Below are 57,671 nucleotides of genomic sequence, written 5' to 3'. Positions count from 1 at the left end.
CTCTGCCCAGGCCACCTCATGCCCCCGCTGCGCCCAGCGTGTCTCACGCCGCAGCGTGACCCGCAGGCGAAGCCAGCGCTCGCCTTCCAACCGTTCGTACGCCTTGCTGATGGGGACGACGATCAAGCCCTTGCCGCCGGCCGGTACATCCGGCTGCGGCAGCTCGCCTTGCTCCACGACTTCGCCGTCATGCAGCAGCTGCCAGAAGAAGTCGAGGTGGTCCAAGGACAAGAAATCGTAGCGATTCTCGATGAGAACCGTGCCCGCGTGCAGATCAACCGCTTTGATTCTGACGGGCTCAATCACTTTTTTGAACTCAATGAGCGAAGACTTGACCGTACGGTCCGGGAAGACGAGACCGTCGATACAGAAGTTTCCGCTGTGCGGATGATCTCCGAAATCGCCGCCGTACGCGTACCATTCTTGCCCGTCTTCCGTTTGCCTGCGCACCGCCAGATCCGCCCATTCCCAGATCAAGCCGCCGAGCAGCCGCGGATACTCGTCGATCGCATCCCAATATTCTTGCAAATTGCCTGACGCATTCCCCATCGCATGCGCGAATTCGCACATCAGGAAAGGCCGCGGATCGTCCGTTTTCTTCCCTTCTTCAATCAGCGCATCCAAGGAAGGATACATGCAGCTCACAATGTCTACGATTGCGGCATCCCTGGCCCGTTCGTAATGAATCGGACGTGTCGGATCGGCCTGCCGCACCCACGACGCCATGGCGTCATGATTGATGCCGTACCCCGATTCGTTACCAAGGGACCAGATGATGACCGACGGGTGATTTTTATCCCGTTCCACCATATGGCGCGCGCGGTCGACAAACGCTTCCTGCCAGCTCGCGTCCTCAGCCAGATGGCTTTCATTGCCGATAAAATGCATGCCATGGGTTTCCAGATCGGCCTCATCGATAACATACAATCCGTAACGGTCGCATAAATCAAGCCAGCGCGTATCATTCGGATAATGGGATGTGCGCACGGCATTCATGTTGTGCTGCTTCATCAGGCGGATGTCCTCCACCATCGATTCAAGCGGAATGGCGAAACCTAGCGTGGAATGGAACTCGTTCCGGTTCACGCCTTTGAGCGTAACCGGCGTACCGTTGACCAGCAGCCGCCCGGCTTCGACGGCAACTGACCGAAACCCGACGGAAACGCTTACAGATTCCAGTGAAACCCCCGTTTCATCCAACAGCTCCAACACTAAGCCGTACAAATACGGATCCTCTGCCGACCACTTGCGCGGTGCCGTTACCGGGATGCGCAGCGCCAGCGTCTCGTCGCCGGTGATCTGAAGCGGATCGGCCGCTTCACGGTGAATGATCTGGCGCGTCTCATCCCATAGGGTAAGACTTACACTACAGCTGCCCGTTGCCCCGGCATAACGTTTCAAAGCGATCCGCACGTCAAGCTCGGCATCTGGGGAATGTTGAAGGAAATGCGTTTGCACGGCAACGTCCCGGATATGCACATCAGGAGTCGCTTTCACATACACATCGCGGAAGATGCCGCTGAGCCGCCATTTATCCTGATCTTCCAGATAACTGCCATCGCACCATTGGTACACCTGGACGGCCACGATATTTTCTCCCGCATGCAGCAGGGAAGTAATCTGAAATTCATGGTGCAAATGGCTGCCCTGCCCATAGCCTGCCAATTCTCCGTTCACCCATACGTGGAAAGCGGAATCAACTCCTTCGAACACGAGGAATACTTGCCGGTCCTGCCAAGCGTCCGGAATATGAAAGCTTCTGCGGTAGCAGCCATGCGCATTATCGCCGGGTATATGCGGCGGGTCGATCGGGAACGGATAGTAGCTGCTGGAATAATGCCGGCGTCCGTATCCCTGCATTTGCCAGTTACCCGGTACCGGAATCGTAGACCAATGATCGGATTCGTATGCCGGATCGTAGAACGACTGGGGTGCTTCCGCAGAGCTGGAGGCATATAGAAATCTCCAGCTTCCGTTCAGCGACTGATAGTATGGCGAAAGCGCCCGCTCGTTCGTAAGCGCCGTCGCAGCGTCTGCATATGGAATGTAGCCGGTACTCGGAGGCTCCGCATAGCGCTCAAGCACGTTAAGATTCTCCCAATCCGGCATTTCTTTATCTATCATGTGATCTCCCTCCGATTTATCTCCGTCATGCCAACCTGTCTCGAAACCGCAAAGCATGATGAAGTACAAGCGCGGTAACCCATGACGGGTTCCATTTGTTGCTGTGTCCTCTGTGATTCCAATACGTTTGGAATAAGCCTTCCCCTTGCTCCCCGATCACCGTAAAGCCCCATTCGCCCGGCTTCGTGCATATGCACTGCCCCATCGCGTCCAGCACCGTCCGGCCCCAGTGTTCATACTGCTTATTTCCAGTCAGCTTGCCGAACTGCCAGAACTCATAGGACGGAAAGAAAACATCCAGGTGATGATTCTGCACGCTGACCCCCGGCCAGCCCACGGCGCTGAAACCCGTTTCGCGAAATGCCGAGCCCCGATCATAGACCGGGTTCCACATAAAGACGAAGGTTAACAGCCAGTCGCCGGAAACTTCGGCCCATTGCCGGTAGCGGTCATTTCTTGTCAACAAATACAGCTCGTAGGCGGCAAGGAAGAAGTACATTCCCGCTTCCTTATCCTCACACTTGGCGTCCAGCGTGGACCGGGCGAACGGCCTGTCGAACGTTTCGGCATGAAGCTCGTAATACCGCTGCATCATCGACTCGGCATATTCCAAATAGGTGGGCTCCAATGTCATCCAGTACGTTTTCACCAAAGCGATCAAGCAGGGAATGCCCGCTGCCGTAATCATCTCATCCGCCGGTGTACCGTCCATCCGCCAAGCGGATGGGAAGATGCCCGAAGGCAGAGCGCCGTTCAAGAAGAAATCGGCTGACTCCCGCAGCGCCTCGATCCAGGCCGCCGGAACTTCCCGGCCGCTCTCCCGAAACAGCAGCGCAATTTCGGCCAAGTCGGCCATCGTCTCGCCATAAGCCCGGCTTGATGCCACCGGCAGCTTATTCCAGTGGAAATCGTCCCATACCCCGTCCTCCAGACGATAGGAGCTGTGCCGTAAACCCGGTACGCCAGTGCGGCTCCCCGTCAAATAAAAATCGACGGCTTGCGCACATTTGGCAATACGCTCTTCCTGACCTTGCTCGAAGCCCAGCTTCGCATCGCACCAGGACAGCTTAAGACTTTGCCCCGTCCAACCGTACATATAATGCAGCGGATGCTTGGAGGCGTTGCCGAAAGCATTCGAATCGGTGAACTTCACATATCCGGCAGCCCCGTTCCTGCCGGTTCGCCAGCGGTCGTCCATCGCATTCGTCTTCAAGCCGATCAGCTCGTCGAGCGTATGCGGCTGCTTGCCTTCAGGCTTCAGCAGCTCCATCCCTTTGCGAACAATTTCACGGTAGGCATGACCGGTATGAGGGACAGTGCCCCAGTCCAGCGCATACGCTTTGGTCAGGGAGAAGCCCTGCGCCCAATCGAGATATCCCCCCGAATACGATTCGGTTCGATTTTTGGCTATATAATAGACGTCCTTCTCGCCATTAAACATGAGTACTCCGCTAAGCGCAGCCGCTGTGGTAGCCTCATCCTCCCGGATGGCCCCAAGCGAGCCGTAGTGCACGGTTCCATCCGCTTTCTCCACGTAATCCGGTACGGAAAACAAGGAGAAATACCGCGTGTCCTGTTCCTCCCACTCCACATTCACGCAAGGAATGGGCAGACGGTGCTCTTCGCAGATGAAGCCTTGGCCCGGACCCTCACCCAGCCGGGGAACGACCCGGTTCGGATCGGAAGAAGGATTGTTATTGTAGATCATGTGTGGGATCGTCACCTTCTCCTTGCTCCGCCTCGGAAGCCGGAAGTAGAGACCGACGGCCGCATCCCGCAGCTCGCTTCCACTCCGGTTCTCCCAATTAGCTCCGATCCGCAGCAGATCGTTGTCGTCGAAGGCCAGCTCCAACGTGACAGACAACTCGCCTAATTCCCCATCGATCCGAATCGATCCTGCCCCGTTTTCCACACCGACGTTCCGTAGACCCGGTGTATCCGCGCGCCACGGCCTGCCGGCCGAATAGATCAGCATGTCTTGTAACCGCCCCTTGAAGTAAGGGGAACGCTCACCCTCCGTTGTCAGCATGAGCTGTATTCCTTCTGGCGTATCCGCTACTTCGGCTCTTCTCCTCCGGTTGCGGCTAACAATGGCGTGCACTTGACACACTCCCCTTTCTTGCTGAACAAAGCTAACAAGAGTCGGTCCAATGTCGGATTGAAGCCTACTCTGCCCATTAGCGGCATGCAGACGAAGATCACCAGACCTTGCCCCAATCGTTTGAGCCCGACCACAGGCAGCTTACGCTTCCCGCTTGCTCCGCTGTTCGGCTGATAAGCGAAGACGATGGGCTCGATTCCTTCGCCCTGCAGATGGCTGTTGGTCACGCCGTCGATCCGATCGGTCGTCAAATTATATAGATAAGAGAAGTCATCCGGCTGCAGGCCCGGGATGTCGAGCTCTCCGGCTTGTATAGAAAGCGTATACACTTCTCTTAATTTCACGGTCTGAACTTGCGTTTCATCCAGATCCCACACACCGTTATCCGAGTGTTTCAATAAACAAACGGCCGTTGCGCCACTGCGTATTTTCGTCAGCAAGGAAGCTCTGTGCTGTTCGAATACTTCCGGCGAAGTGACGACAAACGTGCTGCCCGCCGCCGCTTCGTTCGAATAACGCTCTCCTGCAACTTGCAGCAGCGACCCGACAAGCTCCGATGCCGAATCGAGATAAACGATTTTCGCTTGTTTCGGATAGCCCGCTCTCGCGAAGGCATCAAATGCGAATCGTTCGGCGTTGAGCGTATTCCCGTTCTCGTCCAGCAGGTTCGCATCCACATACAAAGTCTTGCGGTCAGCAACCGTCGGTACGGAGAATCGGATCGAACCTCCATACTGGGAGGAAGCTACCGGTATAGAGGCGGCTATTTCGTAATGGCCGTATTCCCTGGAATCGTCCCGCAGCGTCGCCACGATGCGGCAGCGTCCGTATTCCTTCGCCGTATCGTTCAGAAGCCATGTCTCAATCTCCAGCGTTTCGCCTTCATACGCCTTCCACCGGTCGCATCGCAGGTTCACGCGCACAGGCTCCAAGCATGCCTTGTAAGTAAAATATGCCGGTTTGGGTATGCGGTCGACGCCTACAAGCGCTTTCATCCAACCTGCCGGCCAAGCATCGATAAGCAGGTGGATGGCTGTCGACACGATTCGGTCGGATCTTCTGCGCCAAGCATCCGTCATCAGCTTCGTCGCCAGACTCTGATGCTTCTGGCTAGCCTCGATCCATTCGCGCAGCGTATGCTGCTCGGCGTACCAATCGCCGTGAAGATTGTACGTTTGTGCGCCATGGATCACATTCGGCAGCCATTGGTCCTCTTGGGAGGCGGGCAGCCAGTCCTTCGGATAGCGGGCATGCATCAGTTCCGCATGATCCAGTCCTTCCGTCCCGTACTCGCCGCACCCGGCCTTCCAGCCGTCTCTGATCGTCGGCAAGTAGCCTTTATACATTTTCCCTACCGAAATCACATTGTTCGTATACCACAGATTGTAGCAATGGAAATCGGGCAGTCCCTCACGGGTTGGCGGGTTGTAATCACCCTCCGCATTTTTCACGACACGGTCGGGATTCTCAACGAAGATCGCCTGCCTGGAAGCAACGAAGAAGGCTTCGAGCTCATTCCGGTGTAAGAAGCGGTGCCCCTTGCGCCGTTTCTCCGTCCGTGAAGGCTCATTGATGAGCGAGACCATGATGGAGGACGGATGACTGCGGATCAGACGCTCCATCTCCGCCGCCTGCTTCACCCCTTCGACGAACTGGTTCCGGCGAATGAATCCGAACGTAGGCAAATCGCATTGATGCATCATGCCGAGCATATCGAAATAATCGTAAATCTCTTCTTGCACCGGCCGCTGCGTAACCCGATAGAAATTCATATTCGCGATCTTCGCGATCAGGATATCATCGATAAGCTGATCGAAATCGTTGTTCATGACGCACTGCTGCAGATGTCCCATTTCATTAGCGCCACGCAGTATAATCGGTTTATTGTTCAAATAGAGCGTGCCTTTCGAAGGCTCCATTTCGTCCATATGGAATTTGCGCATACCGAAAATTCGATCTCTGCTGTCCGTGCAATCTTCGCCGTTCCTGATCTGAATTCGCGCCGCATACAGCAGCGGAGAATCGGGCTCCCATAATTGGAATGACGGGAAATCCACCTTGTAGCGGAAATAATTGATGCCCGGTCCGGCATAAGCAACCGTGAACGAGATCGGGCCGACGCCTTCGCCCTCGAAATTGTTCGGCATGATGTCCAGATTCAGCTCGAAATTTTCCACAATTTGCGTCGTCGTGTTCACGGCATCGATCCATACTTCCACCGATCCGCTGTCAATATCCGGCCTTATGAACACGTCCTGGATGAACAACTCGGAACGCTGTTCCAAATAAACATGATTGTAGATCCCCGCTCCCGGCGGGCAGTGGTTCCAGCCGTCGTTAGGATCGTCCCAGCCCGGACCCGTCGCTGCATAAATTTTGTCGCCATCGAGCTTCGTTCCGCCGACACCCATCATCGGGAAATCGGTGTGCACCTCAACGACCAATGTGTTCTGCTCTTGCAAGAAATCGGTCACATCAAATTCAAATGGCGCGAAGAAGCCTTCGTGACTGCCGATGCATTTGTGATTCAAATAAACTGTCGTTTTATAGTCAACACCCTTGAACACGATGTAAACCCGTTTGCCGGCAGGAATAGCGGGATACGCAAACTGGCTGCGGTAAAATCCGGTCCACTTGCCTTTCTCCCCTGTAGGACCGCGGAAATCAGGAATCGTGACTTCCTCCCAGTCCCCCGCTCCCTCGAGCACACGGGTAAAATCGGTATCGGCCGGTGTCTGATAGCGGAATTGAAACTTGCTGCATAGCTGGCGGTCCCGCTGAAAAGCCGAAGACGGTGCCAAGCTGCGCATATACGGGCGGTACTTCTGGCGCAATTGCTTCAGTTCTTCCTGAAAGGCAGCCAACTGCTCGTCGAACGTTAGGCTGACGGTACGCATAGCCCCTTCCGTTCCCGGTGCGAAATATTTTTTCTCATATGTGATAGGCGGAATGTCCCGCAGTTCCTCTTTATTTCCGGGATGCTCGCGAAACGCGATTTCCGCGAACTGATCCAAACGTTTTGTCGGCTCCAATCAGATCTCCACCTTACCTCGTCATTCCTGCACAATGTCAAAATCTAACGCAAATCCTTCTTCATCCTGCGGGTACATCCGCACTTCCGTTGACCCGAAACGCTGTGTCCACACCCGCTTTTCGCCCAAGAACGGCTCTACAGCCTCTCTTGCTTCGCTTCCCAGGAAATCGCCGGTAACGATCCACTTGCCGAAGCCCGCCTTGCCGCTTTCCTTGAAGCGTTCCGGACCATCCGCCGGGAGAAGCCAGTCGGCGATAACGACGACGGCGCCCTCTTCCGCTTTCTTGACGATGTTCGCGAATGCAGCTGGGGACAGCGTCGAACCGCCAACAACAATTAACTTAGGCTGGCCCAATTGTTCGGCCGTTACGTGCTCGTCAAATGCCAGTACATTGTTCACCGGATAAAATAAAGGATGCACCCGCCTGCCCTCTGCACCCGTAAATCCTTGCTTCAACGGGAACCGGTCGAGAGGCACTTCCCGCTTCAGCTGATGTCTCGGGAAATCGTATCCCGGAATATGCATGCAGCTGCCGTGAGCGGGGATCGTCCCCCGGCTGAGCAGATGCCAGATGTGAAACACGCTCTGGCTTCGCTCGATGTCCTGCGCGTTCCGCAGGCGATTGCCGAAAAGCCGCTCGTTCTGGCCATAATTCGCGTCATCCGAATGAATGACGGCAATGTGCGGGGCCGCCTCGGCATGAGACCAAGTCAGCCGATGCTCGGGTATAAACTTGCGGACGAATTGCTGCCATACTTCGCCGAATTCCGTTTTGGCGAAGCCTTTTGGCCCGTGCTCCAGCAAAACATCGATATTTTCTACGAACAAATGGGACGGACCCATGAAATATCCCAGCTTCAAAGCGGACTCGAATTCCTGCGGCGAATGACCCGGGAATCCGGGAAAGCGCGTGAACCACGGTCCGGTGTCAGGCCCCCATAGGTCGGCGCAGATCCACAGCGCCCTGCCGTACTGCTTCGCCGCCCCTAAAGCTGTAGAGAGCTGCAGCGATTGGAACGACTCTTTCATGATTTTGGGGCACACATCCATGCCGGCTCTGGCATGCGTATGAAACATCGTCGGAAACACTTGCTCCGAGATCAATGGCACGGATGTGCCCGTTCCCCCTGCACGCTCCGCCAGCTGCTGAACGTGCTCCGCTTGTGTTCGAACGGCTTGCTCCACCTTGCTTCGCGAGTTCGCCGCATCCAATCCGTCCGTGTCGGCCCAGTGCGGATACCATCCGTCTTTGCGGTACTGGCCGGCGTTAATTTGCAAATGCTCCGGCTCGTCATACAGCAAGCCGATGCAACGCCCGGATGCGGCTGCCTGGATGACGTCCTTGTCGGCAATATCGTACCGGTTCGTTCCTTCCACCCACGGACCGTTAATGTTGCCGTATTCGTTGCCGAGGCAAATGTCCATTCCCGCTGCCGTAACATCCCGGACCACCTCTGCCAGATCGGCACCCGGCAGCACATGATGAACGTAGAAGTCCGCTCCCAGCTCCTGCATACCGGTAACGAAAGCTCCGGCATCCGGTTTCGGATCTTGCGAGGGGCAGACGCTGCCTGTTCCCGTCCGCATCACGAGATCCGATGCCTCGCCTGCCCATGGATCCTGCCACGCGACAACAGGCCCTTGAATACCCAGTTTCGGTTTATGCGTCACCGGCGTGTTTCACTCCCCTGCTGGCTTCCACATGCTCGAAGGAATGGCGGATGATTGCCAGGCAATCGTCGACTTCTTCAGGCTTGGCATGCTCCAGAATGAGGGGGACCTCCGGCATCCGGCGGGACAGAAGCTCCGCATACACGTGCCAGTCCGCCTGCCCTGCTCCCACGCGCGGAGTCGTGAACCCTTCGGTTCCGTACAGCGCATCCTTGGCATGCGCGATCGGGCAATTGGCGCCGATCTGGTCGAACATTTTGGTCATCGCTTCCTGCTGTCTGGTCAAATCTTCCTGCGTCAGATAGTTGAAAGGATCCATGATGAACGCCAGCCCCTCCGTTCCCAAGCGCTGCAGCATTTCTGCGGCCTGGTCCGTGCTTGCAAGCACATTGAGCACGAAGCCTTCGGCAAGCAGTACGGCATCGTTCTTCACCGCCCTGTTGCGCAGCCGGTCCGTAATCTGCAGCAGCTGCTCCCATGCCTCTGGCGTGCGATTGCCTTCGTAATCGCGCCAAGCATTAGTCGGATGCAGACTGCCTGTTTCGGTCGCGATATACCTAGTTCCGTAGACCGAACATAGGTCGATCATCCGCTCTAATTGTTCGAGCTTCGTTTCTCTTTTCGACAAATTCGGATTCATCAAATTCGTATACCCCGATAAACCGACGATACGGATGCCTCTTTGCTCGAAAATGGAGCGAATTTTCTCTGCGCGCACCGGCGAGAGCGGCTGGTCATCCATGACCTGAACGGCTTGCTTGGGATCCAGCTGCACATAACGCATGCCCTTGCTGCGCGCGTCTTCCGCCATCGCCTCTGCGCTCCAGCCCATATAGACATAACTCATAAAACCGAGTTCATTCATCCCACAACGCTTCCTTTCAGCACATCCGTTCTTTCCACCACACAGCCTTGTTGGCTCGATGCGACCATCGCCGTGGTCAAAGCAACGGTTTGCAGGTTATCCTCCGATGTGACCGGCGGGAGCTCGCCTTCTTCCAAAGCCGTCATGAACGCAATCATCGAACCGGCGAATGCGTCCGGGAACCAGCTTCCTTTGAGCTTGATCTCGTGCACGGCGTTTTTGTGCTTGTTCAGTGCCATGTACAGCGCATCCTGCGTGCACCAGAGGCTTCCTTCCGTGCCGTCGATCCACCACGTATTGCCGTGCGAGCGGTTCGCTTTGGCAATATTGTTGAAATGCAGCGTTGCCATCAGCGGGTTCCGGCCGCCCTTCGGCCCGAACTCCACGTTCGCCGAGTAGATGAGCGGGCTGACGGCATTTTGCCCCGGAAGCTGCGCTGTCGTGCAGTGCACCCTGGACCATTCCTCCTGATGAGGATTGAAATGCCGGCACAGGTCCACATAGTGAACGCCGTGGTCTACAATGTTGAAGTTCTCCATCTGCGTCCACCATCTCCCAGCCTGGTCTTGATAGGAACGCATATTATGATAAATGCTGTAGATTTCACCTATGAGGTCTTGTTCAAGCACCGTCTTTAGTGCTTTGTGGGCCGGCGCCCAGCGGGCTTGCTGATTGACGCCAAGGACAATGCCGAGCCGGTTGGCTTCGTCGCTCAGACGCTGTGCCTGGGGCAAATTCAGCGCCAACGGCTTCTGGCATAAGACCGGTCGCGGGGCTTTCCCGATCTCTCTCAGCACTTCCAGACGCGGTTCGGGATGGATCGCGAGATCGATTACCCCTACATCCTCCCGCTCCAGCAGCTCATTCACATTCGTCGTCCAGAATGGGATATCGAATTTCTCGGCTGTGGCGCGCGCCGCATCCGCATTCACGTCGCAGCATGCAGCGATATGCAGGCCATATTTGCGGTACGCGGGCAAATGCGCCGTATTGGCGATGCTGCCGCATCCGATAAGGCCGATTCCGTATTGATTCACATTAGCGATACGCTTCTTATTGGGCAAATAATCTTCTGGTCTAATGAATTCCATGGTCCCACCTCTTTATTTCTTACATTACACGAGTATGGAAAAACATTTATGGGGTATTTATGCTTTTTTGTAGGGATGATTCAACCACGTTGGCACATCGCTGTGAAAAGGATCGAAATGTGACGAGAGAGGGTCGTTGGAGGGGTGTTGGAGCAGCGTCAGGGGAGGCGACTTGTCTTTGGGCGCCGTTGCTGTCCCTTGCGGTGGGGGGCGAGAAATTCTGCTGCGCTGCGCTAGAGGGTTGTCTGGGTGGCGTAACGGGAATTTCTCCCGTTATTTTCGAGAATTTTGGGCTTGGAGCGCGAATAGGGGGAATTTCTCCTGTTAATGCGGTGGCTGCTGCCTGGAATGGCCGATTTTTCGAGTAAATAACGGGAGTTTATCCTTTTAATTGGTGATGCGGGGGTGGATGCAGGAAGAATAACGGGAGTTTTTCCCGTTATTGTCGGACAGCTACTTTATCGTCGAGGGAACTCCCCGCTAGTGGGGAGCAGCTACTTTATTAGTCGAGGAACCGCGGTGGCGTTGGAGGAGACCCGTTACGTTCGGAGGAGGGGCCTCCGAGGGACGCTAGGGGATGCGTAAGGATGCGGCTACCAGTTACTCTCAGCGGAGGTACCAGAGCGGGCGGAGTCTGACGCCTATCGAACAGCAAAACAAAAAGGCCACCCAACAGGTGACCTTTCGCGATCCATCAATGATTCGTAGCTTCTTTGAGAACGCCTTCCATCGTTTGCACGCCGAGCTTAAGCACGTAGCGCTTACCGACCTCGGCTTGGAACCGGATCGTGTCGGCATGCGCCTCCACTTTCACCGGCACGCCGTCGGATTCGACGATCAGCGGAGCCCCCTGGCCGTTTCTGTAAACAACGGTGCAGGCTTGGCTCGCCTTGGCCTGAATGACGCAGTGGGTCAGCGCCCCATCGGCCCAGGCCATATCGACATCGAAGCCGCCTCTTGCTCTTAAGCCGCTGACGGAGCCTTTGGACCACGCGCTTGGCAGTGCCGGCAGCAGGTTAATCTCTCCGCGGTGCGACTGCAGCAGCATCTCCGCAATGCCGGCGGTTCCGCCGAAATTGCCGTCGATCTGGAACGGCGGATGATTGTCGAACAGGTTCGGCAATGTGGAGTGGCCGAGCAGCATGCGCAGATGCTCGTAAGACTTCTCCCCGTCTTCCAGTCGCGCGAAGAAGTTGATGATCCACGCCCGGCTCCAGCCCGTATGGCCGCTGCCGGCTTCCAGTCTGCGCTCCAATGTGCGCTTGGCGGCATTCGCCCACTCCGGCGTGTGGCGCACATGGATCATTTCGCCCGGATGAAGGGCGAACAGATGGGAGATATGACGGTGACCCGGGTGCACTTCGTCCCAATCGTTGACCCATTCCTGCAGCTGCCCGTGCTTGCCGATTTGCGGCGGCGGCAGCTTGCGGAGCATCCGCTCCCACTCGTTCCGCGTGCCTTCGTCCGTCTTCAGCAGCTCGGAAGCTTCGATACAGGCCCGGAACAAGGAGTAGACGATCTGCGTATCCATGGACGGCCCGACTGTCAAACAGCCTACGCTGCCATCGGCGCCGATAAATTTGTTCTCCGGCGATGTGGACGGCCCTGTAATCAAGCGCCCCTGCTCATCTTCGAATAGATAATCCAAGAAAAATTCGGCGGCTTCTTTCATAACCGGGTAAGCCCGTTCACGCAGGAAACGCACATCCTGCCCATAACGGAAATGCTCCCACAGATGCAAGGTCAGCCAAGCGGCCCCCATCGGCCATATCGAGCCCGGCATGAAGTTGCCCTCAATTTGGGTAGCTCCCCACATATCCGTGTTATGATGGGCAACGAATCCCCGGCAGCCGTAAACTTCCTTCGCCGTTTTGCGCCCGTTGATGCGCATGCGGTCGATGAGGTCGAACAGCGGCTCGTGGCACTCCGGCAAATTGGCCACTTCCGCATGCCAATAGTTCATCTCCGTATTGATATTGATCGTATATTTACACTCCCAAGGCGGAGTAAAGCTTTCATTCCATATGCCTTGCAGGTTGGCCGGGTTCGAGCCCGGACGGGAAGACGCCATCAATAAGTAGCGGCCGTACTGAAAATATAGCGCCATCAGTCCGTGATCGCTGCCGCCTTCCTTGAAGCGCTGCAGACGGGCGTCGGTAGGCAGGATATCTGCTTCTTTATCCTCCTCGGGCCGCCCCAGCTCCAGCTTCACGCGCTGAATCCGGTTCACGTGATCGGTCACGTGATCTTTTCTCACTCTCTCGTATCCTTTGCCTGCGGCATGCTCCAGCTGCCGGATGCATACGGCGATCGGGTCCGAGTGACGGAAGGAGGTTTGCGCGGCTACATAGATCGTGACCGCCTCGGCCTGAACGATGAGGAAGTCGCCGACCGCTTTCACTGAGCCGCCGTCAGGAACCGCTTTCACAGCGGCACAATAAGTAACCCCGCCTCTGCCGTTCTCGCCGCTCATGACAAGGGTGTCGTTCGCAATTTTCTGAGTGCCTTCATCGAAGGGACGCCGGCTCAAATGCATGCGCAGATTCAACTTGGCGGGCCGGTCGCATGTGATGCGGATCGCCATAACCTGATCGACGGCCGAGCTGAACAGCTCTCGGGTATGCAGGATATCGTTCAGGCAGTACCCCACCTGCGCGACGCCTTGCTCGATATCCAATTCCCGATAATAATTGGAAATCATCTTCTTCTCGCCGTCATGGTAAATTTGGAAATCGCCGAGCGGCTGGTACGGATGCAGCGATTTGGGAATGGACATCATCCCCATCTGTGCGAGCTCCTCCGCTTCGATTTGCTTGCCTTTCATCAACAGCTGGCGGACCATCGGGAAATATTTCTGCCCTTCCGGGTTATCGCCGTTCACAGGACCGCCGTACCAAACGGAGTCTTCATTAAGCTGCAGTCTTTCGTTATTCACTTTGCCGAATATCATGGCGCCCAGCCGTCCATTGCCGATCGGCAGCGCTTCATTCCACGATCTTGCGGGTTTCTCGTACCACAACTTGGTTCCGTTAGCTGAATTGCGAGCTGGTTTCATCCGCAGCACTCCTCATTTTTTGAATTCTTATCGCATAATAAAGCTCTCCAGGCAAATGAATGCGGAAACGCCCTTCATAAGTGCCTTCGAGTCTCGTTATATTCATGTTCCACGTATCGATTAGATCTACTTGATAACTTCCTTCAGCCATTGCAAATTCACGGTAGGCAAAGCGATGCGGGCCAAAATATTGCAAATAGTATTCGCCTGGCAGCGACAATGTCGCGGCATCGTAGCTATCGCTCGTATAGGCGATCTGCGCCGGAGCCTCCTCCATAATGCTTCTGAGGAATTCGATTCTCCGGACGCTCTTCCCATGCAGCTCCCCGCCATGCGAACTCCACGGAATGTGCTCCGCATTCCAATACGATTCCCCGTGCATCACATAGCCTCCGCGGCACGTGCCTTCCCATAGGCGGCATAGCAGCTCTTCAGGCGATAGACTGCCCCAGAGGGTATCCATGTTGCCCTCATAACCGCATTCCTCAATAATAGCCGGTTTACCGTATTGTTTGGTGCACTCCGAGATCACTTTCACATCCGCGTGACGCAGGCTGGCGTGGGTCGTCCATGGCGTGCCGTAATCATACCACGTGCTGCTGTTATGAATGGACCGCAAATGGCCTCCGCAATCGCATTCTTGTATAATTCGGAACAAACGGTTCCAATCCTCTGTTTGTTTCTGCTTCATTTCATCATATTTATCCGCTAGCGACCACCAAACATGACTGAACGCGCCTAATCGCGCAACGACATACCGAACGTACCGGTCATCCGCTTCCGCGGGCATCCGGTCAAACCCCCAGCCGCCTTCAGCATCCGGATGGAACAGAACGAGCTCGGCCTGGATGCCAAGTGCCGCCAGATCGTGCACCCGTTTCTCCAAATGCTGAAAATACGCCGGAGAAAACCTGGTGAGATCAAAGCCCGAATCCGGTGATCCTGCGAACGGATACAAGACCGGTTCCGCTTCATTCTGCATGTGCGGCTTCGGCAAGACGAACATGCGAACTTTATTGAAAGGCGCACTGCTTAACGTTCGCAGCGTTTGTTCCTGCATTTCGCTGCTTTGCAAGTGCCACGCCTCACAGGTCGTTCCGAACGGTATAAACCGGGTGCCGTCCGCGTAATGAAAGCGGGCCGCATCTTTGACCCTAACCGGACCGTGGCGGTCCGGCGCAGCCGGGGTGCAAGCAAACTCCCCTTTGAGCCCGTCCATCTCTCCGATATGACTGGAGGTTTCGAAGGTCCATACCCCTTCTTCGTCCGGCATATACCGGATTCGGTACTTGCCGGAACCGTCATAGAAGCCTTCGGCGTAACCCTCTGTTAATCCTTTCTTGAACAGTGCGCTGAGTCGAACATCCGTGAACGGATTTCCTTGAGAAGGAACGTCCAACGTAAGCTCGAACATGCCCCAGCGCTCAACACTTCTTGTAAATTCCAGGACCATCCCCTCCTTTCAGGTAAGCGAGCTGTGGTTTTAACCAACATCAACCCGTTGAATACGAAGCGCCATATAAGGCTTGCCAGGCAGTTCAATCCGGCATTCCCCGCGGTACGTGCCATCCAGAGGAGTCACCGTCATATTCCACGTATCGATCAGTTCAATCACGTAATCAGCGTCCTGCCTCAGCTTCAGCGATTTATAAGCGTACTGATGGCGCCCGAAGTACATCAGGCTGTATGTCCCCTCCTCGCCGGCTTTCATCCAGTCGGCGGGACCTTCCTCCATCACTCGGCGTAAGAACGCGATTCTCTCCGTGCTCTCGCCGTACAGCTTGCCTCCGGAAGAGATCCAGGCCCTTGTCTCCCGGTCGATGAACGACTCGCCATGACCGACGAACCCCCCTCGCGACATTCCTTCCCAGAAGCGATGCGTCAGTTCCCCGCCGGAGATGTTGCCCCACCGTCTGGAGCTGTTGCCTTCGTAAGAGATCTCGTCGATCACGATCGGTTTGGCCACCGCATCCCGCCAGGCGGTTGTCAGCTCCGCATCCCAATGCTGAATGCTCTGATGCGTAATCCAAGGTTTGGTGAAATCATACAAGCTCGATGATTTGTACATTTTCGTTCCGTTATGGATCGATCGCAGATGCTGATACGGATCATAACGTTGAGTCAATTGAAGCAGCCGGTCCCAATCGGCAACCGTCTTATATTTATTAAAGTCGTATTCGTTGCACAGCGACCACCACACGTTGCGGAACGAAGCCAAGCGCGCGATCACATAGCGCAAATAATAAGCGTCCGTCTCCGCGTCCATGTTGTCGATGCCCCAATACCCTTTGTCATAGGGATGGAACAGTACGAGATCGGCTTCGATGCCAAGCTCCATCAGATCGCGGATGCGAGTTTCCAGATGTGCGAAAAATTCCGGATTAAACCGCCGTCTGTCGAGATCCTCCGGACTCGTTCCGGCGAAGGCGAGCCGGAGCGGAGGCTGCATATCCCGAGTCGGCAGCAGGCACATCCTCACTTTATTGAACGGTGAGTTCTTCAGCGTCCGCAGCGTGAGCTCTTCGAGCTCTTCGTTACGGTGATGCGTCCAATGGTAGCAGGTCGTCCCGAAGGGCATATAAGGCGTCCCATCGTCATAGGCGAACAAATACCGGTCCTTCACCCGCACGGCTCCATGATTGCCGGCGGACGGCGCGGTGCAGAGAAATTCGCCGCTATGGCCGTCCAGCTCAGCATGGCTGCTGCTGGTCACATACCGCCAGTCGCCGGGCCTGTCAGGCATGAAGCGAACCCGGTAGGTGCCGTTCCCGTCGTAGAATCCGTCGGGTTCGGCCATATAATTTTTGTACTGAAATTTCGCAGAGAATCGTACTTCCTCATAAGGATTTCCTTCCGAAGGACCGTTCAGCGTCAGCTCGAACTGTCCCCATTGTTCCACTTCCAGCTTGGTGCGATGCCGAGTCATGCTAGTTCAGTCCTTCCTTTATTTGATCCCGGAATGAGCCATCGTAGCGATGACCTTGCTTTGAAAGACGAGAAACATGATCAGGTTAGGCAAAAACAGGAGCAGCGCAGCCGCTGCCGCAGCGCCTTGTCTGGCCACGCTGTTGGCCATCCCGCTCGTTAATGTTTCCACATAGAACGGGAACGTCTTCATCGCCTCATTCTGCATATAGGAGGTTGAAGTACTTGAATCCTTCCATGCCGAGTCGAACGCGATGATGGCGATCGTTGCCACTGCGGGCATCAGCATCGGCATTACGATACTGATAAACAGCCGCAGCTCTTTGGCGCCGTCCATCTTCGCCGAATCGAGCAGCTCATCCGGCAGTTGGTCAATAAATTGCTTCATGAGGAACACCCCGGTCGGCACGGCGACCAGCGGCAGAACGTGACCCCAGTAAGTATCGAAAATGTGCAGCTTGCTCACGATCAAATATTTAGGGATTTCAACGGTTTCCGGAACGAACACCAGTGTGAGCAGGATCGTGCCGAATACGAGCTTATATCCCGGGAATTTATGCTTGGAAATCGCATAAGCGCACATCGCGCTTGTCATCGTGATCAGGAAAACCGCCATCGACGTCACAATGACACTATTGAACAAATACCGGGACACCGGAACCGCCGTGCCTTTGGTTGTGGCCAGCAGTTCCGCAAAGTTCTGCAGCGACGGTTCTCTTACAAAGATGTTCGGCGGGTAGATAAATAACTCCTGATACGGCTTGAAAGCGTGATTAATAATATAGACGATCGGCAGCAGCATGAAGATGCTAAGCGCGACGAGAAACAATGCCGTACACAGCTCGAATGTGCTGAGCTTCCGAAAGCCTGCGCGTCTGCGCCACGAATCCAGCTTGTGAAACGATGCTGACAGTTTCATTTATTCCTCTCCCTTCGTTCCGAACAGCTTCCAGCTCAGCTTCTGGGCGAAATAAACGATCGTTAGCAAACATACGGTCAAGGCTGTCGCATAGCCGAGCTCAAACCGTTTTAACCCGTAGTCGTCAATATGCGTCGTAATCATATGGCCCGCATATTCCGGTGTCGGATTCATGCCGGACAGCGCCGTTCCGATAGAAGACAGCTGAATCGCCCCGACGATGGCCATGACGGCCCCGAACAGCATCTGAGGTTTCGTGGACGGTATCGTAATATACCAGACTTCCTCCAACCGGCTGCGAATGCCGTCCAATCGTCCAGCCTCATACAGCTCGGGATTGACGTTGAGAATACCGGCCAGCATGCCCAGGAAGCCGATCCCCATGCTTTTCCACAGGGATACGACGACCATCGAGGTCATTAAGTGCTCTTTACTAGTTACCCATTGTACCGGTTCGCTAATCAAGCTCATTTTGAGCAAGAAGCTGTTCAAATATCCGATTCTGTCGCTGGAGAGCATCGGCGTCCAGATGATGCTCATGGCAACTAAGCTTGCCAAGGATGGCGTGTACATGGCCAGTGTAAACCATTTGCGGTACACACCGGGTAAAATGGAAATCAGCCATGCCAGCATGAAGGCGCATACGTAGCCGCCGGAGCCGACAATTAAAGCGAAAGATAACGTATTAGGCAGCGCATATTTGATCAGAATCAAATCTTGCGAAAGCATATAACGGAAATTATCCCAGCCGATGAAACGAGGCGTTTCGATAGCGTTAAAATACGTAAAGCTGAGCGCTAAGGCGGATAATACCGGAAGCAGAATAAAGATAATGAAGCAGATCATGAAAGGGGCGATGAATAAATACGAAATCCTGTATTGCCAAAGCGTATGCAGCGCCGCCAGCAGCCTGTTTTTGCGGACTTTGACCGTATGCAGCGGCCGCGGAAGCACCTGCACCTCACTTTTTAACATACTTATCCACTCCTTCCCAAGGCTTTGTAATGACAGGTAAGTTCAAGGAACGAAGCAATTGTCCGTTCGCGTCGGCAAAATGGAACTCTTGATTCTTTCTTACGATTTCTCGGTCGACTTCTTTAATCGCGGTTTCCAGCGAAGTGCGGTAGTTTTCCCCGCCAATGACGGTTCGTGTCCATGCGTTAAGCAGCTCGCGTTCCATATAATAGCTGCCCGGCACTTTGCCCACTTCCCGGAACCATTTCCATTGCTCCAGAATGGCTTGCAGGTCCTCTTCCTTCCAAGGCAGCTTGACGAACGCATCGACATTGGACGTGTACCAACGGAACGTTACGCCATTAAGCGTCTCCAAGTCCGTGCCGTACTGCTCCTGCACCTCTTCGGACATCCACCATTTCAGGAATTCCCAGCTTTCTTTCGGCTTCTTCGTATTTTGGAAGATGGCTGAAGCGAATTGATCGCCGCCATTGCCCCCCGTCCATCTGACAACGGATCCGTCCGGCTGCTTGACGCCGGGAATCGGCGCTACGCCCCAGACACCGTTCAGTTCGGGAGCGGCAACCGTCAATTGGAGATAGCCGTTCAGATCGGCAATCCCGATCGGATACGAGCCGTCGCGGAAATGCTGCACGAAGTTGTCGCTTTTCTGATCGATCCCGTATTTATTTTGCAGATCCGTCCATGCTTTGAACGCCTCGAAGCCTTTATCCGTATTGAGTCCTGTGCGCGAGCCGTCCTGCTTGAAGTATTCAAGCCCATGCATTTGCATGAAGATGCCGTGCTCGACCGGCGTGAAATTCATTCCGTTCTGCTGCAGCACCGGCAGCATCCGGTATACGTCATCCCAGGTGTCCGGGACGCTCAGTCCGAGGCTTTGCAAAATATCTTTCCTGTAGAACATCATGGAGAACGTCTGCGTTTCCGGCAAGCCATAGTAGCCCCCATTATAGTAATAAGGCATCCATGCGCCAGGAGCGAATTGTTTGAACACTTCTTCGAAGTCCGGGAACTGTTTCAAATTGTAAGCTCCGTTCCGAATCGCATAGTCGAACGGCGTGTCGGCCGTCAGACCGATTCCGACGTCGGGAGCCATCCCTGCGGCATTCATCAGGAGAAGCAGCTTATCGTCCTTGAGCAGATTCACCTTCACCTTAATGCCCGTTTGCGGAGTAAACGATTCATTCGCCATGCTTTGCAGCAAATTGACATAATCGCGTCCGCGGTTCATCCATATATTAAGAACTTTATCATCCGTGTTCGTCGCGTTCTCTTGAGATCGGAACGAATTCAGGAAGTTAATGAGCGAGCCTTGAATCCGTTCCGTGAACGTCGCTTCCATCTTCGGTAACGGCTTGTTAGCCGGTACGATATAGAGACGGTCGAGCTGGAGCGGCTGAGAGCTCAGCTGTTTGACTAATTCGGCAAGCTTGCCCTGCATTTTGTTCATTCTGCCTGCATCATAAGGAATTTCGTCAGGGTACTTGAGCAGGGTTTCAATATCTTTGCCAACCGTAACCAAGCCTTGGGACAAGGCATCTGAACGGCCGTTGATGGCAATTAACTGCTCTCTCGTCGCCGCGAGGTTATCGTTCAGACTTTGCAGCTGTTCGACAAAGCCCGGCAAGTCCTTTTTCAAATCCCATGTCCGGTTCTTATCGTCTACGCCGCCCGTTAACGTGCGCAGATCGGCGGACAGCTTAACCAATGTCGCAATCGCCTTATCCATGTCCACCGCAGCAGCGGTGAGCGGCGCCTGCGTGACGCGCATCGAAATGGCGTTCGTGCCTTTCTGCAAATAGAACTCGAACGGCTCCCCTGCTTCGTTGGCCAGCGCTCTGCCTTTCCACCCCGTTGCGTATGGGAAGCGGTAAGCTTTCAGCTCGGAGAACGGCACTTTGCCGTTGATCATAATCGTCCGGAACGCAGAGCGGTTCGAGACGAAGGACTGCTGCTGGCGCAAGGCGATTTTGTAAAATCCGGCTTCAGGAACCTCGAAATTCCAACTTATTTCCTGATTTTTCGACGACCAATGCAAGCCATCGAGCGTATTATAGCTAATTTTGCCACGTACATACGGGCTGTTCGCAATATCGTTATCGAAAGCTAACGTAATGGAAGAATCGTTCTTCCAGGCGACCTGCTCCGCTTCGATCACAATCGGCTCGGCTTCAATGGCGGCAGCGTCCTTCGGCTGATCTTTGCGAACCGTTGCATAATCCGCAATGACGTCAGGCGCTTTGAACGTAATCGACTCGAGCGCCATCGGATCGCTTCCGGACAACCGGATCTTATGCTTCCCTGGCGTCAAATTCCAGAGCAGCGCATCGGCATAAGCACCGGACATATCGCGAAGCTCCCAGGTTTGCCACCCGGAGACATCCGTGGCGGCAGGGCGAATTTCATCGCCGTTGTCATCCCGGACAACCGGCATCTTATCCTTCCAATGGCGGTACAGCTCAAGCGATTTGGACTCCAGATAAGGCGCCGTTCCGTCCACGCTCAAGCTTAGCGCGATCGGTTTCCGGTCTCTCGTATCGACGAAAGGATGATAGGACAACTCGATGGCATACAAGCCGCCCTGCGTAACATCCAAATCGTATTCAACCCATTCGTCACTCTTGGCGCTCCATACCAGAACGCCGTTCTTACCCTTGTATGCCTCTACCGCCGTATTAGCGTTAGGGGATTTCGCCGATATACTTGCTCCGTTAATCGTTATCTTTCCCGTGTGGTTGACCGAAGCCCCGTTCTTCTTCCACCCCTCAAGCACTTCGGCATAGGCCGGCAGCAAATTTCGGGTGGACTGCGATCCCGCTTCCGTTTCGACAACCGGTGTACTTGCCTTAGGCAATGTGCCGCTGTCGATCGCGAAGGTCGATAGCCCTGGACCAGCTAGACACGCGATGGCTAACATCATCGACACCCATGTCCGTGTTCTTCGTAACGCTTTCAACTCCATCCCTCCCGCTGCTCTGCACTAGTACGACAGATTCTCAGTGGAATCTTTATCGAAGAACAGTGCTTTCTGCATATCTATCGTTAAAACGAGCTTCTCACCGTCTGTAAAATCATGATCGGACTGCGCTCTGGCAATGAGCAGTTTAGGACTGCCGATGTCCATATACAAATACATATCCGCTCCCATTAATTCATTCAGCTTCTGGATCCCGGTAATTTGCGAATGCGGATTGGCCTCGCGAACTGCAGGGTCCAGGTGAATATTCTCACAGCGAATCCCCAAGATGACGGTCCGTTCCACTTTCTTATGCTTTCTTAACATGTCTGCATGACGCGGTGGAATTCTCAAGTAATACCGGTTGGTGTGGAACTCAAGCGTCCCTTCGCTGCCTTCCAGCACTCTGCCTTCGATAAAATTGATCGGCGGAGAGCCGATGAAGCCGGCAACAAACATATTTCGCGGATTGTTATAGATCGTCTTAGGCGTATCCACCTGTTGAATGACGCCATCCTTCATGACGACAATACGGTGTCCCATCGTCATCGCTTCTACCTGATCATGCGTCACATAGACCATCGTTACGCCTAATTGCCTCTGCAGAGCGATGATTTCGGTCCGCATCTGGACTCTGAGCTTCGCGTCCAAGTTGGAGAGCGGTTCATCCATCAAGAAAACTTGCGGATTACGGACGATCGCCCGGCCAAGCGCGACACGCTGCCGCTGTCCGCCGGATAGCTGCCTTGGCTTGCGGTCGAGGAAAGGCTCGATCTCCAATACGCGCGATGTGCTTTTGACCGCTTGATCGATCTCGTTCTTGGCCATCTTCCTGAGCCGCAAACCGAACGCAATGTTCTCGTACACGCTCATGTTCGGATACAGGGCATAGTTCTGGAATACCATAGCGATATCCCTATCCTTCGGCGGTAAATGGTTCACCAATTTATCTCCGATATAGAGCTCTCCCGAAGTGATATCCTCCAGGCCCGCGATCATGCGCAGCGTTGTCGATTTGCCGCAGCCGGAAGGCCCGACCATGACAATAAACTCGCCATCCTGAATCTCCAGATTGAAATCTTTTACCGCATATGCTCTCTCTTTACCGAAACGTTTCTCAACATGATTTAATAGAATTCGCCCCATTACTGTACCTCCTATAGGTCAGATCAACATACTATTGATAACGGTTTCAATACGCTTGGTTTTTATTATACACCCCTGCGTTGGACGCATTATAGGTGATGATTACTTAGTTATAGGGGGAATCCTGCTCTCAGGTCCCTGCGGCCGGGAACAGCCAAACAAAAAAAGCTGCTCCATATCAATGGCCAGCTCCATAAACTAACAAGAGATGTCGGTTTCGTCGAGTTCCTGAAAGTTTTGACGGTATTGTCTTGGCGTTACACCCGTTTTTTTGCGAAATAGAGCATGGAAAAATTTCATATCTTGGTATCCGACCTGATTGGCGATCTGATAGATCGGAATATCGGTGGATTTCAGCAGCTCACAGCATTTCTGTATCCTGACATTTTGCAAATACTGTGTAAACGATAAGCCCGTCGACTTCTTAAACAACCGCTGAAAGTGGCTGGCGCTCAAGAAAAAGTAATCGGCCACATCCTGGACGGTTAAGTTGTGCGTGTAGCGGGACTTGATGAAATGCACGACCTCATCGAACATCCGAACCGAGGCGGTCTCTGCCTCCTTAATCATTTCAAACCGCTGAAGCAGCACGAGCATTTGAATGAGCAGAGCGGTCAAAACCGTTTCGTAGCCCGGGCTTTTCTTCAAATATTCCCGGTACATGTTCTGAACGATTACGGAAAAAGTGTCGTGCTTATCCTGAAAATGCAGCCATCGCTGCGCGCAATTGGCCGGATCGTTTATGGCATGGTAGGTGATGGAATCTTGCTGAAGAAGTTCTTTCCATTTCACAAGCAGATCGATTCGGAAAATACAGTTGTAGATAACCAGCAACTTATCCTGCTTGGGGGATGACGGGCGAAATACGTGAGACGTACCGACCGGGATAATAAACAGATCGCCCTGCTTGACGAATATCACTTCATCATCGATGTAATGATAGCCGCATCCTTCGCCGACGAAGCTTATTTCAACGAAATCGTGCGTATGCTGCAGCGTTGTAAACGATTCCAATTCACGGTTCAAAAAAATGTCCAAGCCATTTTCAAAAAATGATTCACCGCTTAAATGATCGATTCTCCCAGTCATTTCGTCACCTTTTCTTACAAGTATTTGTGAACGGAAGCATGCATGCCTTTGCATCCTCAGCAAGATGAGATGACCGGGAACACGCTGCTCGCGCGTTCCCGGTTCCTGCTATGACAATCCCTCTTGAACCCAGTTCGATGGTACTCGGACGTATTTAATTCCTTTCCGCAAATAAGAAAAAGCGAGATGGATCTGTTGATCGCGCGTCGCGATGATCGATGGATAGGAATACCCGATTTCCGATTCTTTATATTCCAAATCCGCCATTTGAACATTTCGGAAATACGGCCACGTCTTGCCGTTGTCCTCCGAGATCGAAAGCGTGAGCGGCGTCCGGAGCGGTTTCTTCCGGAATTCGCCCTTGCGCTGCACCCACCGGAATTGATCCCGCTCCATCGTCGAATTGTTGTAGATGACAGCCAAGTTGCCGTTGTGCAGCTTCACGAGCTGTGTCGACGAATTATTGTTCGGCAGCTCGCTCTTAACCGGGACGGTCCAGTTCTTGCCGTCTTGCGAAACGCTCGTATAGATCCGGTCAGCCTGCCGGCTGCGGAACATCGCATACAGCGTGCCGTCGTCCAATTGGACAACGTTCATCTGGACGCGGTGCGTGCTGCCGGGCACCTCGTACTCCGTCCACGTCCTGCCTTCGTCGGAGGAAATCAGCACGACGCTGTAATGTCCTTCGAGCTTGCAATAATATGCCGGCAGCAGCCAGTCGCCGTTGTTCAGAACAACCGGAGGATGCCGCAGGAAGATTCCCAGTCCGTCTGCAAGCGTAGTTGTTTCGCCCCATGTCTCTCCCCGATCTTCGGAAAGTCTGTAGACAATTCGGGATGTTTTCTGGTTGTGCGGTTCATTGGACGTATGGAGCAGCCAAAGCTTCCCGTCCGGGGCTTGAAACAGCACCGGGTTCTGTTCGGAGCGCTCAGGATCCGCCGACAGCTGGATCGGCTCGGACCATTGCTGCGACCCGGCGGCCAGTCTCGACATGACGATGTTCGTATCCGGGTTGCCCTCCCCGCTGCCGGAGAACCAGACACAGAGCAAATCGCCATTATCCAGTTCAAGTAAATTAGCCGCATGATTGTCATTCGGATGGAAGGCCGGAATGTAGGCCTCCTGCATCGTTGTATCCGCAGTCCCTTCCAGAACCGCGCCATTGAATCTGCTCATGTTAAGATCGCCCCTTTCGTCCCCGTTAATTTCCTTATCGGAAGCTCGACTCGGCACAGCTTATCGTGTGCGAATACAAGCTCTCCGTCTACATACAGCCGGTACCCGTCCTTCAGATCAGGTATCTCCGCATGCACGCCAGGCTTCTTGTACGTAATGCGAAACTCCATTCCGGCCGCCTTCACGCGATCCAGACTGAAGTAGTCCAAGCCGGCATCCAGCGGATCCAAGATGACCGAATCCTTCTCGATCGTGAGTCCGGCAACATGGCTGATCACGAGATCGATATAGAACGAGTGATTATATTCCTGTTCATCGCTAAGCGGTTCGCCTGTTGCACTGTTGTAATGCTCAACAAGGCCGGGTTGGTTCAAATCTCTTTTCATAAAATGAAGGAAAGAATACTCACGCAGCGAGTGTGCGAAGAAGTCGTCATATTGATGATCTCTGCGCTTGCTCTCCTTGGCGAGTGCGTCGAGCGTGATCGAATTCGTATAGGGCCAGGTCGGACCGTCCCAGACGCAGCCGTTTCTTCCTTTCACATAATGCCCCATCCAGCCTCCCTCTTTGGAATAAGCCGGGCAATCGGCGGACACCGACGGAAACGGGCATTTCGTTCGGAATTCATCCTCGTTGAACAAGTGGCCGATCATACCGTTATAGGGCTCATCGATCATTTTCGCCCATGCCGGATAGAAGCCGACGATATTCTTCACGAACGCTTTCTCGTCCGTCTCGTGATGAAGATCATAGAAGAAGGCCGTCTCTTCATCCCACATTTTCTCAAGAATATCTTTCTTGATCGCTTCGGCTAACCGGCGGTAGCTGGCAGCCTGCGTATCACCGGCAATCTCGCACATATACGCTAATGCAAGCGTATTCAAGTAGTGATAAACCGTTCGATCCACTCTTTTCAGGTGTGTATAAGTTTGTTTATCTTTCGGATTCTTCGGGTAATTATGGAAATACCAGTAACTAGGCTGGTACTCTTTCCCCGTCCGTGTATGTTTATATTCGATCATCAAGTGATCGCTTTCGTTGCCGTGTACGCGAATCGCTTCCGAAATTTGACTTTTGAACGAAGGAAGCAACTTGACGATGAGATCCCGGTTGCGGTGCACCAGGTACAGCTGGTAAGCGGCCCAACAAGTAAAGTTAGCGAAAGCATGCATCACCGTATCCACAGTCAGACAACAGAATTGGCCGCCCTCCCCCGGCGATTCCGCCATGTTGCGCAAAGGGCCTTCCGCATAGGAGACATCCTGGTACCATCTCGCATCCATGATATGAAGCGGAACGGACAGATTGATGAGCTTGCTGAACTCCCAACCGCCTTTGCTGAAGGGTTCCTTGCTTTTCTTGTGGGACCTGCCTTCGTAGAATAGCGGGTACGTCAGGTTGCCGTACTTCGGATCGGCCAAATTGTGGCGCAGCAGGAACCAGCGGTAGAGCCATGTTTTGTCGAGCAGAGCGTCGCTGCTAGTGAAGGCCGGCGCATGATCGAACCATTCCTGGTATTCCTCGCACTGCTTTTCGACAATTTGATCGGCCGTCCAGCCGCACTCCGTGAACGCTGCCGCCCTAGCATGCAGCATGCTCATCTCGTCCTGGCCGGAGATGCCCAGCGCCGCCGCAATGATGAACGTAGCGGATTGTCCGGGCGCAAGGCGCATGCCATCTAACAATTCCGTGTCGCTGACCGAGATGGCGGCTGCGACGTCGAAGCTGTAATGCGGAATGGGATAGATGCCTTGCAAGCGCTTGCCATCGTGCAGCTCAAAGCCGTCCGCATACGTACGCAGCCACAGGATGAGTTCCTCCGCACTGTGGTTCGTCCAGGTCTGACAGGAGACGGCGCAATCGTTCCAGGAAATAAACTTCCGCTCCTCCAGAGACATTCGGGTGCTCGTATAAGTCATGCGCAAGTAACTCGGATACCATTCCGTTTGGCACGGTTCATAACTGTTTGTTACATGATTATCGATTTGGAACAATATGGGAATATTAACTTTATGAATGAAATCGAATCGCCCGGAGAATCCAGGCACCGGATCTACATAATCGGCCCACAGCCTCGCCCCCGTCGAACCGAGCAGTAAAGCGCCCGGATGCGTGCGAAGCGTTTTCCGTCCTGCATATAGTCGTTGATTCAAATCGTTAGCAGTCAGAAAAATCCGCCCCTATCAAAATTAAAATATCTGTCGCTATTTTAACTTTCCTCTAACTATATAATAAAACGATAGTAGAATAGTAGTCCTAATATTCCCAGAATATAGGTCATTCCTGCTCAAAGTTCTAAGCTAACCCGTTGAAAGGCAATTCGCTCCCTTTTCCAGGTATAGGTAATATAAAGCTCTTGGCCTTTCGCTACGATCGCAGGGTACGAGTACTGTTTCTCGCCTTCATCCAATAACAGCTCCTGTTCCCAGGATAGACCGTTATCCCTAGATAACGCTAGAACAAGAGGGGTTCTCGGACCTTTATGTTTCCCCGGTTCAGGACGGGTAGGATTGTATACGAGCGCTAATGCCCCATATTCCAGCTTGACGAGATCGATTCCGCTATTGTTATTGGGCAGTTCTGTCGGATAAGCCGGACACCAGGTTTTCCCGCCATCCTGCGAATCGCTGCGGTATATCGCTCCTTCCGTGCTGCGGAGGAGCATGTGCACGACGCCCGGTTCGGATTCCCACAATGTCGGCTGAATGATGCCTTTGCCCGTCAATGCGCTGCGGTCGAGCGGAACCGTCTCGCTGCGCGTCCATGTCTCCCCGCCGTCATCGGATAGATCGACGAAGGCGTCCCAGGCCGGCTCCAACGACGCCGGAGCGGCAATCGTGCCGTCATGCAGCACGATCGGCTTGTTTTTGACCGGGCCTCGGCCCCCTCGGCCCCCCCGATCCCCGGCGATGAGCGGCACCGGAGCCGTCCATGTGTAACCGTCATCCGAGGAGCGCATGACCATGGTCTCCCACTCCTCAATGGAGGTGCCGATTTTGTAATACAGGAACAGTTCGCCGTCCGGTCTGCGGAACAGCACCGGGTTCCAATGCGGTATATGGTCCTGATCGGCTACCTTGAGCGGCGCTGTCCATCCGGCGTCCGTTCTGCGCGATACCCAGATGGCAACATCGGGGGCCTTCTCCTTCGTTCCGCCGAACCATGCCGCCAGGACGTGTCCGTCAGGCAGCAGCTCCAGCGTCGAAGCATGACAGCTCAGGAAAGGTCTGTCATCCTCAAAAATATATTCCTTGATTACATCTCCGTAACTCATGTCGCATCGCTCCTTGGAACCAATTCGTAACGCTCGCCCTTGCCCGTTCCGAGCGCAACGACGCCCGGTCCGATGTCTGTAAGCGGAATATCGCGCCCGTTCTGCCGCACGCTTAACGGCTCCGCCGTACGCAGGCGAAGCTCCTTGCCGGCCGTTGATGTGATGCCTGCCCGCAGCAGCTTGCCGTTCTCCCACGCCAGATCGATCTCGAAGCCCCCGCGAGCCCGGAGCCCTTTCACCTCCCCTGACTTCCATTCTTCAGGAAGCGCAGGCAGAAATTGGACCTTACCGCCATGACTCTGCAGCAGCATCTCGGCAATTCCCGAAACGCCCCCCAAATTTCCGTCGATCTGGAAAATATTCAGCTTCACCTTGGGATGCCGGTGCGCATTCAGCATGTTCGGGTGCAGGCCCGCAAGCAGCTCGTTCGTGTACCGGGAAGCATGCCTCGCTTCTCCGAGCCGTGCCCACAGATTAATCATCCAGGCGCAGCTCCATCCCGTATGCGCTCCGCCGTTCTGCATGCGCCGCTCAAGCGATCTTCTGCACGCTTCGGCAAGCTCCGGCTGCTCTTCCCGCGTAATCTGCTCCAAAGGATGCAGAGCGACCAGGTGGGCGGTATGCCGGTGTCCCGGCTCGAACTCTTCGAAATCTTCGTTCCACTCCTGGAGCTGTCCATACTTCCCGATACGGTACGGCGGCAGCTTCAGAAGCGCTTGCTCCAGCCGACTGGCGAAGGCATCATCCGTATCCCGGACGATCCGGCTTGCTTCCAGGCAATGACCGAATAAATCTCTCAAGAGCGCCACATCCATCGTCGTTCCCTGCGTTACACTGCTTCGCTGTCCGTCAGGCGTTACGAAGAAGTTCTCCGGCGATGTGGAAGGACAGGTCGTCAAGCTGCCGTCAGGCCTTTCAACTAACCAGTCCAGGCCGAACAGGGCCGCTTCCTTCAGCACCGGGTAAGCTTGAGCCAGGAACTCTTCGTCCTGACTATAGGCATAATGCTCCCATAGATGCTGGCACAGCCAAGCCCCGCCCATCGGCCAGAACGCCCAGCTGGGCGATCCGCCGACAGGGGTCGCCGTCCGCCACAGATCGATATTGTGATGGGCCGTCCAGCCCCTGCAGCCATAATTGACTTCCGCCGCTTTGCGTCCGGTATGCCGGAGATCGCGCAGCAAGTCGAACACCGGCAGATGGCATTCCGCCAGATTGGTCACTTCCGCAGGCCAATAGTTCATCTCAATATTGATGTTCGTCGTCCAGCTGCTGCACCACGGAGGACGTATGCTCTCGTTCCAGATGCCTTGCAAGTTGGCCGGCTGCGTGCCGGGACGAGAGGAAGCGAGCAGCAAATAGCGTCCGTATTGAAAGAACAGGGCGGCCAGCCCCGGGTCTACCGTACCGCTTCGCACCGCTTGAATCCGCACATCTGTCGGCAGTTCGCTGCGATCCGGTCCGTCAAGCTTCAAGCTCACCTTGCCGAATTGCGCTGCATGGTCGACCAGGTGGCGTTCTTTCAGCCTCTCGTAACCGAGCGATGCCGCATGCGCGAGCCTTGCTTCGCTCGCTTCGGCCGGCTTATCGCCCGCTCCCGCCGGATCCTGATCGAAGCCGCAGAAGCCGGTTTCGGCGGCCAACAGCAGCGTGACGGTCCCGGCGCCGATCACTCGGATCCGCCCGCCGCTTACCTCCACCCTGCCTTTATCAGTCAGCGCCAGCAAGCGAATGGCGAATGGGATGCCCCTCCCTTCCTCATACAGGACGGGATCGGCCGACTTGATCGTGTTAGGCATAATTTGCACGGGACTGCGACCGGTGAGCATCACCTGATTGGCCGACACTTTGCGCACCTGGTATTGCAGCGGGCTGCCGAGCACGGCCGTTAATCCGAGCGTACGCTCGCCATGCAGACGAATTGCCATCACTTGGTCAACCGCCGACACGAACAGCTCTCTGGTATGTACGGCGCTCTGCTGCACATACCGCACTCGTGCGATCCCTTCGGCCAAATCCAGCTCCCTGCGGTAATCCGAAATTCCGGCGCCGCCCGCCTCGTCGTGAATGATGTCCAGATCGCCGAGCGGCACATAAGATTCGATCTCGGGACCTTGCATATGGCGCTCGATGATTTCCTCCGCCTCGGCATGCTTGCCCGCGAAGATCAGCTCCCGCACGAAATCCAGATGCTTCGCCGCCTCCGGGTTCGCCGTTTCCCGCGGTTGCCCCGACCACAGCGTATCCTCGTTCAGCTGGATGCGCTCCCTGTCCGTACCGCCATAGACCATCCCGCCGATCCGGCCGTTGCCGACGGGGAGCGCTTCGAACCAGTTTCCGGCTGGTTGCGCATACCATAAAGTCGTATCTGTATCCGACATCCGATTCCCCCCACCTTTATTCGTACAGCCAATCCAATGTGTCGACACCATCGTTCTTATGCTCCACGTCGCGCACGCGCATCTCCTGGTCGGCCGGGACAACGCCCAAGATCAAGAAGGCACCCTTGCCGAAGTCGAGCACATGACGTCCCGCTTCATATAGAAAAGCGTGCATATTCACAGAAGGATAAGCGTATAAACGCAGACCTTTGCGCAATACCGGCGCATATCCGCCCCTGTCGTCCGCATGCGTATTTTCCTCCAGACTCGGCACTTGCAGCCACTGCTCATCCTTGTTGTTGAAGTACCCCACCAGCACTTTCGACGGCTGCTGCAGCTCGATTTCGACGGCCAGCCCTTGAAGGCCCGCCTGTCTCTGGCTGAAGCGAATGCCGCTCAATCCGTTCAGCTCCTCCGCAATGCCCACAATTTGAATGTCGCCATCCGTGAATACTTCCGCCCCTTTCTCCACGCGGTACACCTCGGCATGGTCGGATAGCAGCTTAAATGGCGCTTCGTCGTAACGCACGATCGGTGCCTTGAGATTTCTGAGCGCCGCAGGCAGCGATCCGGCCTTCAGCTCCTGCAGATGCGTGCGGAATGCGTTCAGTTCGGCTTCGTACAAGGGCAAGCAGGCGGTCCAGTGACGATAATCCATACCACCGCGAATCGGCACCTTCCGCTGCGGCGTCTGCATGCTGTTGGCGAACAAATACGTTTGTTCCGTCAGCGCCGTGAGCTTCTTGTAGCTGTCCAAGCTCCCCTCCAGCTCTGCAGCCGCTTCTTCCAGCAAGTCGAGACGCTGATGATATTCCCCTTTGACCGTATGCTTGTAGGTCAAAATACGAATCGCCGCCTCTACTTTATGCGCATACGCTTGCACCATATGGTGAATTGCGGCGATATCTCCGGCCAGCCGCTCGTATTCGTCCTCGTTGTGGGCGACGAAGCTGCGTGCACGTTCAATCGCCTCCAGCGCTTCCTGCGCATGCCGCTGAGCATCCCCGATAATATCCGCCGGCGTCTCTCCGACATGAGGCTGCCCGCTCAGCTCTTTGACCACATAGTCCTCCAGCCGTTCGCCTTGCGGCGACTGGGATTCCCACAGATCCGGCCAAGGCATATGGCGTTCCGGATTGGTGAGCTGGCTCATCGTCATCCCGAGGCTCATCGTCTGGCGGTTGCCTTCGGTAATGCCGAATCGGCGCAGCAGCTTCGGCGCGCATTCCCCGGATGCTTCATACGCATCCAGAATCGCTTCGCCGGCCTCCCGGCTGCCGTACCGGCTGCCGAGCGTCTCGATCCAATAGTGGCGTTCGGCTTCCGGGTCGCGGTCCGGGTTCCATGCATACCGGAACCATGACGCGAACCAAATCCAATCGCGATCCAGCTGCCGCAGACGCTTCTCCGCCCGGTCCGGCGCATAGGGCCAATCCCAGAAAAACAAAGGATACAGATGCAATCCGTTCGCTTTCAGCCGGTATTTGGCGGCTTGCATACATTTCTGGATAAACGAAGGAGCGCCGTAGCGGAACGGCTCCAAATTCGCCAAGATGTGCACGTTCACAATATGAATGGTCTGTAAGGAACCGAGCCGGTTATGCGTCTCCTGCCATTTACCCCGCGGGGTATAGGTCGTGAGGGATTCTCCGTTATACTTGGCCTCCGTATACAAGTTCGGATACAAAGGCAGGGCTGCCTCGATCACCTTCTGCGGCTCGATGGCATGCGAACGCAGAATAATCGGAGGTTTCTCCTTCACGTTCGAGTTTTTCAAGCCTTCGAGAAGGCCGGCGAGAATCGTTTCATTGAACCATTCCACACCGTAAATTTGTCCTTGGAGTGCCTCGCCCAGACAGACCATAAGTCCGGCATTAGGAAACGACTGCACGAACGCCGTGATCGACTTCTTATAGTAATCGCTCGTCAATGGCAGCGGTTTCGGCTGATGCAGCTTCAGACCGTGTTTCTCCGCGAATGGCAGAGGGATATGAATATTGTAAAACTTGAGAACGACCCAAATGCCGCGCCGATCCGCCTCCTCGGTAAGCCAGCGGAATGTCTCGGCATTCAGCGCCAACTCCTCGTCCGTCACTTCTTGCGCTTCCGGGTAATCCGCCAGCTTCACCAAGGAAGAGAACGGATGTCCGGACCAGATGTAAACGACGTTGCACCGCTCCTGGACCATCATATCCAGGAAGTCGAGCCACAGGTCGCGGTCGTAAAACCAAGGAAACCGTTCCGGTGTAATCGGATACTCATACGTCTGGCGCGGAGGCTCGACAGTCGTCTTCTGCAAGCCGATCGCGGGCCCCCGCAAGGCAAAGCGCGGACCGTCGCCGTAGGCGATGTCGCTTGGCAGCTTCTGAGCGTCGCGAATGCGGCGCGCAAGCTCCATGCAGCCGTACAGTACGCCCGAATCGCTTCCGCCGGAGATCACGGTCAGACTCCCCGGACAAGTGGCCAAATAGAAACCTTCACCTTCCGGAGCCGTCGTGTGATACAAGAGCACGTCCCGCTGCTCTAACTGCTGCACCAATTCGGCTTCCTGCCGGTTGCCGATATATATTTTCAAACCCGGATGAGCCCGGTAGCTGTCCCATGTCCAAGACGTGTCCGCTTCATGCACGGTATAACCGCAGTCCTGAAGCGCCATTCTCAACTGGCTGATGCCGAATGCCACCCGTGGTGCGGCGTTTCGTTCATATCCTAGCGTAATAGACTTCATCGTTGTCCTGGCCCGCCTTTCATAAATAGTTCAATGACCGGCACGGCCACGTTCGGCCTCTTCACAGGCAGTGACAGAACTAACGTCGACTCGTCCCTGCCTTCTTTGAAAGCGCCGTTGTCGATGCCGCTCTCTACCCGCCCCTGCTTGAACCGGATCTCGGATGCATCGTTCAGCAGCTGCGCATATTCCACTTGGCCGGCCAAGCCGTAAAGGTGAATGCTCTTGAACGGCCAGCTGTATACATGCACATACATGCGGTTCGTCTCCGGATTATAGGTCAGCCGGCAATCCTGCGGACACTGAATCGCTTCCGGCGCCTGCGTGCACCCATAGATCGAGCGGCTGTGACGCTTCATCCATTCGCCGATCCCTTTCAGTCGGTCGATCGAGCGCTCGTCGAATTCGCCCCTTCCGGTCGGCCCAACATTCAGCAGCAGATTGCCTCCCTTGCTGACGACATCGATCAGCATTTTGACCAGCATATCCACGCTCTTCCAAGATTCTTCGTCACGGTAGTAGCCCCAGGAACCGCTGAACGTATGCGGTGTCTCCCACACGACCCGCTTCCCGTTCACCTGCACCCACTTGGTCGGCAAATACTGCTCCGGCGTCGTAATATCGCCGCCGATCTGCAGCCGGTCGTTCAGCAAAATGTTTGGCTGCAGCGAGCGTATCATCTTGATTAACTCCGTACTGCCCCAGTCCTCTTTGCCTTTCCCTGGCAGCCCGTTCTCTGCTGGGAACGAAAAATCATAGAACAATAAGTCCACGTCGCCGTACTCCGTTAACAATTCCCTCGTTTGCCCGAACAAATATTCCCGGTAAAGCGAGAAGTCCTTCTTAGCGCTTTCTGCAATCGCTTCCTCATCAAATCGCAACGGATGCTTCGTGTCGACAGTATAGTGCGGATGATGCCAATCGATCAGCGAATGATAAAAGCCTACCTTCATCCCTCTGTTACGGAACGCTTCCGCCAATGGCCGGATAAGATCTTTGCCGGCCGGCGTGTTCGGCGCTTTGTAATCGGTCAGCTTCGTGTCCCATAAACAGAAGCCTTCATGGTGCTTGGTCGTAGCCACCGCATACTTCATGCCCGCATCGCAGGCCAGCTGCGCCCATAGCTCAGGATCGTACAAGTCCGGGTCGAACTTGTCGAAATATTTGTTGCGGTATTTCTCACCGCTCAATCTCTCCCGCGACTGCAGCCATTCATGCCTCGCAGCCAGCGAGTACAGACCCCAGTGAATGAAGAGACCGAACCTGTCGTGTGTAAACCATTCGCTGTCCCCGGTTGTTCGCTCTATCTCGTAAGTCATTTGTTCCCCTCCTAGTTCAACTGTTCAAAATGACAATGCATGGCAGTTACTTGGTATTAAGCTCATGATCAGTCTACAAGAAAGCCGGCAGACCATTATAGGCTGAATTTATCATATATATAGGTGGCGCGATTCACGTATAAAAGTTAAAAAGCAGCCTGCCTTGTCTCAGGGCGGCGCTCGTAAGGCAGAGTTCTTCTCCCTGCGAGGCTGGTTAACACCGATCGCCGGCAATGGGAAAAGCCCCTTTCCCTTGTACGGGACGGGGCATTCACGATCGTCGTTGTGAAAGCACGCCTAACGGACACCGGCGGCCTTATTCGCCGGTTGCGAGGCTGCCTCTTGTCCGGAAGGAACAAATAGCGGCGCTGGTGTCCTTTAGAAGTGCGCGAGACTCGCACGCACGAGCAAGCTCCGGCTAACGCCGCTCCACGGCCTTCAACCAGGTCGTGGCCATCAGCATGTCGCCGAGCGAATTCATATGCACGCCATCGGTCGTCAGATCCTGGCCGGTCTCCCGGTTGAGGAAATCGATGAACGCATGATGCGTAGGAACGAGTACGGCATCGTATTCCTCCGCCAGCCTGTTGACCACGTCCACATAGGGTGCCAGCAACCGGTTGCCCGTGGCATCGGAATACTCTTTGATAACCGTAGGCTGCATAAGAATGAGCCGGCAATTCGGCAGGAGCTTCGTCTGCTCCAGCAGGTTGCGGTACACCTCTTCGAACTTGTCGGGATACACCTGCTCGATCCCTGGGGAATCCAATTGGCGCCATACGTCATTAATGCCGATGGAGATAGACAGCCACTGCGGTTTGTGATCCAGCACATCCAGCGTCCATCTCTTCTCCAGATCGGTCACCCGGTTGCCGGAAACGCCTTCGTTAATCATTTTCAACGCGAGATGCGGGTAAACCGCCGTAAGATAATCGTGAATAAGCCGAACATAGCCCGATCCCAGCTTCAACGGGTCTTTCTTTCTCCCTTTATCCGTAATGCTGTCACCGATAAATACGATTCTGTCCTTTGGTTGGAACGGCACAGATTTGCCCCCTCTTTCTGATCAATTAGGAAAGCTGCTTCTTTACGAGTTCATAGAGCGCATCCAGCTGCTCCACTTCCAGCTTATGATTGTCCCGGAAAGCGCCTGCATCTTTGGAGCGCGTATAGAGCGAGAACGGCAGGCCTCTTTTCCCGAGATGGTATTTGGCGTTAACGGGATACATCTGCAGCTCTACAAGCGATGCGGCTCCTACGAACGACTGCAGCATGTCCGCCGCTTGCGGTTCCTCCCGCCACTTCTCGGTCAGACGCACATACAAGTCGGGATGGAAATTCGCCATCACCCCGCTGAATCCTGCCGCCCCCAAACGCAGCGAGGCCAGCAGAGTTGCAGAATTCGCATTGTAGAGCTTCAGCGGCGTCCCTGCTACCGCTTCGAGCTTGGCGGCAATTTGCTGCAAATCGCAGCTCGTATCCTTAAGAAAGGCGAATCTCCCGGTCTCCGCGCATTGCTTGAGAAGCTGCGGGCTGAGCAGCCTTTTGTACGGATACGGACATTCGTAAATCCCCATCGGCACGTCAGGCACCCGGTCAATCAGCTTCAGAACGCGGTCGAACCATACGCTGTCGGATTCGTCCGAAGCCGCCAAGCGATTGCTTACGAGCACGACGGCCTTGACTCCCGTACCTGCGATCTGCTGCAGCTCCTCCGCTTGCGCGTCGAAGCCGTCGGATACATGCCCCGACGCGATGACCGGTACCCGGCCTGCCGCTTGATCAACGACGAACCGGGCAATGCCGACTCGTTCCTCCAACGTCAAATAAAACATCTCGCTGGACTGACATACGGCGAAGAGTCCGTGCACACCTTGGCCGATATACCACTCGATCAACTGCTCCAATGCCCGGTAATCCACTTGACCGGCATCGGTGAATGGCGTCACCATCGTTGGCCATACGCCATTTGGAATATTCGCAACCATGCTCTTAACCTCACTCCTTATGTAATATCGGCTTGCTCTAAATAACGGTCCATCACGATTCTAAGCTGCTCTTTGGCCGCCGCATTCAGCGGTTGTACCGGCAAGCGCGACAATCCGGCCGGCAAGCCGATCATGCACATCGCTTCCTTCAGCACGGACGGCAGCGTCCCCAGCGCAAACGCGCTCCGCAGCGCGCGAAGCTTCCGCTGCTGCAGCTCCGCTTCATCCAGCTTCCCCTGCTGCCAATTCGTATAAATCAATTTCACGACTTCCGGAAAAACGTTGGCCGTTGCCGCAATTGCCCCATGGCCGCCCGCCATCAGCGTCGGCAATATGAGCGAATCCGTACCTGCCAGCACGGCGAAGTCCGGACCGGATAGCTCGATATATTGCAAAATCGTATCGAAGCTGCCGCTGCTGTCTTTTATCCCGACGATATTCGGCACTCGGCTCAGTTCTTTCACCGTCTGCGGCTGAAGCGAATTGCCGGTCCTTGCCGGTATGTTGTATAGCAGAACGGGGAGGCTGCACGCGTCTGCGACGGTTCGGAAATGGCCCGCCAGCTCCGCTTGCGTATACGACAGAAAATACGGCGTGATGACCGATAAAGCATCAACCCCCATACGTTCGAGCCGTACGGCCAATTCGGCCGTTTCCTTCGTGCTTGCGCAGCCTGCGCCGACATACACCGGCAGTCTTCCTTGGGCTTCCTCCATGACAATCTCGGCAACCCGCAGCTTCTCCTCAAAAGTCAACGAGAAAAACTCGCCGTTCGTCCCCAAGCAAAATAATCCGTCCACATTCGCGCCGATCAGCCTGCGGGTCAGCTGCCGCAATGCCAGCTCGTCGATTTCGTAATGCTGGTCAAAGGGGGTGACCATGGCGGGAATGATGCCTGACGGTTGCAGCATAGGTTTCATATTCATTCTCCTTCTCTGTGGAATGCAGTCCTTCACGAGGTTACGGCAGCAGCCTGCGGTAAACCGCCTCGATATCCGCGATGCCCATCGGTTTCGGATTGTTATGCATAAGCCTTGTGACCTTGAAAGCGGCAATCGCTAATTCCTCAACGTCTTCGCCGGTAACGCCGAATTCGCGTAAATTTTGCGGGATGCGCATGCGGGACGTCCATTCGAAAATACGCCGGATGACCGCCTCGGCAGCGGAACTTCCTCCTTCGGTCCCGGCCTGCAGCCCCATCGCGAAGGCGACGCTGCCCAGCCGGTCATAGATGGCGTCCATATTGAAAGTCATCACGTGCGGCAGCAGCATGGAATTCGCGACGCCATGCGTAATGTGGAACTTGCCGCCGAGCGGATAAGCGAGCGCATGAACCGCCGCGGTTCCTGCCGCAGTAAGCGCCATGCCTCCGTACATGGAACCGAGCAGCATGCTTTCTCTCGCTTTCAGATTCGCTCCGTCCTCGTAAGCAGGCAGCAAGCTGCCTGCAATCAAGCGAATCGATTCCAGCGCGAACATATCGCTGATGGCATTGGCTTTGATCGAAATGTACGATTCCAAAGCATGTGTAAACGCATCCATTCCAGTTGCAGCCGTAATGGCGGGCGGCAAGCTTACCGTCAATTCCGGATCGAGAATGACCATCATCGGGAGCAGGTGCCTGCTAATGATGCCTACCTTCAACTCCTCTTCAGGAATCGTAACAATCGCATTCGGCGTCACTTCCGAACCTGTGCCCGACGTGGTCGGAATCAATACGGTCGGAATACCGGGTCTTACTACCCGGTCCGTGCCGATCAAATTCATGACATCTACGGGATCCGTCGCCAAGACGGAAAACAGCTTGGTTGCGTCAAGCACGCTTCCGCCGCCGATTCCGATCAATAGATCGACGGGCTCCGCGTTAATCGCTGCAAATACGTCCTGAATATTCGCAACCGTCGGCTCCGGCTTCACGTCGGTCACGACCCTGCTGGAAATTCCGGCCTGCGCCAGCTCGCCGGTGATCCGCTCAATGACCCCTATCGCTCTCATCGATGGTTGCGATACGATCACCGCGTGCTTGAAATTCCCTCTCAACTTCAGACTGGGAACCAGTTGGGACAGCGATTGATTCCCCGCTATGATATGGCCTGCCGTTTGGAACATAAACGGAACAAAACCCAGATTCTCCTTCACTTCAGCTCCGCCTTTCTTGCAGAATGGCCTGATTTTCCCCCTCATCCTACGCCGGCGGCTTCCCGCTGTCAATGCGGATGAAGCCTGAAGATCGCTTTGACCTATATATCGGATACAATCCCCCACACAGCGAGTAAGCGCTTAATTGTAATCTGAATACAATGTTATTTTTGTATTCTCACAACTCATGAAGAGGAGCGTAACGCCTTGAACATTACCCCTTATCTCACTCCATATAAATTAGGCCGCCCCGTTCTCACCGGTTCCGGAGTGTCCGGGAACTTCGACGAGCGCGCGGTCGATTGCCCGTTCGTTTTTCAACATAACGGCATGTTCTACATGATGCATGTAGGTTTCGACGGCATCGGATACCAAACCGCACTGGCGGTTAGCCATGACCTCATGAACTGGGAGCATCATGGCGTCATTCTGGAGCGCAACGGCGCTAAAGCCTGGGATTCCGTCAGCATTGCAGGTACGTGGATCCTAAAAGAAAACCGCCTCGACGCTCCGCCTGTACTGAAAAAGTGGCAGAACAAATACTGGCTCGTCTATCACGCATATCCGGGCGAAGGCTATGAGGAAGGTTCCGCCAAGATCGGTCTTGCCTGGACGGAAGATGAACAGCTGCTGGCGTGGCACCGGCTGCCCGACCCCATCCTGACGCCGGAGGAAGGCGCCGATTGGGAGCAAGGCGGTCTGTACAAAGAGTGCCTCGTCGAGCACGGAGGCAAGTTCTATTTGTTTTACAACGCCAAAAACACGAATAAAGGACGCTGGATCGAACAGACGGGCGTCGCCTTCTCGACGGATCTGGTGAATTGGACCCGGTATGAGCAGAATCCGGTTCTGCAGGTGACGCCGGATGGGTGGGATTCCGGCTTTGCCAGTGATCCTTGCGTGCTGTATGACCAGGACCGTAATCAATGGGTTATGTATTACTTCGGGTATAACTACAAGCAAGCTCAAGAAGGAATCGCTCTCTCCCCTGATTTGCTGCATTGGGAGAAACATCCCGAACCGATCATTCGGGTCGGCGAAGAAGACAGCATCGACGCTATTTTCGCCCATAAGCCCTCCGTTATTACGCACCAAGGCGTGCTTTATCATTTCTATTGCTCTTGCAGGCGGTACCGGGAAGGCGATCCAGCCAAAAACTTCGGCAAAGAGTTCCGAACGATCACATTCGCAGCGTCACATCCGGTGGCAGCGCAAACTTGATGACAAAGGAGTCCAGATCGATGCACGTCGATGAAATGTTTGTTGAAAGCATGCGCACTCCGCTCGGAATCGACGTCCGCCAGCCGGCTTTCAGCTGGAGCTTCGGCGCTGCACAGCAGCGGGCTCAGCTGCAGACGGCCTACCGGATACTCGTCGCCGACGGTGAGGATAAGTTACGGCAAGGCCAAGGCTTGCTTTGGGATAGCGGCAAATGCTCCAGCCGCAACAACGCGCACGTTCCCTACCAAGGTCCCCCGCTTCAGTCAAGGCTTCGGTATTATTGGCAAGTGCAGGTTTGGGACCGCCAAGGGCAAATGACCGAGAGCGCTGTCTCTTGGTGGGAGATGGGACTGCTGGATGAGAAGGATTGGGGCGCTCGATGGATTGCCGCATATGAATCCGAGCCGGACGGCAAGCCTGCTCTCCCGTTATTCAGACGCGAATTTCACCTCGACAAGCCGGTTTCGAGCGCGAGAGTTTACATCTGCGGATTAGGCCAGTACGAGCTGCGTTTAAATGCGCGGAAAGTCGGCGATCGCGTGCTGGAGCCAGGATGGACAAACTATGACAAGACTTGTCTCTACTGCGTCTATGATGTGACGGAGGAGCTGTCGGAGGGCGGTAACGCGATCGGTGTCATGCTGGGGAACGGCTTTTTCAATGTGACCGGCGGGCGTTACAGTAAATTCAAACGGTCATTCGGTACGCCGAGATGTCTGGTTCAATTGGAAATCACACATACGGACGGCACCCTGACGCAAATTGTCAGTGACAGCGGGTGGAGCGCCGCCCCCGGGCCGATTACGTTCTCCTGTATATACGGAGGGGAAGACTATGATGCGCGCCGGACGCCAAAAGGCTGGGACCGGTATGAAGGAGCAGCCGGCGATGCCTGGAGGCCCGCCCGGGAGGTTAATGCCCCTGCCGGACAGCTGAAGGCTCAAGCGTTCCCGCCGCTCCAAGTGAAGGAAACGTTGCGTCCCGTCCAGATATCGGAACCGGCTCCCGGCGTGTTTGTGGCCGATTTCGGGCAGAACTTCTCCGGCTGGGTGCAAATTCGCGTCAAAGGTCCCGAAGGCGCACCGATCGCCATGTCACCGGCCGAACTGCTGAAGGAAAGCGGCACAGTGAACCAGAAGTGGACGGGATCCCCCACCAAATTCACTTATGTACTGAACGGGAACCGGGAAGACGAAGTCTGGTCGCCACGATTCAGTTACACCGGCTTCCGCTATTTGCAGATCGAGGGCGCCGTGCCTGCGGATAAAGCCGTTGACGGCCAAGACGTTCCCGTCCTTCTCGCGATCGAAGGGCAGATGATTTATCCGGATATGCCGATTCACGGACATTTCGCTTGCTCGCACCCTCTTTTGAACCGCACGCATGAAATCATCAATCGGGCTATGCTCAGTAATATGAAGAGCATTTTTACGGATTGTCCGCACCGGGAGAAGCTGGGCTGGCTGGAGCAAGTGCATTTGATGGGCCCTTCCCTAGCCTATAACTATGACGTCGAACGGCTGCTAGTCAAAACGATGGAGGATATCCGGGATGCGCAGCTTCCAAACGGGATGGTGCCGACGACCGCACCGGAATATGTCGTTTTCTCGGAGCAGTGGCGGTGTTTCCGGGACTCTGTTTCATGGGGCGCAGCTTACATTCTCACCGGCTGGAACTTGCTGCATCTCTACGGCAACCGCCGGGTATTGATCGAGCATTATGAAACGATGAAAGCCTATATCGAGTATGTGAAATCCAATTCCGACGAATTGATTGTCCGGGAAGGCCTTGGCGATTGGTACGATGCCGGGAGCAATCCGCCCGGTTTCGTGCAGAATACGCCGGTCGCGCATACGGAAACCGCGATGTTCTACCATATCGCCGATGTGTTCGCGCAAATCGCCGCACTTTTGCATCAAGACGATGATGCAGCCGCTTATGCGAAGCTTCGCGAGAAGATCAAGAGGGCTTTCAACGCCGCATTCTGGGATTGCGAGAAAGAACAGTATGCGTCAGGCAGCCAAAGCTCCAATGCCATGCCGCTTGTGTTGGGTTTGACAGACCCTTCTTCTAGAGAAAAGGTGCTTTCTCATATCATCGAAGACATCGAACGGCACGGCTATCATACGACGGCAGGCGATGTCGGCCATCGATTCGTACTGCTTGCCCTCGCTGAATACGGACGTTCGGACATCGTCTACGCGATGAGCCGCCAAACCGATCACCCGAGCTATGGCTATCAGATCGTCCACGGCGCAACGACATTGACTGAAGCTTGGGACGGACCGACCGTCGGCAAGTCGCAGAACCATTTCATGCTGGGGCATGTGGAGGAATGGTTCTATCGGGATTTGGCGGGCATCCGGTACCGGATTGATCCTGTCGACGAGAGCTGCAAGCTTGTCGTCAAGCCGGCGATCGTAAACGGCTTGGATGAAGCTTCTGCAGACTGCAGGCTGCCTGCCGGACAAGCGAAGGTCGCTTGGAAACGCCATGAACACGGTCGCCTGACGCTCGACATCACCGTTCCCGTGAACTGTACGGCGGAAATTTATGTGCCGTCCGAGTCATTGGATACCGTATTGGAAAGCGGCAGACCGATTAAAGAAGTGGCATCCGTTCAAGTTCTCCGGACGGAAAACCGCCATTATATTGTTATTGAGGCAGGCTCGGGCAGCTACCGGTTTGAGAGCCGACAATGCCGAGCCTGAAATTTGGACCAAGAGGTGCCGCCATGATCGATCGAAAATCTTTAGTTCAACGCCACAATCCGGTTATTACCGAATTCGATAAATTCAGTTCCCTCTCCGTCGGCAACGGGAATTACGCTTTCACGGTTGATGCGACCGGTCTGCAAACCTTCCCTTCGCTATACAAAGACGGGGGCGTGCCGCTCGGCAATTTCTCCAACTGGGCGTGGCACACGCATCCGAATCCGGAAGGCTATCGCGCGGACAAATTCCCGCTCACCTATTACCCCACCTTCGGTGGGAGAAGCGTCGGATTCCCGTATATGCCGCCCGGACAAATTACCGAAGAATACAAATGGCTGAAGTTCAATCCGCACAAGCTGCATCTCGGTATCGTTTCGTTCCGACTTCTGCTGCCTTCCGGCGAGGAAGCCTCCGCCGAGGACTTGAAGGACACCCGGCAGGTGCTCGATCTGTGGAGCGGCCGAATCGACAGCCAATTCGCGCTGAACGGGCATACCGCAAGCGTAACCACCTGCTGTCATCCGAACCAGGATTTGATTGCCGTGCGCATTCGATCCGGATTGATTCGGCATGGGTGTCTGCAGCTCGCTTTTCATTTCCCTTACGGTACTTGGAAATTCGCCGGTACCGATTGGGACAAATCCAGCCGGCATGAGACGGATTTCGTCATGCGCAGCGGCAATGCCGTGCAGATCGACCGGAAGCTGGATGAGGATTCCTATGCCGTATCGGCAGCCTGGTCGAACGGAACTTTGGCTCGCAGTGAGCAGGATAGCCACCTGCTGCTTCTGACCCCTTCGCCGGATTCCGAGGAGTTCGAGCTGCGGTTTCGGTTCACTCCGGCGACCGATGAGTCGGAGCTGCCGTCCGTCCTCTCTACGCTAAACAGCGCCGAGGCGCATTGGCGAAGCTTCTGGATCTCCGGCGGCGCGATAGATCTCTCCGGCAGCCAAGACCCGCGGGCGCACGAGTTGGAGCGAAGAATCGTGCTATCACAGTATTTGACGGCGATTCAGTCCTCCGGCACGCTTCCGCCAGCGGAATCCGGGCTCACCCATAATAGCTGGGCAGGGAAATTCCATCTGGAGATGCACTGGTGGCACTCCGTTCACTTCGCACTCTGGAACCGGCCCGACTCCTTGGCGAACAGTCTGGAATGGTATGAGAGCATTCTGGGCGCAGCCCGCGCGCTCGCTGCCTCGCAAGGCTACGAAGGCGCAAGATGGCCGAAATGCGTCGCTCCCGACGGTGTGGGCGGCCCTTGCTATATCGAGCCATTCCTGATTTGGCAGCAGCCTCACCCGATTTATTATGCGCAGCTGCTGTATACCATTCATCCCAGCCGGGACACCCTGGAGAAATATGCCGAGATTGTCTTCGAAAGCGCGGCATTCATGGCTTCCTTCGCCGAATGGGACAGCGAGCGTGAGCGTTATGTGTTAGGCCCTCCTGTGGCGCCGGCCCAAGAAATATTCGATCACGCTGTGACGATGAACCCGACCTTCGAGCTGTCGTACTGGGCGTTCGGGTTATCGACGGCGCTTGCTTGGAAGGATAAGCTCGGACTCCCGAGGGTTGAGAAATGGGAGCACGTATTAACCCACTTGTCCGAGCTGCCCGTCACGGACGGTCTGTACGTGTCCGCCGAAACAGCTCCCGACACGTTCACCAATGGGAGCGGAACGAAAGACCACCCGACGATGCTGGCACCGCTCGGCATTCTTCCGGGCTGCATGGTGGATCGCGAGACGATGCTGAGAACGCTACACGAAGTCGTTCGAGCGTGGGATTGGGATGCCACCTGGGGGTGGGACTATCCGCTGGTGGCGATGACGGCGGCCCGGCTCGGCGAAGGCCGGCTGGCCATCGACATGCTCTTGACCGACAAGGTGACCAACACTTACTTGCCGAACGGTCACAACTATCAGCGCAAGCCGTTAACCGTCTATCTGCCTGGAAACGGCGGGCTGCTGAGCGCTGTGGCCATGATGGCTGCCGGGTGGGCTCATGGACCGGACACCGATGCACCGGGCTTTCCGCAGGACGGCACATGGAACGTGAAGCATGAGGGTCTGGTCCGGATGCTATAGGTGCGTGCGGCGGGCCTTGCTGCATGGCGGCCGAGCCCGCACGGCGCGGCTAACGGACACCACGGCCGTTAATGCTGCCATACTCGGCTCGCTTCAACTCTAACGGACACCGGAGACGTTATTTGCCGATTTTCGGGGGAATTCCCCCCGAAATGAGCAAATAACGGCGCTGGTGTCCGTTACATATTCGCAGCAGCCTATTGGGCCCATGCAAGGGCTGCTGTGTCCGTTAGCGGGCTGGGCGGCGCAAGCTTCCCCCGCGAACGCGACCTCGCCGACCGGGCGGGCGGCGCGCAGTCCGCGCGATGCTTGCCGCTTCGGCGGCGGGGCTGAGCCTCGCCGGTCCAGCACGGCCAAGCCCGCACGGCGCGGCTAACGGACACCACGGCCGTTAATGCTGCCATACTCGGCTCGCTTCAACTCTAACGGACACTGGAGACGTTATTTGCCGAATTTTCGGGGGAATTCCCCCCGAAATGAGCAAATAACGGCGCTGGTGTCCGTTACATGTTCGCAGCAGCCTATTGGGACCATGCAAGGGCTGCTGCGTCCGTTAGCGGGCTGGGCGGCGCAAGCCTCCCCCGCGAACGCGACCTCGCCGACCGGCTGGACGGCGCGCATTGTCCGCGCAACGCTTGCCGCTTCGGCGGTCCCGCCACGCTTGCCGTCAGCCGGCAAACCCACCAACAAAGGAGCTTAGCGCATCAAGCGCTCAGCTCCTTTATCTTTTATCGCCTTCCCTGAGCCGACGGGAGAGTGCCCATAAGCGGACGCCTGCCGATAAATCCCACGTCAGTCCCCCTTGGCCACAAAGGCCGTCGGCGACATCGAGGTAAACTTCTTGAACATTTTGAAGAAATAAGAGGTGTCGTAATAGCCCAAATACTGCGAGATTTCCGTAACGCTCATACTTGAATTCACCAATAAATTACGCGCCTCCAGAATCCGCAGCTGATGCATATATTGGATGGGAGATTGTCCGTTAACCTCTTTAAACAAGGAGATCGTATAGTTGGGTGAACGCTGAATCATCTCTGCAAGCTGCTCGATCTGGATGGGGGAGCGGTAGTTTTCCAGAAGATAGTGCTGAATGGTTTTAGCCAGCTTCATCTTGATTGGCGACAGATCCAGCGCCTCCGCTTCACGTCCGACCAGAGCCAGCAGCTCATGCAGGATGCCTGTGCGAATGAACTCGAACATATACTTCCGCTCCATATCCTCCCTGTACAGAAGCATAAACCGTTGTTTGAAATACTCGAAATTGCGAATTTTCAAATGTAACAGACGCCCGTTCTTCAAGAACGGAATACCGGTATCCCCCTCATTCATACCGTAATGATTGTATTGGAACAATACGGTATATTTCTGATGCGGCTCTTCATTCCCATTCTCGGCCGCCCGGCTGGTCCCCTTAGGTATAAGCAGCATATCCCCTTCTTCGGCCATCCGTTTCTCCCCGTTCAAGGTGTATAACACTTTCCCCCGAGTAACCAACACGAGTATATGATAATTAATGATATCGAGCTGGTTGCGCCAGTTAGGAATGAGATTGTCAAAATACGTGGAATAGATCGTTAGCATGCTGCATGCCGCCTCCTTATGCCCTTAAGCCCAAGATCTAATATGTAGTAATATACACTATAGTATGGCTTGTTTCCTCGAAAATTTGAAGGTTACACCTATGAATCGGAGTAGTTTTATACAATTAATAATTGAATTATACATGGACGCCAAAATCAGCCGATCCTATAATTTACAGTATCACCCCTAAGATTGAAAGCGATTTCCTAAAGCGATTATAAGGAGGAATGTCCCTATGAAGCTTAGCCTGCGTACAATGACGCAAGCCATTGCCGTTAGCAGTCTGATTTCACTGAGCGCCTGTTCCACGGCGGATTCCCCGCCCGCAGCTTCGGCACAAGCAAATGCCGCCGGTGGTAGCCCTGGCGCCGATAACGGTCAAGTCGTCTTACGCATCATGGACTGGAGCGACAGCGTCAAACAATTGCGCGAAGAGTTCCACCGGAAGTTCACGGAGAAATATCCGAACATCAGAATTGAGTATACACAATTGACGATCGACCAATTCAAAAATACTGTACTGACAGCGGTCAAAACGAATGACGCCCCGGATTTATTTCCCGTCCCCACCGGTATGAAGCTTACGACTTTGGTGAAAGAAAACTGGTTTCAGCCTCTAGATCCATTCATTGACGATACCTTCAAAAACATGTTCGTCGAAGGTACTTTTCAGAACGGCACCACGATGGTAGACGGTAAAATTTACTCCATTCCCGAAGCCCTTTCTCTCCCGAGCACACTTGTCTTCTATAACAAAAAGCTGTTCAAGGAAGCAGGACTCGATCCCCAGAAACCACCGGTTACATACAATGAGTTTCGTGACTATGCGCGAAAAATTACGGCGGCCGGCAAAGGCAAATATTACGGCATTATCGAAGGCGGCAAACAGAGCAATCGTTGGCTTTCCACGCTGAGGGAATGGTCCTCGCTCGGCGGCAGCGGCCTGAACGGCAGCGCGCCGGTAAGCTTGGTTACGAAGCAGCCGACCTACGATTCGCAGCCTGTACTCGATCTCTTCGCCTTGTTCAAAGGCTTGGCGCAAGACGGCAGCTTCCATCCCAAAACGATGAGTATCTCGGCTCCGGAAGCCCGGGCGTTATTCGCTCAAGATCAGGCGGGATTCATTATCCAGGGAGCATGGAACGTGGGGGTATGGAATAAAGATAATCCCCAGTTGGACTACGGTGTGATGGCCCCTCCGCTGCCCGAATCGGGGCTGAAGGGCTCGATCCCGGTCACGAGCAATTCGGCTTGGATCGGACTCTCCGCCAAATCCAAGCATCCGAAGGAGGCTGCGCTATATTTGAAGGAATTTTATGGCGGCGATTTTTTTCAAGCCAAACGAGTTGAATCCGGAGATTCCTTCTCGGTCGTGAAAGGCGTTAACGAGAAGTATGCCAAAGCACCGCAGTTGAAAGCTTATTACGATATCGTTCAACAATATGGGCGTATGATTCCGGACCCCAGTGTGCGCAATCCGGATACAGCCGCTATTTTTGCAGAGTTCAAGGACGTACACCCGGACGCCGGAGAGATTCTGTCGGCGGTCGTCGCCGGAGCCATGAAGGATGAGAAGAGCGCGCTTGCCTTATATTCCAAACAGCTTGGAACTGCCTGGAACAGCGCGATCGAAGCGGCCAAGGGCAAAGGTGCCAAAGTGTCCGGTTCCGACTTCGAGTTCCCGAACTGGGATCCGATGAAGAATTATACGGCGGACGATTATAAAGCTCTGAAGTAATGGCTTCGAATGAGGAGGATTGACATGGAGAATGTCATTTCAGCACCTGAGCAGCATCGGTCCGTGCCCCGGACCCGCAGTAAACGCCGCCGTGCCATTCAGCTCTGGTGTTGGCTGTTTATTGCACCGAACTTGATTTTTTACGCAATGTTCCAAGGATGGCCTATCCTCATTAACTGGTACTATGCCCTGCATGACTGGTCGGGCCTCAGCTCGGACATGCCATTCGTCGGGTTGCAGAACTTCAAGGAAATCACCCAAGATTTGTACTTCTGGAAGGCCTATGCCAACAGCTTCAAGTTTATGTTGGGGTCCGTTCCTCTGCTTCTGCTGCTGGCCCTGTTCCTTGCCCTCGTGCTGAACAATCCCAGGCTGCGGGGAGCGACGATTTACCGGACTCTGTATTTCATACCGGTTGTCACGACAGCCTCCATCGTCGGGATCATTATGGTGTATATTTGGGGCTCGGATGGCGCCGTCAATGCTTTGCTTACCGCGCTTGGTATTATCGATCAACCGATTAACTGGCTTGGCGACGCCAAATGGGCAATGACAACGGTGATTATGATTTATGTGTGGAAAAACCTCGGCATGAATATGATCTACTGGCTGGCAGGACTGCAAACCGTCCCCCGGGAGCTGTACGAGGCCGCCAGGGTGGACGGGGCCGGCCATCTGCACACTTTCTTCTCTATCACGCTGCCGCAAATCATTCCGATCGGCCTTGTCATTCTGCTGCTGAATATCGCCGGATCCTTGAAAGTGTTCGATCTCATCAAAACGATGACGGAAGGCGGGCCTTTCTACGCTACAGATGTGGTCTCCACGTACATTTACCGGTATGCCTTCTCCAGTGAAATGGGCTTGCCGCGTATGGGGTATGCATCCGCAGCCGGAATTCTCTTCGCTTTCACGATCATCGTGGTTGCCGTCATCCAGTCCTGGGTCAATAGCAGGTTGAAGAATTCCAGCAGAGGAGAGCGCCTATGAATTCATTGGAAACCAAAGCACTCCATCGCAATGTCAAGTCGGTTCGCGGAATTCTCCTGCACATTGTTCTCTCTGCCCTAGCATTCCTCTGGATCTATCCGTTTCTATGGATGATTTCGGCTTCATTCAAAAGCCAGGATGAATTTTTCACCAAAGGGCTCAGCTTGATCCCCTCGTCCCTGCATGTATCCAACTTCGTCCGGGCATGGGATGCCGGCCATTTCGACCGGTATTTCCTGAATTCGATCGTCATCACGGTTGCGGTCATCTTCATTGTACTATCGATAACTTCCACGTGCGGTTATGCGCTTGGCAGATACGCCTTTGCAGGCAAGCAATTCATCATAACCGTTCTGGCCGCCAGCATCTTCGTGCCTCTGGAATTTTCGATCATCCCGGTATTCGAATTAATCAAGCACTTAGGATTGATGAACTCGCTTGCGGGCATCATTCTGGCCGAATCCGGCGGCGGACATCTCGTCTTCGTGCTCTTATTCGCAGGCTTCTTCCGGCAAGTGCCCAAAGAGCTTGAAGAAGCTGCGATTATGGACGGCTGCGGATTTCTGCGTACTTTTTTCCATATCATGCTGCCTCTCTCCAAACCGATTGTCGGCAGTGCGGTCATCATGCAGTTCATCTGGACGTGGAACTCGTTCCTGCTTCCTCTCGTTCTCACGTTAAGCAATCCCAATTTGAGAACTTTGGCTGTAGGTCTGTATGCGCTGCGCGGTGAAAATATCGTCGACTGGACGGGCATCGCTGCGGGAGGAACGATTGCCTTGGTTCCGATTATTCTTGTATTTCTGCTGCTTCAGCGCTACTTTGTCGACGGCATGGCCGGCGCCATTAAAGGGTAACCCAAATCATTTCGAAGGAGAATGTCTATATGAAACGAAACAAAACGAGAGTCCTGCTGCTGGATCTGGATTCCACCCGCCCGGATCATTTGGGCTGCTACGGCTACCACCGGAATACATCCCCCAATATTGACAGCATCGCCAAAGAAGGCGTTCGCTTTACGAATTATTACACCTCGGATGCGCCATGTTTTCCGTCGCGCACCGCTCTGATGACAGGCAGGTTCGGTATTCACAATGGCGTAGTCGGCCATGGCGGGACGGCTGCGGATGTCCGGCATGAAGGAACGGACCGGGCTTTCCGCGACCGTCTGGGGAAAGAATGCTTGCCGGCCATTTTCCGCAATACCGGCATGAAGACCGCTCTAATTAGCCCATTCGCCGAGCGTCATTCGTCCTGGACCTTCTATGCCGGGTTCAATGAAATGCATAACACAGGCAAAGGCGGCATGGAATACGCCGAAGAAGTAACGCCCGTGGCTCTGAACTGGATCCGCCAGCATGCGCAGGAGGATAATTGGTTCCTGTACGTAAACTACTGGGATCCGCATACGCCCTACAGGACACCGGAAGATTTCGCCAATCCATTCGAGCAAGACCCGCTTCCCGCTTGGATTACGGATGACGTGCTGGCTGCCCATATGAACAAAATAGGACCGCACAGCGCGAGCGAAATCAATATGTATGACAATCGTACATTGCCGCAGTACCCGCGCCACCCCGGGGAAATTACGGACAGAGCCGGCCTGCGAACGATGATCGACGGATACGATATGGGCATCCGCTACATGGATGAGCATATCGGCCGCCTCTTCCAAGAGCTGAAAGATCAAGGTGTCATGGACGACCTGATCGTCATTATTACCGCCGATCACGGTGAAAATATGGGCGAGCTGGGCATTTACGGCGAACATGGAACGGCAGATCAAGGCACGTGCCGTATTCCGATGATTATACGCTGGCCGGGACTCATGTCCAATCACGTGGACAATAGCCTGCACTATCATTTGGATCTCACTCCGACGCTGGCCGAACTGCTGGATGCGCCCGCTTCTCCGAGCTGGGACGGAGCCAGCTACGCTGCCGCCCTTCGCACCGGCGAATCGTGCGGAAGAGATTTTCTCGTTATTTCCCAATGCGCGCATGTTTGCCAGCGAAGCGTCCGGTTCGGGGATTGGCTGTATATCCGAACCTACCACGACGGCTATCATCTGTTCGACAAAGAGATGCTGTTCCACCTCGGCCGCGACCCGCATGAACAATATAATCTGGCGGCCGAGCACCCTGAAATTTGCCGGGAAGCCGTCTATTATTTGAATGAATGGCATGATGAGATGATGCACAAGATGCCGTTCGACGTTGATCCCCTATGGACCGTAATGAAAGAAGGCGGCCCTTACCATGCCAAAGGCTTCCTCCCGGACTATGTGAAGCGTCTGGAGGAGACGGGGCGCTCGTATGGGATCGAAGAACTGAAACGGCGTCATCCGAGGGAGTTCGCCTAAAAACAACGAAGCTGCCGTGTTGGTTCACGGCAGCTTCATCTTTCTTTTCTGTAGTACAACGGAACATGTCCCGTAACGGACTTGAAGACTCTGCCGAAATGCGTGACACTGCCGAACCCGACCTTCTTCGCAATCAGACTGACTTTCATCGACGTTTGCTCCAGCAGCTTCTTCGCTTCTTTGATCCGCACGCTGTTCAAATATTCCACGAACGTGAAGCCTGTCGCCTCTTTGAAAAAACGGCTCAAATAATAAGGACTGACGTAAAATTTCTCAGCCAGCACGTGAAGCGGCAGGTCCTGCATATAATGGCCGTTCATATAACGAACAACCTCCGAGATTCTTTCGTGCATAGGGCTTGGCGACTCCGCCTGCTCCATGCTGTTCGCCTTCACATGCCGGCAGCAAATGATCAGCAGCTGCAGCACCAAAGTCTGCGCATACATCTCGAAGCCGGACCTGCTGTCCTGGATTTCCTGCATGATTGTGCGCGCAAGCGCCTCAAGGGTATGCCGGTCATGCAGAGGACATTTGACGATGATGTACTCGTTCTCGAACAGCGGCTGTAAGATGTCCCGATAAGCGGGATTGACGGCTGCCATATACTGCTCATGAATATTAACAATGAGCCGCTCGTGCTCGGGCATCTCTGCATTGGTTGTCCGATGGAGAATATTCGGAGAAATAATAATGACATCCCCCTCGTTCATGACCAGCGTCCTGTCTTTTATGAAAAATGCCCGATTGCCGGACATCAAATAGTAGATTTCGAAGGTGCTGTGAAAATGACTGATCGGCATATGGTGGCTTAACGCCTTCCGGTGAGAGACCGAGAAGGTGCTGTCTTCATTATTGTATTGGAAACTCCCCATCGAATTCCGCCTCCCCACTCTCTTGTCACTCATTATACGCCTCTGCATAAATCCTGCAAGATATAAGAAGAAATCCGAGTTTTAAGCAAAAAATGTACATATTCCTCTGCTAAGATAAGGTGTATACAAGTGAAAAGGAGAGTACAAAATGAATTCTTCTCAATCCAATCTTAAAATCGAGAATATCGGTCGCGAAGCTTTCACTCCGCTAGAATGGGCGGAAAAAGCGTGCGAGGCGCTCATGACAAAATTCGAACCGGAACAGCTTCCGCCGGACCGTTTTCACTATCACCAGGGTGTGTTCCTCTCAGGGATGGAGAAATGCTGGAAGGAAACGAAGAAAGAGAAATACTATGACTATCTGAAGCGGTGGGTGGACAGCCAAGTCCTTGCCGACGGCAGCATCAAAAAATACAAACCCGATGAGCTGGACGATATCCAGCCCGGTGTACTTCTCTATAACCTGTATGAGCAGACGGGAGACGAGCGGTATAAAAAAGCTTTGTATACGCTGGTGCCGTTACTCAAGTCTTGGAAAACAAATCCGTCCGGCGGGTTCTGGCATAAGGAGCATTATCCGAATCAAATGTGGCTGGACGGTCTGTATATGGCCGGCCCGATTGCCGTCCAATTCGGCCAGACGTTCGGCGAAAGCGAATATTTCGACATGATGACGTTCCAAGCGATTCTGATGGAGCAGCATACGAAGGACCCTAAGACCGGATTGCTGTACCACGGTTGGGACGAGACCAAAGCGGCTTCGTGGGCTGACCCCGAGACGGGGTTGGCACCGGAATTCTGGGGACGCGCAATCGGCTGGTATCCTGTCGCCCTGCTGGAAATGTTCGAATACCTTCCCGAGAACCATAAGGACAAAGCGCAGTTGGTCAGCATCCTGCAAGACCTGCTGATCGCCTTAACCAAATACCAAGATGCCGACACGGGCCTATGGTATCAAGTCGTGGACAAAGGCGACCGGGCCGATAATTGGCTGGAAAACTCCTGTACGGCTCTGTACGTACATGCCATTGCCAAAGCCGTGCGGTTCGGCTACCTCGACGTCAACTATTTGCAATATGCCTGGAAAGGCTATCAAGGCGTTATCGATACGTTGAAGTTCGATGAGAACGGCAACGTCGTCATCGGCCAAATCTGCATCGGCACAGGGATTGGAGACTACGCCCACTACATCGCTCGGCCTACCAGCGAGAATGATTTGCACGGCGCAGGCGCCTTTATTCTCATGTGTGTGGAGATGAGCTTGGCGCAGCAAACGAATTTGTAGCTACTGCCGGGCGCAGTGCCGCCGCTTGCCAAGCCGCTGCAGCCGCCGCGCCTCGGCCGCCTCGGCCGGCTCGGTCGGCCAAGCTAGGTTGGCCGGCTAACGGACACAGCGGACCTTATTCGGCAGTTCGAGGCCGGCATGAGATTCTAACGGACACGGGAGCCGCTAATCGCCCATTCGGGCGTCGTTTTGCCATAAAAGCCGGCAAATAATAGCTCCGGTGTCCGTTACATTTGAAACACGGCCGGTTTCACCCGAATAGCGGCCGTGGTGTCCGTTACGGCACAATTAAACAAGGCCCCTCTGCCGCGACAGAGGGGCCTTGTTTATGTATCAAACCGTAATGACATCCATTCCGCTATCGCGAAATTGCCGGACCGCACTCTCCGAAATCCCGCTGCCTGTGATCAGGGTATTGATGGACGTACACGGAGCGACGGTATGCAGGGAGACTTTGCCGATTTTGCTGTCGTCCGCTACGACGATGATTTTCTCCGCAGCCTCGATCATCCCCTTCTTCGTCGGCACAAGCTGCGCTTCCGGATGCATAAGGCCATATTTGGGATGAATGACCGGTATGCCGATGAACGCCTTCTGCACATGCAGAGATCCGAGCACATGATCGGTGAACATGCCGTTTAGCATATAGCTGGAAGGATAAAGCTCGCCGCCGGTAACGATCACTTTGATGCCGGGAGCGTCTCTCAGCTCTGTCGCAACATTCATATCATTCGTGACGACGGTAATGTTGGAGCGCTGAACCAGATTCTTGGCAATATGCAAGGTTGTCGTCCCGGAATCGATAATGATATGTTCCCCATCCTCGACGAGACTTGCCGCCATTTTGCCGATCCGGTCCTTCTGATCCAAGTGGTGGGCAGCTCTTTCGTTGAAAGACGGCTCATTATTCGTCCATTGATCGATCGTCACGCCGCCATGCGTCCTCTTGGCCAGCCCTTTCTGCTCGATCTCCTCGAGATCTCTGCGGATCGTCGCCTCATGAACGTTAAATTCCTGCGCCAATTCGGCGATGGTGGCAACACGATGAATTTTTACATATTCGACGATTCGAAATTTCCGTTCAGCCGCTAGCACAGGGCACCTCCTTCTTTGCGCAATTCTACCCCTCATAAGTTCAAAATAGATCGTTTCCGCTCAATTTTGCTTATACATTATTATAAGTTTTTTATAAGGTCAAGTAAAACTTACGACTTTTCACTATTCCGCCTTGGGCTCGTCGCGGTTCTGTATCGCTTCACCCGGAAGCAGACGGTCGAATGTGAACATGTTGGCTAACCGCAGGGGGGTGAACGCCGATGCAAAGCCTACGCTGAGCTCCGCTTTCTGCGGATGCTTGACGTCAGGTATACGAACGGCCAGCCCCTCCGGCTCTCTGAAGGACAAATCGCTGCCCGCTGTGATCAGCTGTTTATCGACAACCTCGCCCGTATTGAAATCCACGGTGGTAATGTACGTATTCCCGACAGGTTCAACCGATCCGGAAGAGCCGTATGAACTGCCTTCCAACAAGTACAAATATTGTCCGTAAGAGGCGAATCCCTGGAACGTGCCGACACTTGGCTGGACTACATCCGCAATCGGTTCATACCGGTTCCGCTTGACATCCTCCAACGCGTATACGCCGAAGTGAAATGCGCCGTCCTTCCGGTACCGCATCGTCAGCAGCTCGTTCGCCGCATCGATATTGACGGTTGTCCGGTCCGCCCCCTGGACGAGCACATGCTTCTGAAGCTCCGGCGACTGAGGGGTCAAGATTTTACCGTTCTCGAACTTGAATCTGGTGATGACCGTCCCCCAGCCATCCTTTCCTTCCGCTACGGAATTGGTTTCCGTCCATAGATAGGGGACGCCGTCCTCCGTCTCGAGGCCGATCTGCACGCCATGGCCGAATCCTTTCAAATACATGTAGCCGGTTTTGTTGCCGTCGGCGTCCAGCTGCGTCAGCGCCAGGTCGCCGTTCAGGCTGCGGTTCGCTCCGCTTACAGGTGCAGCTTCGCCCGGAAGCGTTAGCCCGCCCGCCATCAATTGAACGGTATACGTGTGCCCATTGACGTTATCGAAAGCAAACGATTGCAGAACGGTTCCGTTTTGCAGCGTTTTGTCCCGGATGAGTTCCGTCCCCTGAACGGACAAATCGAACATTTTGGCATTCCATTTGGCAGGCTTCGCGCTTGCCGTTCCATGGATAGATCCCAGCAGTGTCAACGCCACGATGCCTGCAATCCACATATTTGTTTTCATCGGCTTATTCGACCTCTCCTTCGCAATCCAAATATTGCTTCACCAGCTCAACGAACACACTCGGCTCGTCAACCGCATAACGCCGAATCCCCATGTCCAGCAATTCGAATAAATCTTTCCGTTCCAATTGGAACGGAAGCACTTCCAATTGAAGCCCCGCAGCGCTCAAATGCCCGAGTGCCTCCTTGAGGAACGCCTTCGGCAGTTTATACCGCCAAGACCGATGCTCCTCCAGGTCCTCCAGGTCCTCCAAGTCCGGCAGATGAAGCTGAACGATATCGAGCGAATCAAACCCGGTTTGGCGGACCTCCGCGAACTTGCTCACGGCCGCTTCCGGGAAGCGCGCAGGAATCCACAGCATCGTGCGAATGCCGGGAATCAACCGTTTGACCGTCTTGCAATTCTCATGATCGTTGTGAGCGAAAATAATTTGTCCGGCTGTGCCAGATTCCCGAATCTGTGCAGCCAGCACCTCCAGATCCACCTGTTTGAAGTCCAGATAGAGCTGACGCTCGGGGTGCTGCGATAGAACCGCCAATACTTCGTTCAGCGAAGGGACCTTTTCCATGCGGAACCGCTCCCCGAATTTGACGCCGGCGTCCCACTGGCGTATCTGCCCGAACGTAAGTTCGGAGATCAGCCTGTCTTGCTCAGCCTCGGGAACAGCCGTCGTTCGTTTCGGCGTCGCATCATGCATACCGATGATGACGCCATCGGCCGTTTGCCGGATATCGATCTCCGGAATCCCTCCCAGCTCCCAAGCGTAATTCATCGCTGCCATCGTGTTCTCAGGCGCTTCCGAATTCGAATTTTGGTGCGCCTGCCATTGAATGGCCTGCTTGCCCGTCAACTTGGCTTTCATGGATATGTCCCTCCGATTATTTGGATTTCAAGATACGTTCCGATTCCTTCTTGAAAGCATCCAATGAAGTATTGATATCCTTGCTGTCGTACATAATCGCTTGCATCACCGAATGGAACTCTTTCATCACTTCCGGCCATACGACACTCTTGTTCGTATCGGTCGCGAATTGCAGTTGATCGTAAGCGACTTTGCGGTTCGGTTCTTTCGTCCATAGATCCTGGAGCTGTTTCGTCTCAACCATTTTCTTAGTGAATGGCAGATAGCCGGTATCGATGATGAACTGTAAGCCGCCTTGCGGATCGGTTTCTACCCAATTGATGAATTCCCATGCCGCATTCTTGTTCTTGGAGCCGGACGTCATCGCAATATTGGCTCCGCCTGTAGGCTCGGCGTTTACTTTATCCTTCGGCATGAAAGCGGTTACCATCTTGAACTTGACATTGGATAGCGAGCCCATGACCCCTGTGGACTGAAACATCATGCCGACTTTCCCGTCCGTAAACATTTGATTGACGATGCTTCCGGAGTTTTGTGAAGGCGGGTAGTACAAGGCTCCTGTACTTTGCATATCTTTCAAGTAGCTGAACACTTTGTTGCCGATGCCGTTATCGATGAATCCGAGCGAGGTTGTTTGGTCATTGAAAAATTTGCCGCCTGCTTGCGTGATGAAAGCGATTGGATACCACGAATCGTGAACCATCGTCAAGCCATAACGTTTGTACTCGCTGCCTTCC

General features: G+C 54.5%; 39 protein-coding genes (2 of these 39 running past the window's edge). 9 read left to right on the top strand and 30 right to left on the bottom strand.

The window, feature by feature from the left end; all coding sequences use genetic code 11:
• The 24 genes from lacZ to J2X61_RS11540 form a co-directional block, all read right to left on the bottom strand.
• A protein-coding gene (gene lacZ, locus J2X61_RS11655; protein WP_310187888.1) for a beta-galactosidase, LacZ type crosses the window boundary here: on the bottom strand, positions 1 to 2,124 show its 5' portion. The gene continues 1,029 nt to the left of window position 1, outside the view; only the first 2,124 of its 3,153 coding nucleotides appear in the window; it begins with the start codon at positions 2,122 to 2,124; its stop codon lies beyond the left edge, outside the window.
• A 25-nt stretch (positions 2,125 to 2,149) separates the two neighbouring features.
• Positions 2,150 to 4,225: a hypothetical protein gene (locus tag J2X61_RS11650; RefSeq protein ID WP_310187886.1), complete on the bottom strand. Its 2,076-nt coding sequence runs from the start codon at positions 4,223 to 4,225 to the stop codon at positions 2,150 to 2,152.
• On the bottom strand, positions 4,180 to 7,257 hold the full coding sequence (locus tag J2X61_RS11645) for a glycoside hydrolase family 2 protein (protein ID WP_274469934.1): 3,078 nt from the start codon (positions 7,255 to 7,257) through the stop codon (positions 4,180 to 4,182). Before J2X61_RS11645 ends, J2X61_RS11650 begins: the two co-directional genes overlap by 46 nt.
• Before the next feature lie 21 nt (positions 7,258 to 7,278).
• Positions 7,279 to 8,931 carry a hypothetical protein gene (locus tag J2X61_RS11640; protein ID WP_310187884.1) on the bottom strand — a complete coding sequence of 551 codons (1,653 nt, stop codon included), beginning with the start codon at positions 8,929 to 8,931 and terminating at the stop codon, positions 7,279 to 7,281.
• The gene (locus J2X61_RS11635; RefSeq protein WP_274469936.1) at positions 8,921 to 9,796 is read right to left on the bottom strand and encodes a sugar phosphate isomerase/epimerase family protein; all 876 of its coding nucleotides are present in this window, start codon (positions 9,794 to 9,796) and stop codon (positions 8,921 to 8,923) included. Before J2X61_RS11635 ends, J2X61_RS11640 begins: the two co-directional genes overlap by 11 nt.
• Positions 9,793 to 10,887, bottom strand: a complete 1,095-nt coding sequence (locus J2X61_RS11630) for a Gfo/Idh/MocA family protein (RefSeq protein WP_274469937.1) — start codon at positions 10,885 to 10,887, stop codon at positions 9,793 to 9,795. Before J2X61_RS11630 ends, J2X61_RS11635 begins: the two co-directional genes overlap by 4 nt.
• Positions 10,888 to 11,581: 694 nt before the next feature.
• Positions 11,582 to 13,942, bottom strand: a complete 2,361-nt coding sequence (locus J2X61_RS11625) for a glycoside hydrolase family 95 protein (RefSeq protein WP_274469938.1) — start codon at positions 13,940 to 13,942, stop codon at positions 11,582 to 11,584.
• Positions 13,917 to 15,395, bottom strand: a complete 1,479-nt coding sequence (locus J2X61_RS11620; protein ID WP_274469939.1) for a DUF5060 domain-containing protein — start codon at positions 15,393 to 15,395, stop codon at positions 13,917 to 13,919. The genes J2X61_RS11625 and J2X61_RS11620 overlap by 26 nt, the downstream gene beginning before the upstream one ends.
• 30 nt (positions 15,396 to 15,425) lie before the next feature.
• Positions 15,426 to 16,868, bottom strand: coding sequence for a DUF5605 domain-containing protein (locus tag J2X61_RS11615; RefSeq protein ID WP_274469940.1), 1,443 nt, complete (start codon positions 16,866 to 16,868; stop codon positions 15,426 to 15,428).
• A gap of 18 nt (positions 16,869 to 16,886) precedes the next feature.
• Positions 16,887 to 17,786 carry a carbohydrate ABC transporter permease gene (locus J2X61_RS11610; protein WP_274469941.1) on the bottom strand — a complete coding sequence of 300 codons (900 nt, stop codon included), beginning with the start codon at positions 17,784 to 17,786 and terminating at the stop codon, positions 16,887 to 16,889.
• Positions 17,787 to 18,761: a carbohydrate ABC transporter permease gene (locus J2X61_RS11605; RefSeq protein WP_274469942.1), complete on the bottom strand. Its 975-nt coding sequence runs from the start codon at positions 18,759 to 18,761 to the stop codon at positions 17,787 to 17,789.
• Positions 18,748 to 21,723 carry an extracellular solute-binding protein gene (locus J2X61_RS11600; protein WP_310187882.1) on the bottom strand — a complete coding sequence of 992 codons (2,976 nt, stop codon included), beginning with the start codon at positions 21,721 to 21,723 and terminating at the stop codon, positions 18,748 to 18,750. The genes J2X61_RS11605 and J2X61_RS11600 overlap by 14 nt, the downstream gene beginning before the upstream one ends.
• Before the next feature lie 18 nt (positions 21,724 to 21,741).
• Entirely contained in the window at positions 21,742 to 22,863 is a 1,122-nt protein-coding gene (locus J2X61_RS11595) for an ABC transporter ATP-binding protein (protein ID WP_274469944.1), read from the bottom strand.
• A 198-nt stretch (positions 22,864 to 23,061) separates the two neighbouring features.
• Positions 23,062 to 23,952 (bottom strand): AraC family transcriptional regulator, encoded by an 891-nt coding sequence (locus J2X61_RS11590; RefSeq protein WP_274469945.1) that lies wholly within the window; start codon positions 23,950 to 23,952, stop codon positions 23,062 to 23,064.
• Between the two features lie 108 nt (positions 23,953 to 24,060).
• Entirely contained in the window at positions 24,061 to 25,128 is a 1,068-nt protein-coding gene (locus J2X61_RS11585; protein WP_274469946.1) for a sialidase family protein, read from the bottom strand.
• Positions 25,125 to 27,281 carry an MGH1-like glycoside hydrolase domain-containing protein gene (locus tag J2X61_RS11580; RefSeq protein ID WP_310187880.1) on the bottom strand — a complete coding sequence of 719 codons (2,157 nt, stop codon included), beginning with the start codon at positions 27,279 to 27,281 and terminating at the stop codon, positions 25,125 to 25,127. Before J2X61_RS11580 ends, J2X61_RS11585 begins: the two co-directional genes overlap by 4 nt.
• Positions 27,282 to 27,415: 134 nt before the next feature.
• Complete coding sequence (locus J2X61_RS11575; protein ID WP_310187879.1) at positions 27,416 to 28,402, bottom strand: sialidase family protein; 987 nt, start codon at positions 28,400 to 28,402, stop codon at positions 27,416 to 27,418.
• Entirely contained in the window at positions 28,399 to 30,783 is a 2,385-nt protein-coding gene (locus J2X61_RS11570) for a glycoside hydrolase family 95 protein (RefSeq protein ID WP_310187878.1), read from the bottom strand. Before J2X61_RS11570 ends, J2X61_RS11575 begins: the two co-directional genes overlap by 4 nt.
• 16 nt (positions 30,784 to 30,799) lie before the next feature.
• On the bottom strand, positions 30,800 to 33,511 hold the full coding sequence (locus J2X61_RS11565) for a hypothetical protein (protein ID WP_274469950.1): 2,712 nt from the start codon (positions 33,509 to 33,511) through the stop codon (positions 30,800 to 30,802).
• Positions 33,508 to 34,830 (bottom strand): alpha-L-fucosidase, encoded by a 1,323-nt coding sequence (locus tag J2X61_RS11560; RefSeq protein WP_310187875.1) that lies wholly within the window; start codon positions 34,828 to 34,830, stop codon positions 33,508 to 33,510. Before J2X61_RS11560 ends, J2X61_RS11565 begins: the two co-directional genes overlap by 4 nt.
• Positions 34,831 to 35,248: 418 nt before the next feature.
• Positions 35,249 to 35,875, bottom strand: a complete 627-nt coding sequence (locus J2X61_RS11555; RefSeq protein WP_274469952.1) for an SGNH/GDSL hydrolase family protein — start codon at positions 35,873 to 35,875, stop codon at positions 35,249 to 35,251.
• Between the two features lie 25 nt (positions 35,876 to 35,900).
• Entirely contained in the window at positions 35,901 to 36,818 is a 918-nt protein-coding gene (locus tag J2X61_RS11550; RefSeq protein ID WP_310187873.1) for a dihydrodipicolinate synthase family protein, read from the bottom strand.
• A gap of 17 nt (positions 36,819 to 36,835) precedes the next feature.
• Positions 36,836 to 37,729 (bottom strand): 4-hydroxy-tetrahydrodipicolinate synthase, encoded by an 894-nt coding sequence (gene dapA, locus J2X61_RS11545; protein WP_396135439.1) that lies wholly within the window; start codon positions 37,727 to 37,729, stop codon positions 36,836 to 36,838.
• 49 nt (positions 37,730 to 37,778) lie between these two features.
• Complete coding sequence (locus tag J2X61_RS11540) at positions 37,779 to 38,927, bottom strand: iron-containing alcohol dehydrogenase (protein ID WP_310188070.1); 1,149 nt, start codon at positions 38,925 to 38,927, stop codon at positions 37,779 to 37,781.
• Between the two features lie 237 nt (positions 38,928 to 39,164).
• On the opposite strand from J2X61_RS11540, the gene J2X61_RS11535 reads away from it, so the two are divergent.
• From J2X61_RS11535 to J2X61_RS11520, 4 genes are all read left to right on the top strand, one after another.
• On the top strand, positions 39,165 to 40,178 hold the full coding sequence (locus tag J2X61_RS11535) for a glycoside hydrolase family protein (RefSeq protein ID WP_274469955.1): 1,014 nt from the start codon (positions 39,165 to 39,167) through the stop codon (positions 40,176 to 40,178).
• 20 nt (positions 40,179 to 40,198) lie between these two features.
• A complete protein-coding gene (locus tag J2X61_RS11530) occupies positions 40,199 to 42,889 on the top strand; it encodes an alpha-L-rhamnosidase (RefSeq protein ID WP_310187871.1) in 2,691 nt (896 codons plus the stop codon).
• A 23-nt stretch (positions 42,890 to 42,912) separates the two neighbouring features.
• Entirely contained in the window at positions 42,913 to 44,982 is a 2,070-nt protein-coding gene (locus J2X61_RS11525) for a glycoside hydrolase family 65 (protein ID WP_310187870.1), read from the top strand.
• A 445-nt stretch (positions 44,983 to 45,427) separates the two neighbouring features.
• Positions 45,428 to 45,682 (top strand): hypothetical protein, encoded by a 255-nt coding sequence (locus J2X61_RS11520; protein WP_310187869.1) that lies wholly within the window; start codon positions 45,428 to 45,430, stop codon positions 45,680 to 45,682.
• Positions 45,683 to 45,774: 92 nt separating this feature from the next.
• Here the strand turns inward: J2X61_RS11520 and J2X61_RS11515 are convergent, their stop codons facing one another.
• Positions 45,775 to 46,563 carry a helix-turn-helix domain-containing protein gene (locus J2X61_RS11515; protein WP_274469958.1) on the bottom strand — a complete coding sequence of 263 codons (789 nt, stop codon included), beginning with the start codon at positions 46,561 to 46,563 and terminating at the stop codon, positions 45,775 to 45,777.
• Positions 46,564 to 46,798: 235 nt separating this feature from the next.
• Here J2X61_RS11515 and J2X61_RS11510 point away from each other — a divergent pair, with 235 nt between their 5' ends.
• From J2X61_RS11510 to J2X61_RS11495, 4 genes are read left to right on the top strand one after another with little or no spacing between them, the layout of a single operon-like run.
• Positions 46,799 to 48,301, top strand: coding sequence for an ABC transporter substrate-binding protein (locus tag J2X61_RS11510; RefSeq protein ID WP_310187868.1), 1,503 nt, complete (start codon positions 46,799 to 46,801; stop codon positions 48,299 to 48,301).
• Between the two features lie 24 nt (positions 48,302 to 48,325).
• On the top strand, positions 48,326 to 49,291 hold the full coding sequence (locus J2X61_RS11505) for a carbohydrate ABC transporter permease (protein WP_310187867.1): 966 nt from the start codon (positions 48,326 to 48,328) through the stop codon (positions 49,289 to 49,291).
• The gene (locus J2X61_RS11500) at positions 49,288 to 50,148 is read left to right on the top strand and encodes a carbohydrate ABC transporter permease (protein WP_310187866.1); all 861 of its coding nucleotides are present in this window, start codon (positions 49,288 to 49,290) and stop codon (positions 50,146 to 50,148) included. Before J2X61_RS11505 ends, J2X61_RS11500 begins: the two co-directional genes overlap by 4 nt.
• 29 nt (positions 50,149 to 50,177) lie before the next feature.
• Positions 50,178 to 51,653 carry a sulfatase family protein gene (locus tag J2X61_RS11495; protein WP_310187865.1) on the top strand — a complete coding sequence of 492 codons (1,476 nt, stop codon included), beginning with the start codon at positions 50,178 to 50,180 and terminating at the stop codon, positions 51,651 to 51,653.
• Positions 51,654 to 51,688: 35 nt separating this feature from the next.
• Here the strand turns inward: J2X61_RS11495 and J2X61_RS11490 are convergent, their stop codons facing one another.
• Positions 51,689 to 52,525 (bottom strand): AraC family transcriptional regulator, encoded by an 837-nt coding sequence (locus tag J2X61_RS11490; RefSeq protein ID WP_310187864.1) that lies wholly within the window; start codon positions 52,523 to 52,525, stop codon positions 51,689 to 51,691.
• A 148-nt stretch (positions 52,526 to 52,673) separates the two neighbouring features.
• Here J2X61_RS11490 and J2X61_RS11485 point away from each other — a divergent pair, with 148 nt between their 5' ends.
• Complete coding sequence (locus J2X61_RS11485) at positions 52,674 to 53,810, top strand: glycoside hydrolase family 88/105 protein (RefSeq protein ID WP_274469965.1); 1,137 nt, start codon at positions 52,674 to 52,676, stop codon at positions 53,808 to 53,810.
• A 333-nt stretch (positions 53,811 to 54,143) separates the two neighbouring features.
• Here the strand turns inward: J2X61_RS11485 and J2X61_RS11480 are convergent, their stop codons facing one another.
• The 4 genes from J2X61_RS11480 to J2X61_RS11465 all read right to left on the bottom strand — a co-directional run.
• A complete protein-coding gene (locus J2X61_RS11480) occupies positions 54,144 to 54,905 on the bottom strand; it encodes a DeoR/GlpR family DNA-binding transcription regulator (protein ID WP_274469967.1) in 762 nt (253 codons plus the stop codon).
• Between the two features lie 123 nt (positions 54,906 to 55,028).
• A complete protein-coding gene (locus J2X61_RS11475) occupies positions 55,029 to 56,072 on the bottom strand; it encodes a phage baseplate protein (protein WP_310187863.1) in 1,044 nt (347 codons plus the stop codon).
• Positions 56,073 to 56,076: 4 nt separating this feature from the next.
• The gene (locus J2X61_RS11470; RefSeq protein ID WP_310187862.1) at positions 56,077 to 56,934 is read right to left on the bottom strand and encodes a glycerophosphodiester phosphodiesterase family protein; all 858 of its coding nucleotides are present in this window, start codon (positions 56,932 to 56,934) and stop codon (positions 56,077 to 56,079) included.
• A gap of 16 nt (positions 56,935 to 56,950) precedes the next feature.
• Positions 56,951 to 57,671, bottom strand: the 3' portion of a protein-coding gene (locus tag J2X61_RS11465) for an ABC transporter substrate-binding protein (RefSeq protein WP_274469971.1). It continues 614 nt past the right edge of the window; only the last 721 of its 1,335 coding nucleotides appear in the window; its start codon lies beyond the right edge, outside the window; the stop codon is at positions 56,951 to 56,953.

It is taken from the genome of Bacillus sp. 3255, from assembly GCF_031456485.1.
Classification (GTDB): Bacteria; Bacillota; Bacilli; order Paenibacillales; family NBRC-103111; genus Paenibacillus_E.
The sequence above is the reverse complement of the archived record's forward strand: the minus strand, read 5'-3'. Positions and strand labels throughout refer to the sequence as shown.

Excerpts from the sequence above, each read along its gene's own strand:
- J2X61_RS11635 (WP_274469936.1), bottom strand. The coding sequence starts at position 9,796 with ATGAATGAACTCGGTTTTATGAGTTATGTCTATATGGGCTGGAGCGCA.
- J2X61_RS11630 (WP_274469937.1), bottom strand. The coding sequence starts at position 10,887 with ATGGAATTCATTAGACCAGAAGATTATTTGCCCAATAAGAAGCGTATC.
- J2X61_RS11625 (WP_274469938.1), bottom strand. The coding sequence starts at position 13,942 with ATGAAACCAGCTCGCAATTCAGCTAACGGAACCAAGTTGTGGTACGAG.
- J2X61_RS11620 (WP_274469939.1), bottom strand. The coding sequence starts at position 15,395 with ATGGTCCTGGAATTTACAAGAAGTGTTGAGCGCTGGGGCATGTTCGAG.
- J2X61_RS11615 (WP_274469940.1), bottom strand. The coding sequence starts at position 16,868 with ATGACTCGGCATCGCACCAAGCTGGAAGTGGAACAATGGGGACAGTTC.
- J2X61_RS11610 (WP_274469941.1), bottom strand. The coding sequence starts at position 17,786 with ATGAAACTGTCAGCATCGTTTCACAAGCTGGATTCGTGGCGCAGACGC.
- J2X61_RS11605 (WP_274469942.1), bottom strand. The coding sequence starts at position 18,761 with ATGTTAAAAAGTGAGGTGCAGGTGCTTCCGCGGCCGCTGCATACGGTC.
- J2X61_RS11600 (WP_310187882.1), bottom strand. The coding sequence starts at position 21,723 with ATGGAGTTGAAAGCGTTACGAAGAACACGGACATGGGTGTCGATGATG.
- J2X61_RS11595 (WP_274469944.1), bottom strand. The coding sequence starts at position 22,863 with ATGGGGCGAATTCTATTAAATCATGTTGAGAAACGTTTCGGTAAAGAG.
- J2X61_RS11590 (WP_274469945.1), bottom strand. The coding sequence starts at position 23,952 with ATGACTGGGAGAATCGATCATTTAAGCGGTGAATCATTTTTTGAAAAT.
- J2X61_RS11585 (WP_274469946.1), bottom strand. The coding sequence starts at position 25,128 with ATGAGCAGATTCAATGGCGCGGTTCTGGAAGGGACTGCGGATACAACG.
- J2X61_RS11575 (WP_310187879.1), bottom strand. The coding sequence starts at position 28,402 with ATGAGTTACGGAGATGTAATCAAGGAATATATTTTTGAGGATGACAGA.
- J2X61_RS11570 (WP_310187878.1), bottom strand. The coding sequence starts at position 30,783 with ATGTCGGATACAGATACGACTTTATGGTATGCGCAACCAGCCGGAAAC.
- J2X61_RS11565 (WP_274469950.1), bottom strand. The coding sequence starts at position 33,511 with ATGAAGTCTATTACGCTAGGATATGAACGAAACGCCGCACCACGGGTG.
- J2X61_RS11560 (WP_310187875.1), bottom strand. The coding sequence starts at position 34,830 with ATGACTTACGAGATAGAGCGAACAACCGGGGACAGCGAATGGTTTACA.
- J2X61_RS11550 (WP_310187873.1), bottom strand. The coding sequence starts at position 36,818 with ATGGTTGCGAATATTCCAAATGGCGTATGGCCAACGATGGTGACGCCA.
- dapA (WP_396135439.1), bottom strand. The coding sequence starts at position 37,729 with ATGCTGCAACCGTCAGGCATCATTCCCGCCATGGTCACCCCCTTTGAC.
- J2X61_RS11540 (WP_310188070.1), bottom strand. The coding sequence starts at position 38,927 with ATGTTCCAAACGGCAGGCCATATCATAGCGGGGAATCAATCGCTGTCC.
- J2X61_RS11530 (WP_310187871.1), top strand. The coding sequence starts at position 40,199 with ATGCACGTCGATGAAATGTTTGTTGAAAGCATGCGCACTCCGCTCGGA.
- J2X61_RS11525 (WP_310187870.1), top strand. The coding sequence starts at position 42,913 with ATGATCGATCGAAAATCTTTAGTTCAACGCCACAATCCGGTTATTACC.
- J2X61_RS11515 (WP_274469958.1), bottom strand. The coding sequence starts at position 46,563 with ATGCTAACGATCTATTCCACGTATTTTGACAATCTCATTCCTAACTGG.
- J2X61_RS11510 (WP_310187868.1), top strand. The coding sequence starts at position 46,799 with ATGAAGCTTAGCCTGCGTACAATGACGCAAGCCATTGCCGTTAGCAGT.
- J2X61_RS11505 (WP_310187867.1), top strand. The coding sequence starts at position 48,326 with ATGGAGAATGTCATTTCAGCACCTGAGCAGCATCGGTCCGTGCCCCGG.
- J2X61_RS11500 (WP_310187866.1), top strand. The coding sequence starts at position 49,288 with ATGAATTCATTGGAAACCAAAGCACTCCATCGCAATGTCAAGTCGGTT.
- J2X61_RS11495 (WP_310187865.1), top strand. The coding sequence starts at position 50,178 with ATGAAACGAAACAAAACGAGAGTCCTGCTGCTGGATCTGGATTCCACC.
- J2X61_RS11490 (WP_310187864.1), bottom strand. The coding sequence starts at position 52,525 with ATGGGGAGTTTCCAATACAATAATGAAGACAGCACCTTCTCGGTCTCT.
- J2X61_RS11485 (WP_274469965.1), top strand. The coding sequence starts at position 52,674 with ATGAATTCTTCTCAATCCAATCTTAAAATCGAGAATATCGGTCGCGAA.
- J2X61_RS11475 (WP_310187863.1), bottom strand. The coding sequence starts at position 56,072 with ATGAAAACAAATATGTGGATTGCAGGCATCGTGGCGTTGACACTGCTG.
- J2X61_RS11470 (WP_310187862.1), bottom strand. The coding sequence starts at position 56,934 with ATGAAAGCCAAGTTGACGGGCAAGCAGGCCATTCAATGGCAGGCGCAC.